This is a genomic window from Sphingobacterium thalpophilum (assembly GCF_038396785.1).
Classification (GTDB): domain Bacteria; phylum Bacteroidota; class Bacteroidia; order Sphingobacteriales; family Sphingobacteriaceae; genus Sphingobacterium; species Sphingobacterium thalpophilum_A.
Map to the genome: position 1 here is coordinate 5363447 of NZ_CP151087.1, position 57671 is coordinate 5421117.

Annotated in this window: 50 protein-coding genes (2 of these 50 running past the window's edge); 34 read left to right on the forward strand and 16 right to left on the reverse strand. The window is 39.6% G+C overall.

The window, feature by feature from the left end; all coding sequences use genetic code 11:
* Positions 1 to 82, forward strand: partial view of a hypothetical protein gene (locus AACH28_RS23650; protein WP_341831702.1) — the end only. Its footprint begins 584 nt before the window's first position; the window shows 82 of its 666 coding nt (coding positions 585-666); its start codon lies beyond the left edge, outside the window; its stop codon occupies positions 80 to 82.
* A 101-nt stretch (positions 83 to 183) separates the two neighbouring features.
* On the opposite strand, the gene AACH28_RS23655 is transcribed toward AACH28_RS23650, so the two are convergent.
* Positions 184 to 1296: an alpha/beta fold hydrolase gene (locus AACH28_RS23655; RefSeq protein WP_341831703.1), complete on the reverse strand. Its 1113-nt coding sequence runs from the start codon at positions 1294 to 1296 to the stop codon at positions 184 to 186.
* Between the two features lie 492 nt (positions 1297 to 1788).
* On the opposite strand from AACH28_RS23655, the gene AACH28_RS23660 reads away from it, so the two are divergent.
* From AACH28_RS23660 to AACH28_RS23670, 3 genes are all read left to right on the forward strand, one after another.
* Positions 1789 to 3189, forward strand: coding sequence for an inorganic phosphate transporter (locus AACH28_RS23660; RefSeq protein ID WP_341831704.1), 1401 nt, complete (start codon positions 1789 to 1791; stop codon positions 3187 to 3189).
* Positions 3190 to 3270: 81 nt separating this feature from the next.
* Entirely contained in the window at positions 3271 to 4104 is an 834-nt protein-coding gene (locus tag AACH28_RS23665; protein ID WP_145327879.1) for a universal stress protein, read from the forward strand.
* A gap of 279 nt (positions 4105 to 4383) precedes the next feature.
* Entirely contained in the window at positions 4384 to 5976 is a 1593-nt protein-coding gene (locus tag AACH28_RS23670; protein WP_341831705.1) for a family 16 glycosylhydrolase, read from the forward strand.
* Between the two features lie 52 nt (positions 5977 to 6028).
* On the opposite strand, the gene AACH28_RS23675 is transcribed toward AACH28_RS23670, so the two are convergent.
* Positions 6029 to 6784 carry an AraC family transcriptional regulator gene (locus AACH28_RS23675; RefSeq protein WP_336834342.1) on the reverse strand — a complete coding sequence of 252 codons (756 nt, stop codon included), beginning with the start codon at positions 6782 to 6784 and terminating at the stop codon, positions 6029 to 6031.
* Between the two features lie 161 nt (positions 6785 to 6945).
* Positions 6946 to 8046, reverse strand: a complete 1101-nt coding sequence (locus AACH28_RS23680; protein ID WP_341831706.1) for a hypothetical protein — start codon at positions 8044 to 8046, stop codon at positions 6946 to 6948.
* A 300-nt stretch (positions 8047 to 8346) separates the two neighbouring features.
* On the opposite strand from AACH28_RS23680, the gene AACH28_RS23685 reads away from it, so the two are divergent.
* From AACH28_RS23685 to AACH28_RS23695, 3 genes are all read left to right on the forward strand, one after another.
* Positions 8347 to 8913 carry a Crp/Fnr family transcriptional regulator gene (locus AACH28_RS23685; protein WP_075993501.1) on the forward strand — a complete coding sequence of 189 codons (567 nt, stop codon included), beginning with the start codon at positions 8347 to 8349 and terminating at the stop codon, positions 8911 to 8913.
* 52 nt (positions 8914 to 8965) lie between these two features.
* Positions 8966 to 9415, forward strand: coding sequence for a hypothetical protein (locus AACH28_RS23690; RefSeq protein ID WP_075993500.1), 450 nt, complete (start codon positions 8966 to 8968; stop codon positions 9413 to 9415).
* A gap of 99 nt (positions 9416 to 9514) precedes the next feature.
* Positions 9515 to 10225 carry an HAD family hydrolase gene (locus tag AACH28_RS23695; RefSeq protein ID WP_341831707.1) on the forward strand — a complete coding sequence of 237 codons (711 nt, stop codon included), beginning with the start codon at positions 9515 to 9517 and terminating at the stop codon, positions 10223 to 10225.
* Between the two features lie 77 nt (positions 10226 to 10302).
* Here AACH28_RS23695 and AACH28_RS23700 read toward each other — a convergent pair whose 3' ends face one another.
* The 3 genes from AACH28_RS23700 to AACH28_RS23710 all read right to left on the reverse strand — a co-directional run bounded on the left by AACH28_RS23700 (position 10303) and on the right by AACH28_RS23710 (position 14708).
* On the reverse strand, positions 10303 to 12834 hold the full coding sequence (locus tag AACH28_RS23700) for a TonB-dependent receptor domain-containing protein (protein ID WP_341831708.1): 2532 nt from the start codon (positions 12832 to 12834) through the stop codon (positions 10303 to 10305).
* A 154-nt stretch (positions 12835 to 12988) separates the two neighbouring features.
* Positions 12989 to 13678 (reverse strand): LytTR family DNA-binding domain-containing protein, encoded by a 690-nt coding sequence (locus tag AACH28_RS23705; protein ID WP_341831709.1) that lies wholly within the window; start codon positions 13676 to 13678, stop codon positions 12989 to 12991.
* On the reverse strand, positions 13668 to 14708 hold the full coding sequence (locus AACH28_RS23710) for a histidine kinase (RefSeq protein WP_341831710.1): 1041 nt from the start codon (positions 14706 to 14708) through the stop codon (positions 13668 to 13670). The genes AACH28_RS23705 and AACH28_RS23710 overlap by 11 nt, the downstream gene beginning before the upstream one ends.
* Before the next feature lie 340 nt (positions 14709 to 15048).
* Between AACH28_RS23710 and AACH28_RS23715 the strand changes: the two genes are divergently transcribed.
* The 3 genes from AACH28_RS23715 (at position 15049) to AACH28_RS23725 (ending at position 17585) form a co-directional block, all read left to right on the forward strand.
* Complete coding sequence (locus tag AACH28_RS23715; protein ID WP_341833140.1) at positions 15049 to 16005, forward strand: aldo/keto reductase; 957 nt, start codon at positions 15049 to 15051, stop codon at positions 16003 to 16005.
* Positions 16006 to 16024: 19 nt separating this feature from the next.
* A complete protein-coding gene (locus AACH28_RS23720) occupies positions 16025 to 16507 on the forward strand; it encodes a YdeI/OmpD-associated family protein (RefSeq protein ID WP_075993494.1) in 483 nt (160 codons plus the stop codon).
* A 190-nt stretch (positions 16508 to 16697) separates the two neighbouring features.
* A complete protein-coding gene (locus AACH28_RS23725; protein WP_341831711.1) occupies positions 16698 to 17585 on the forward strand; it encodes a Gfo/Idh/MocA family oxidoreductase in 888 nt (295 codons plus the stop codon).
* 19 nt (positions 17586 to 17604) lie between these two features.
* On the opposite strand, the gene AACH28_RS23730 is transcribed toward AACH28_RS23725, so the two are convergent.
* The 3 genes from AACH28_RS23730 to AACH28_RS23740 form a co-directional block, all read right to left on the reverse strand.
* Entirely contained in the window at positions 17605 to 17733 is a 129-nt protein-coding gene (locus AACH28_RS23730) for a hypothetical protein (RefSeq protein ID WP_276521425.1), read from the reverse strand.
* A gap of 9 nt (positions 17734 to 17742) precedes the next feature.
* Positions 17743 to 18726: an aldo/keto reductase gene (locus tag AACH28_RS23735; RefSeq protein WP_341831712.1), complete on the reverse strand. Its 984-nt coding sequence runs from the start codon at positions 18724 to 18726 to the stop codon at positions 17743 to 17745.
* Between the two features lie 351 nt (positions 18727 to 19077).
* Entirely contained in the window at positions 19078 to 19971 is an 894-nt protein-coding gene (locus AACH28_RS23740; protein WP_286736520.1) for an IS1595 family transposase, read from the reverse strand.
* Between the two features lie 62 nt (positions 19972 to 20033).
* On the opposite strand from AACH28_RS23740, the gene AACH28_RS23745 reads away from it, so the two are divergent.
* On the forward strand, positions 20034 to 21716 hold the full coding sequence (locus AACH28_RS23745) for an FAD-binding dehydrogenase (RefSeq protein ID WP_341831713.1): 1683 nt from the start codon (positions 20034 to 20036) through the stop codon (positions 21714 to 21716).
* A 91-nt stretch (positions 21717 to 21807) separates the two neighbouring features.
* Here the strand turns inward: AACH28_RS23745 and AACH28_RS23750 are convergent, their stop codons facing one another.
* Positions 21808 to 22677: a DMT family transporter gene (locus AACH28_RS23750; protein WP_341831714.1), complete on the reverse strand. Its 870-nt coding sequence runs from the start codon at positions 22675 to 22677 to the stop codon at positions 21808 to 21810.
* Positions 22678 to 23037: 360 nt separating this feature from the next.
* A complete protein-coding gene (locus AACH28_RS23755; RefSeq protein WP_115046003.1) occupies positions 23038 to 24213 on the reverse strand; it encodes an IS4 family transposase in 1176 nt (391 codons plus the stop codon).
* Between the two features lie 170 nt (positions 24214 to 24383).
* On the opposite strand from AACH28_RS23755, the gene AACH28_RS23760 reads away from it, so the two are divergent.
* Both AACH28_RS23760 and AACH28_RS23765 read left to right on the forward strand, forming a co-directional pair.
* Positions 24384 to 25667: a Gfo/Idh/MocA family oxidoreductase gene (locus AACH28_RS23760; RefSeq protein WP_341831715.1), complete on the forward strand. Its 1284-nt coding sequence runs from the start codon at positions 24384 to 24386 to the stop codon at positions 25665 to 25667.
* Position 25668: 1 nt separating this feature from the next.
* Positions 25669 to 27444, forward strand: a complete 1776-nt coding sequence (locus AACH28_RS23765; protein WP_341831716.1) for an alpha-L-fucosidase — start codon at positions 25669 to 25671, stop codon at positions 27442 to 27444.
* 11 nt (positions 27445 to 27455) lie between these two features.
* On the opposite strand, the gene AACH28_RS23770 is transcribed toward AACH28_RS23765, so the two are convergent.
* The gene (locus AACH28_RS23770) at positions 27456 to 27797 is read right to left on the reverse strand and encodes a helix-turn-helix domain-containing protein (protein WP_115050482.1); all 342 of its coding nucleotides are present in this window, start codon (positions 27795 to 27797) and stop codon (positions 27456 to 27458) included.
* Between the two features lie 78 nt (positions 27798 to 27875).
* Between AACH28_RS23770 and AACH28_RS23775 the strand changes: the two genes are divergently transcribed.
* Complete coding sequence (locus AACH28_RS23775) at positions 27876 to 28625, forward strand: SDR family oxidoreductase (RefSeq protein ID WP_341831717.1); 750 nt, start codon at positions 27876 to 27878, stop codon at positions 28623 to 28625.
* A 167-nt stretch (positions 28626 to 28792) separates the two neighbouring features.
* Here the strand turns inward: AACH28_RS23775 and AACH28_RS23780 are convergent, their stop codons facing one another.
* Entirely contained in the window at positions 28793 to 29632 is an 840-nt protein-coding gene (locus AACH28_RS23780; RefSeq protein WP_145327869.1) for a cold-shock protein, read from the reverse strand.
* A gap of 21 nt (positions 29633 to 29653) precedes the next feature.
* On the opposite strand from AACH28_RS23780, the gene AACH28_RS23785 reads away from it, so the two are divergent.
* From AACH28_RS23785 to AACH28_RS23800, 4 genes are all read left to right on the forward strand, one after another.
* Positions 29654 to 30010, forward strand: a complete 357-nt coding sequence (locus AACH28_RS23785) for a hypothetical protein (RefSeq protein ID WP_115050486.1) — start codon at positions 29654 to 29656, stop codon at positions 30008 to 30010.
* Positions 30011 to 30468: 458 nt separating this feature from the next.
* Entirely contained in the window at positions 30469 to 31710 is a 1242-nt protein-coding gene (locus tag AACH28_RS23790) for a glycine betaine/L-proline ABC transporter ATP-binding protein (protein WP_201667717.1), read from the forward strand.
* 2 nt (positions 31711 to 31712) lie between these two features.
* Entirely contained in the window at positions 31713 to 32540 is an 828-nt protein-coding gene (locus tag AACH28_RS23795) for a proline/glycine betaine ABC transporter permease (protein WP_341831718.1), read from the forward strand.
* Between the two features lies 1 nt (position 32541).
* The gene (locus AACH28_RS23800; protein WP_088162284.1) at positions 32542 to 33381 is read left to right on the forward strand and encodes a glycine betaine ABC transporter substrate-binding protein; all 840 of its coding nucleotides are present in this window, start codon (positions 32542 to 32544) and stop codon (positions 33379 to 33381) included.
* 68 nt (positions 33382 to 33449) lie between these two features.
* On the opposite strand, the gene AACH28_RS23805 is transcribed toward AACH28_RS23800, so the two are convergent.
* A complete protein-coding gene (locus AACH28_RS23805) occupies positions 33450 to 33710 on the reverse strand; it encodes a hypothetical protein (RefSeq protein WP_046675378.1) in 261 nt (86 codons plus the stop codon).
* A 329-nt stretch (positions 33711 to 34039) separates the two neighbouring features.
* On the opposite strand from AACH28_RS23805, the gene AACH28_RS23810 reads away from it, so the two are divergent.
* From AACH28_RS23810 to AACH28_RS23885, 16 genes are all read left to right on the forward strand, one after another.
* Positions 34040 to 35026: an AraC family transcriptional regulator gene (locus tag AACH28_RS23810; RefSeq protein ID WP_341831719.1), complete on the forward strand. Its 987-nt coding sequence runs from the start codon at positions 34040 to 34042 to the stop codon at positions 35024 to 35026.
* Positions 35027 to 35201: 175 nt separating this feature from the next.
* On the forward strand, positions 35202 to 36011 hold the full coding sequence (locus AACH28_RS23815; RefSeq protein WP_341831720.1) for a siderophore-interacting protein: 810 nt from the start codon (positions 35202 to 35204) through the stop codon (positions 36009 to 36011).
* 15 nt (positions 36012 to 36026) lie between these two features.
* On the forward strand, positions 36027 to 37376 hold the full coding sequence (locus tag AACH28_RS23820) for an MATE family efflux transporter (RefSeq protein ID WP_341831721.1): 1350 nt from the start codon (positions 36027 to 36029) through the stop codon (positions 37374 to 37376).
* Positions 37377 to 37494: 118 nt separating this feature from the next.
* The gene (locus tag AACH28_RS23825; RefSeq protein ID WP_341831722.1) at positions 37495 to 40716 is read left to right on the forward strand and encodes a SusC/RagA family TonB-linked outer membrane protein; all 3222 of its coding nucleotides are present in this window, start codon (positions 37495 to 37497) and stop codon (positions 40714 to 40716) included.
* Between the two features lie 12 nt (positions 40717 to 40728).
* Positions 40729 to 42222 (forward strand): SusD/RagB family nutrient-binding outer membrane lipoprotein, encoded by a 1494-nt coding sequence (locus AACH28_RS23830; protein WP_341831723.1) that lies wholly within the window; start codon positions 40729 to 40731, stop codon positions 42220 to 42222.
* The gene (locus AACH28_RS23835) at positions 42222 to 44684 is read left to right on the forward strand and encodes a phosphocholine-specific phospholipase C (protein WP_341831724.1); all 2463 of its coding nucleotides are present in this window, start codon (positions 42222 to 42224) and stop codon (positions 44682 to 44684) included. Before AACH28_RS23830 ends, AACH28_RS23835 begins: the two co-directional genes overlap by 1 nt.
* Positions 44685 to 44830: 146 nt before the next feature.
* Positions 44831 to 45595, forward strand: a complete 765-nt coding sequence (locus AACH28_RS23840) for a response regulator transcription factor (RefSeq protein WP_227550161.1) — start codon at positions 44831 to 44833, stop codon at positions 45593 to 45595.
* Positions 45596 to 45605: 10 nt separating this feature from the next.
* Positions 45606 to 46964, forward strand: a complete 1359-nt coding sequence (locus AACH28_RS23845; protein WP_115050496.1) for an ATP-binding protein — start codon at positions 45606 to 45608, stop codon at positions 46962 to 46964.
* 125 nt (positions 46965 to 47089) lie between these two features.
* Positions 47090 to 47572, forward strand: a complete 483-nt coding sequence (locus AACH28_RS23850) for a hypothetical protein (protein ID WP_115050498.1) — start codon at positions 47090 to 47092, stop codon at positions 47570 to 47572.
* A gap of 69 nt (positions 47573 to 47641) precedes the next feature.
* Positions 47642 to 48643: an ABC transporter transmembrane domain-containing protein gene (locus AACH28_RS23855; RefSeq protein WP_341831725.1), complete on the forward strand. Its 1002-nt coding sequence runs from the start codon at positions 47642 to 47644 to the stop codon at positions 48641 to 48643.
* Entirely contained in the window at positions 48633 to 49994 is a 1362-nt protein-coding gene (locus AACH28_RS23860; RefSeq protein WP_153845790.1) for an HlyD family secretion protein, read from the forward strand. The genes AACH28_RS23855 and AACH28_RS23860 overlap by 11 nt, the downstream gene beginning before the upstream one ends.
* A gap of 7 nt (positions 49995 to 50001) precedes the next feature.
* Positions 50002 to 51432 (forward strand): TolC family protein, encoded by a 1431-nt coding sequence (locus tag AACH28_RS23865; protein WP_341831726.1) that lies wholly within the window; start codon positions 50002 to 50004, stop codon positions 51430 to 51432.
* Positions 51433 to 51561: 129 nt separating this feature from the next.
* Entirely contained in the window at positions 51562 to 52080 is a 519-nt protein-coding gene (locus AACH28_RS23870; protein ID WP_182983976.1) for a hypothetical protein, read from the forward strand.
* Positions 52067 to 52567: a hypothetical protein gene (locus tag AACH28_RS23875; RefSeq protein ID WP_075993468.1), complete on the forward strand. Its 501-nt coding sequence runs from the start codon at positions 52067 to 52069 to the stop codon at positions 52565 to 52567. The genes AACH28_RS23870 and AACH28_RS23875 overlap by 14 nt, the downstream gene beginning before the upstream one ends.
* Complete coding sequence (locus AACH28_RS23880) at positions 52551 to 53300, forward strand: YoaK family protein (protein WP_341831727.1); 750 nt, start codon at positions 52551 to 52553, stop codon at positions 53298 to 53300. Before AACH28_RS23875 ends, AACH28_RS23880 begins: the two co-directional genes overlap by 17 nt.
* A gap of 164 nt (positions 53301 to 53464) precedes the next feature.
* Positions 53465 to 54928, forward strand: coding sequence for a glycoside hydrolase family 76 protein (locus AACH28_RS23885; RefSeq protein ID WP_341831728.1), 1464 nt, complete (start codon positions 53465 to 53467; stop codon positions 54926 to 54928).
* A gap of 52 nt (positions 54929 to 54980) precedes the next feature.
* Here AACH28_RS23885 and AACH28_RS23890 read toward each other — a convergent pair whose 3' ends face one another.
* Both AACH28_RS23890 and AACH28_RS23895 read right to left on the reverse strand, forming a co-directional pair.
* Positions 54981 to 55760 carry a response regulator gene (locus AACH28_RS23890; protein WP_075993465.1) on the reverse strand — a complete coding sequence of 260 codons (780 nt, stop codon included), beginning with the start codon at positions 55758 to 55760 and terminating at the stop codon, positions 54981 to 54983.
* Between the two features lie 2 nt (positions 55761 to 55762).
* Positions 55763 to 57671: the 3' portion of a two-component regulator propeller domain-containing protein gene (locus tag AACH28_RS23895; protein ID WP_341831729.1), read on the reverse strand. It continues 1247 nt past the right edge of the window; the window shows 1909 of its 3156 coding nt (coding positions 1248-3156); its start codon lies off the right edge, out of view; the stop codon is at positions 55763 to 55765.

Sequence of the window (57671 nt, forward strand, 5' to 3'; positions counted from 1 at the left end):
AACTATCATTGGCACCGTGTATATCATCTATTCCAATCGAGCATTGAACAAAAGTAAAGTACTTCGTACGGATTTGCATTAATCTAGCGAGTTCAAATCAAGCATTAAAAAGGCCTAAGTAAAAAACTTAGGCCTTTTTAATGCTTGATTTTATGCAGATGAATCGTTGTCAGGAGGCATTTTTTATGACTTTTTTTTACGTTGATTTTTGATCCAATTCAATGCAATAGCACTTGGTTCACGCGATGCCGAAAGGCTTGTATTGTGATCTAATAAAGGAAATAAGCAATATTCGAAGAGCTTTCCCTGTGCTTTCAGTGCATTGATATGTTCAATCGATAAGCCTACAGGTATTTGGATATCTTTGGATCCAAAAAGCCAGAGTCCTGGAGTTGTTATCGTTTTAAGTGATGTCATCGGATCGGTATTTGTAAATTGATAGCGATCTGGATCATTCGCTACATGTTGTCGGGCCTCGGCTTCCGTATGTTTATCCCAAAAATCTTTTTTTCCATTTGTAAAGAACTGGAAGCGGAGCTGCTCACGGGCAGGGATAACTGCTCCACTGTACAATACAAAAAAGTCGACCAAAGGATTTTGGTTAGTAGCTAAAGGAATGATCCATCCCGCTTGGCTGAATCCCAATAGCCCCATAGGAATGTTCGTTTTCCCTAGCTGCTGATGGAATACTTTTACCGCTGCTTGTGCATCTTTAGCGAGGAGGTGGAGGTTGGCAGAATCGATATTATTGGTACCGACCTCAGGGCCAGCATAGGTCCCCTCAGATTTTCCTACTCCGCGCTTGTCATAAGTAAATACGGCAATACCGTTTTTGGCTAAATATGAGGCAAACTCCATCATTCTTTTCTCTTGTCCAGAACCATGTATGAGGACAATGGCAGCATGGGCGCTTCGAGGCTGAAGCATGGTTCCTGCCAAGTTAATACCCTCACTCTTAAATACAATATCTTTTGTAGACCAGTCTAAAGATTGCGCTTTTGTATGCTGTGCAAAGAACACACAATAAATGGCGATAAGAAAAGGTAGCGTACTAAATGTAATCCGCTGTAAGGGAGAATAGTTCGTCAAGGAACAGTCTAATGGATAAGTTTTAGGCATAATTAATTCGGTGTTAAATTTACTTTTGTCTAAAGTAATGGGTTTAATTCTAAAAAGTGTGCGTTTTTCGGTAGACTGTGGATTTGAATCGGTAAATCGTACTATTTTCGTTGTAAATGGCGGACTAAAATTCTCTCGAATCCTCTGCTTGGCATTTCGCAGATACACTATGTCCATTCCTGAAAAAAGTTTACAAAAGGTCTAATACAGCTCTTACTTTACGGTTGGTCTTATACGGCTCTTGCTTCACAGTTGGTTTTATATGGGGGGCTATATTTTGTGGGTAGAAACTAGCGATCAAATTTACTTTTGATCCGTTTTATAATCGTTATTTCTACGGAACTTATTCGGTCTTTATTCGCTTTCATCCGAATGAAGTCCGAATGAGGTCCCTATAAAGTCCGTGTTAGCTCCCTGAAAATTAAGAAAGTTTGTGGGAAATAAAATAGCGATGGAATAAGATTCGTTAACAGTGTTTTAAGTTTTTCTTTCGTGTTGTATAACGTAATATATCCTTTATCAAAAGTTAACATCTGAAAATTATTTTTGAGTTGAATGAAGCGATTGTTCCTTTGGTAGTTTTCCTTAAGGAAAACTCAGCAAGTAAGAAAAACTCAGCAAGGACAACCATAAATCTTATGAAAGAATAATATGCAAATTTTCTGCAACATGATTCCTCTCTTAGGGGAAACCGATCTTAGTACTGGACTTCTTATTGTTTTTGCCCTTTGTTTATTTGCCGTTGTGGCCTTTGAATTTGTCAATGGCTTTCATGATACCGCGAATGCTGTTGCAACGGTAATTTATACCAAAGCACTTAAACCAATTGTAGCCATTCCTTGGTCTGGCTTTTGGAATTTTCTAGGTGTTTTTGCAGGTGGGATCGCAGTGGCTATGGGAATACTTAAATTGGTGCCTCTCGATACCTTAATGGCACTACCGGTTTCGGTAGGCGCTTGCCTGGTCCTTGCTGTATTATTAGCGGCTATTATCTGGAATTTGGGGACTTGGTATTTTGGTATTCCTTGTTCGAGTTCACATACCTTGATTGGTGCCCTTATCGGGGCTGGTATAGGCTTCACCTGGTATTATGGTGGCAGTGGTGTCAATTGGCATAAGGCCGAGGAAATTGGTCTTTCTTTGATTCTCTCACCTTTGATTGGTTTTGGTCTAGCGGTGTTATTGATGCTCTTTTTAAAGCATGTCGTCCGTTATAAAGCACTTTTTCACATCCCACAAGGGGAAGATGACAGACCTCCCTTGTTAGTACGCGGTATTCTTATACTGACCTGTACATTGGTCAGTTTTTTTCACGGTAGCAACGATGGACAAAAAGGAGTAGGACTGTTTATGTTGATCTTAATTGCATTTCTGCCTGCTCGTTTTGCAATAAACCATTCCGTACCAGATGCGGCTGTCATTAAAACGCTCGATCAAACGGAAATCGTGTTACAGACAATTGCTTCCAGTAATGTCGCTCAGGGAACGATGTTTGTGCAAGTCAATCAGGAGATTGAACAAGTCAAGCTGCATTTGATGGATAAAAGTGTAACGGATAAAGCAGGGACTTTTAAATTCAGAAAAGAGGTTGAAGGTTTAGTTAAATCCATTGCTACATTAGAGAGCAGTAAACAGATCGATATCAATCCTGAAAATCGATTGGAGCTTAATCGTAAGTTGGGCGAATTGAAACATCTTACGGACTTTGCACCGATCTGGGTGATCTTAACTATTTCAATCGCCTTAGGTCTTGGGACAATGATCGGTTGGAAACGTATTGTAGTAACGATTGGTGAAAAAATAGGAAATGAACATTTAAGTTATGCTCAAGGAGCCTCAAGCGAGATTGTTGCTGCTTCGACAATTGGTATCAGTACCGTATTGGGTTTGCCGGTTAGTACAACGCATGTGCTTTCAAGTGGTATTGCCGGTTCAATGGTCGCTTCTGGAGGAAAGAGCAATCTAAATAAAGGGACACTCAAAAGTATCGGTCTTGCCTGGGTACTTACTTTACCCGTGTCAATTGGCTTGGCATTATTACTATTTGTATTCTTCCATCTTTTTATTTAGTTGATTGTTATCTGAATGTTTTTGTCATCCATTGCATTTGTACACATGGCTATTGACAGGTAAATATTAAAAACTTAAAAAATGAAACAAATTCTTGTTGCCTCCGATTTTTCAATCAATGCAAGTCATGCTTTGCGTTACGCCTTGTCTTTGGCTTCTCGTTTGAATATGGAAGTTGCTGTTGTACATGCCATACACCCGACAGAAGGGATCAACAACAGTACTTATAACGCGATCTTTATAGAAGATTATTACGCTAGAAAACGTGCTGCTTTGCAAGAATGGACTGATCAGGTGGTCCAGGAAAATAAATACAATGACCTCAAAGTGCGAACCGTTGTTGAAGTAGGTTATCTGCGTAATGTAGTCACAAAGTATGTTGAATATACGGATGTTTCTTTTTTGGTGATGGGAATTACCGGGGCGACAGGCATTAAAGAAATTGTCGGTAGTAATGCGAGTATGGCTGTGACAAAATTGCGTATTCCGACCTTGATTGTACCTCCTGAAAGTAATCTGTCGGTTATTCCAGTCATTACATTGGCAACGGATTATAAAACAACAAAATTGTCTGTTCGTGATGTCAAAGCGCTCAATCGTATTTTAAAACTTTCAGACCCCAAGAAGTTGGAAATTCTACACGTCTCAGAAAGGGATTTGGACGAAAAGCTGGTGCGTAATGGGGAGAAAAAAATGCGTCAGTTGCTTCCTAACGTAGATATCAACTTTAATTATGTGGATGAGGATGATACACGGCCATCACATGCGATCATTGACTTTGTTGAAAACAATCAGACCGATATTCTGTGTTTGGTCAAACGCAACCATAATATGATTTACCGTTTATTTGCAAGTAGTACGGTGAATGAAGTTTTGAACCGATCAGTTAAAGCGATTTTGGTTTTGCATGAATAATCTGAATGGAAACTTTTTTTACGCTATATATCAAGCCGTTTTGGATTTTCCAAGCGGCTTTTTTCTTGACTTTACCAATGCTGCAGAACGCGTTAGCGCGGAAAATTCGAGTTGTCTGATCCATTGTTTAAGTCCCAATTTTCGGAATCGCTAAATTGAACAAACGGTTGCGTTTTGATCAGAGTTGCCAATGCTGATAATTCTCGTTATTATCGTAAGGTTATAGTCTGTTCGTAAGCAGATTGACTATCGTTTGTTCGTTTATAAAATAAGAAAATTGTGAAAAAATATCTATTTCTTGCAGGTATTCAGGTAATGTCAGCGTTAGGGCTATCGGCTCAAACGACAAGTTCAAATGTACCATTACAGCTATTGGGTACCCGGAGTTGGATCCGTGTAGACATGAAGGATAATCAACCGAGCATATCCGGAGCGAAAGTCTTTTGGGCAAAAACGAATAAGAAACCGCAGACAGCCAATGCGATATTGGCAGAAGGTGCCAAACGTTATTATATTCAGCAGGTAGAGCCTGAAACGACCTATTATATCTGGGTAGAATCTGCTACAGGAAAATCCTTGGCAAATGGAAAAGTGTATACGAGCAAGAGATGGCAGCTGGATAATACTGAACTCGATGAAGAGCGAAAGAATCCAAGTTCAAGAGCAGTTCCTGTTGGTATGGAAGTCTATTGGCAGGATGAATTTAACGATCAATTACTTAATCGGAATAAATGGACGACCAACTATTTTTCATCCTTGAACTATCTGAATGCAAAATCCAAGGATGAAATGTTGCATGATCGTTTGCCACAACCCGCTTATACTTTAAATGGATCAGCGATCAATCTGTATGTCAACGATACTATTCCCAAACGGATTTTTACAGCGGGTGGCAACCAGAAGATTTCATCCATCCAAACCTACGATTGGAAGTCCAATGAAAATTTACTGGACAACAGCAAAGGTGGGTACTTTGAAGTTAAGGTAAGACGTAACAGACAGGGGAGTCCCAAGGGAACAAATACAGCTTTTTGGTTTGATTCACCTGGACCAGATATTCGTTATTATCTTCAAGAAGGATCCGAAGTCGACGGAATTAAAGGCATTCGCCCCAAGGGACAGCTTTTTGAAATCGACGTTTTCGAATATATTACGGCTCAATTTGTGATACATGGACATGTTGATCAAAAAGGGGTATTTCAACGTAACCTTGCTACACATATTGCAGAGGGGTATGAACATGTCGGACAATGGGTAACACATGGGGTATTGTGGACACCCACAAGTATTAAACATTATATCAATGGAGATCTGATCAAAGAATATACGAATAAAAATCAGATTTATTCACCCAACCACTTTTTGAACGTATTTCTTGGAGCCTATGGATCTGAAGGCGGAGTCAATATGGAGGTCGATTATATTCGGGCGTATAACTGGCCTTTAAAAGATGGTAATGAATTGCCTAATCCAGATTTTGAGGGTAAATCTGGCCTTGCACCTTGGGAAGGAGCAGCCGTCATCGAAGAAGGGCGCGGAGAAAAGGGGAGTAAAGCGGTGGTACTTGCGCCGGGTCAAAAAATAGAGCAATATGTTTATTTGGATCCCCAACAAGACTTCAAACTTATCTATTGGAGTAAAGGAGACAAGGTCCAGGTGGAAGTCGATGATGTCGCTGCCGTAACAGGAAAGTTGTCGAATTTAAAGACGTTAATACCTGATTTAGGAAAAAAGGGTGGAAAACAAGAGGTTGATTTTGCTACTGGCAAGGAGATTAATCCGAATAAAAAAAATGTTCGGATCGGATTTACCAATGTAGGAACGGGAAACGCATCTTTGGATAATATCACGTTGAAGAAAAGGAAATTATAATTCTGTTTTTTTAATAAATATTGGCTCCATGTATATCACGTAGGAGCCATTTTTATGTTTTTTTATTTGCTAAATGTTTCTTTTGATATGCTGAAGGTGACATATTTGTCTGTTTTTTGAAGAAATGAGAGAAGGTAGCGGAGTCCTGAAAACCCAATTCAATCAGTGTAGTCTTGATTGGATTGGCCCCCAAACTCAGCAGGTGCATAGCTTCCTTTAACAAACGATTATGAATCAGTTTGAGGGGGCTAGTCTCCATGTATTGCTGTGTTTGCATCCAAAGACTTGTTGCAGTTATATTCAATAAATTTGCGTAATAAGCGACATGGTGTTCTTGTTTGTAATGAAGTTCTATTAATTCAAGAAAGCGATTCAGGCTGGCTGGATAAGTGTATGGTGCTAAATTATCGATGTGTTTGGTTAAGGAGCCGTTAATCTCTAGTAAGCTTGTTTCCAAACGTGATAAAATGAGTGATAATGTTGGCTGATAGCGATAGAGTTCATTACGGATCTTATCGAATTCATAGCGGAGCGTTTCAAATTTATATGGCGTGACCTGAAGTATCGGATAATCTTTAAGGAGTTTTATGTTGATTGAAAGCGTATGACATAATTTTTCAAAATTTTGCCAGGGAATTCTAAAATGATAAACAGCGGTTTCTTTGAAAAAATAGAAAGAACTTGACTGACCGGGGAACATTAGATGAATTTGATAACCCATCATATTATGTTGCTCCTGATCAATCTGACGCGTACCGCCTTTCGAATGTATCAAGATAAGAGTCACCACCTCTTTGCTTTTGAGCATATGGCAGGTGTGTACCCTGATATTTCGCATTCGATATAAAAAACCGAGATGCTCTACCTCGTCGTCGCATGTTGTTATGTTTGCAGCATTAAACATGGTTATTCTGGTCTGGGGAGCTGTTAAATACACGATTTGTTTTATTAAGTTTTTACGATTATTATTTAGCGGTTATAGGGATATTCCTGTACCCAATGAAACTTGCGCTGTATTAATTCGAAGGCTTGCACGTCTTGTTTAATAAGTTTAATGTGCGCTATATGGTCATCAAAGGTTTTTGTCAAAAGAATGTTTCCGTCAGGGTTGATCTGATAATCAAATTGATAATTGTTAAGGGTAATTTTCTTCCCGGCTGCATCGATAACAACGCTCTCCATTTCTGGGGTATAGTCTGTGTTGCGTATTAAGACCTTGTTGTTATCAATTTCGAAAACAATAAGTCGCCAATCTTCGGGGATTGATTTGCGTTGTGTTCCCGCTTGTTCAATTCGGTAGATTCCATATAGTGGTGACTTCGTTAGGTACTCAGCTATCATTTTTTTTGTACTTAATATGCCCATGCCCTGTTGCACCATAAAGAGAAGTAACACGGCCAATTTGGCGATAAACAAGCTTTTTCTTTTCCAGCTTTTGTTGAATAGGGGTTGTTGGATAGGGAGTAACTGTACAGGTTTTCCTGAAATAAAAATTGTGAACAATGCTTTTAGGTAGGGAAGCAGTAGAAATATGGAAAATAGCAGGAGTGCTGTGGAGACCATTTTAACAGGAACATCATAAAAATAATTAACGGCCATAATATTAATACTTGTCGCAACTGTAATTAGTGCACCAGCAACCACCGTTTTTCTGAAAAGCAATAAGCCGGATAATATTTCTACTGAACCAATAAGTATATTGTAGCCTTGAGAGTAACCGATATAGGTCCATGCGAGGCCCATGGGGGAATACTCGCCCAATGGCTGCAGAAGTTGTGTTAACCTCGGCGGTTGCATTTGCATATAGAAGACTTTGTACAGTCCATAGTTAATAAGCATAAAAGCAACATAATAGCGAATTGCTGTGGTTAACCAATAGAAAAGGATTGTGTAGCTGGCTCTTCTTCGATCCAATATGGACCATAAAGCCGCCCCAACGAATGCCAGCAGGAATAGGATCAATAAGGATATCCAGGCATAGGAGGTATCTCCACTTCCGTTGATGAAGATGCTGTGGTCGTAAGAATAGCCCAATATATTTTCTGCAAACCAGGGAGTCAACCTTTGCATGAAATGAGTAAGAGGGATGCTGATATATCCATATAACGGATAAGTACCGTTATTAAAAACAAGAATAAAGGACAAAATGAAAATAAAGGAAAATCGAAAACCTAATTTTCTAAAGGCAGGCCACCGTTCTGGGGCGTTTTCGTTAAGAATATGCATAATTAAAGTTTACTGTATTTAAGTTAATATTTTTTGGTAAAATAGATCGTATGTTTATTGAAATAAATAATCGATTAAATAGTAAATAATCATTACGATGTATTTGAACAGAAGTTTTTATCTTGCTCTTAAAAAATAAGAATCATGGACAAGATCAAAGAATATTTTGAATCGCTCGTTGTCATGAATGATACGGACTGGGAAGTATTTTCCGCTAAGCTTGTTAAGATGGAGTTTCCAAAAAAATCACTGATTTTGGAAATCGGAAAAACTGAACAGTATTTATCTTTTATTGAAAAAGGAATTGTACGTTTCAATATCCCAAAACTGGACTATGATTTTACTTTTGGATTTGCTTTCGAAAACTCTTTTGTAAGTGGGTACGATTCCTTCTTGACGCAGCAGCCTTCATCGTATCATCTCGAGGCAATAACAGATTGTATTTTATGGCGGATATCGTTTGAGGATCTCCATGCGGTATATCAAACAACAACGGTTGGGAACCTAATTGGTCGGAAAGCGGTTGAGGACATTTTTCTAAAAAAAATGAAACGGGAACTGACGCTACTTGAAGATTCGGCAAAAACCAGGTATATCAATTTGGTGCGTGAGCAACCCGAACTGATTCGCAACATTCCCTTAAAATATCTGGCTTCTTATATTGGTATTAGACCGCAATCGTTAAGCCGGATCAGGAAAGAAATTTATTAACAAATGTTCATTGATAACAAAAGGAAGGGCACCTATTTTTGTTATAAAAAAGATGAAACCATTTTTTGTTTTAATTGTCGTTTGCATTATTTCCAATCTCATCCTATTGCTGTTGAAGGGGGAGATGGATATTCTATTAGCGGGTAAAGTTGGATTGGCGGTGATGCTGTTGTTCACTGCATTGGGACACCTACTTTATACCAAAGGAATGATGTTGATGCTGCCCGACTTTGTTCCATGTAAAAAAGAAATGATCTATGGAACCGGTTTAATGGAATTCATGGCTGCAATTGGGCTATTTGTCCCGCAGGTGAGCCGCATAACGGGAATCCTTTTAATTGTCTTCTTTCTACTGGTATTACCTACAAATATTCGGGCAAACTTAAGGCGTATCAATTACGAGACGGCTACTTTTGATGGCGCCGGTCCAAACTATTTGTGGTTTCGTATTCCGTTTCAAATCTTGCTAATCGCCTGGACCTATTATTTTGTGGTTCGTTAAAGTAGTTTTCTTAACCAAAGCATAGCAATAAATTAACATAGTGTTGTTTAGTTTTATTTAACATTTTTTTATTTTTGCTAAACTTTTAGATTGAATAAAATGAAAGAAGCCATCAAGATGGTCGTATTTGATATGGCAGGTACGACAGTGAACGAAAATAATATTGTTTATAAGACGCTTAGAAATGCAATAAATACGGTAGGGGGATACGAACTGACATTAACAGAGGTATTGGCCCATGCTGCAGGTAAGGAGAAGCTACAGGCAATTAAGACTGTACTCAAAAATAGTTTGGATGTTGATGATGATGAATTGGCTCAACGGATGTTTACTTTGTTTTTGAAAGACTTGGAACACGCTTATGAAGTCGAGGAAATTTACCCTAATGCGAATGCGGAAGAACTATTTGCAATCTTGAAAGAGCGGGATATCTTGCGTGTGATCAATACGGGCTATGATCGTAAGACAGCCGAGTCACTTTTGGAGAAGCTTAATTGGAAAGTTGGCAAAGATGTAGATGCGTTAATTACTGCTTCTGATGTACCTCGAAACAGACCTTATCCAGATATGATTGATATGGCCATGCAAAAATTTGAAATTACCGATTCGAGTGTGGTGATGAAAATTGGAGATTCCATCATCGATATACAGGAGGGGCAACAAGCGGGTTGTGCTTTGAGTATTGGTATAACAACAGGTGCACATGATGCGGCTCAACTTAGATCGGCAAATCCAGATTATGTGATTGATGATCTACTGGAGATTGTTGAAATACTTGAAAAGAAGAATATATCCAATACAGTCGTCTAGTCTTTGACGCAGTTTAATAAAAAAGCGGGTATTTCCTACAAGAAATACCCGCTTTTGATTGTGATATGATCCACATGTTATTGCATTTGTATGCCTTCCATTGAATTCTGGTTTTTGTTTTTCTTAAACATATTCATATCTATTTTTCCAAAACGGTAGGAAAGATTCAATTTGATCAACTGTGGATTAGAAAGTCGATAATAGGTTTGAGAGAACCCTTCACCCGATGAAACAATGGTATTGCCACGTGTTCTGAAGATATCGTTGATGGCCAATGTTGCTGAGGCAGCCTGATTTTTCAAGAAGCTTTTCTTGATGGCAAAGTCGATACCATAGAATGGTTTGATATAGCCTTGTGAAGAGCTTTGCGCCTGGTTCATTGGTGGACCGAATGTTTGACCCTGTGTCACTGGCATATTTGTTTTGCCTTGATATTCAAAGGCTAGCTGTAGATTCCAGTTTTTCTGTAGGTTGAATGTATTGTTCAATTTTACAAATACTGTCCACATACCTTCCGAAGGCGTTTTCTCATCCACCTCAATTTTGGAATTATAGAAGTTAAGGTCTGCAGTCAGATCCCACCATTTTTTGAGATTATTGGTATAAGTAAATTCTGCCCCATAATTCTTGCTGGAATTGGCATTGATATAGGTATTAATGAAATCCATTTTGTTCGTTACCGGATTGAGTTCCTGTGTCAGGTAACGTGTAATTAGATTGTTTGTGCGTTTATAGTATACTGTTGCCAAAAATGTACCTTTTCCATGTGTACGGCTGTAGGAAAGTTCGCCGGATGTTGTGAATTCAGGAACAAGGTCAGGGTTACCGCGTGTAATATTCAAGCTATCCGTGTAATCAACAAATGGGATGAGCTGAAAGAAGTTCGGACGGTTGACACGACGGGTTACGCTCATCTGTATTTGGTCTTTTTCGGTTAGCTTTTTGCTCAAGAACAAAGAAGGAAATAAGCTCAGGGGATACTTGTTGTGGAACTTTTCGTTTGTATTCAAAAGTTCACCGTCGTAAGTTGAGCTTTCCGCGCGCAGCCCAACTTTATAGGATACCCAGTCTTTGAGGTTTCCTCCAAGTGAGGCATAGGCTGCATAGACGCTGTTTTTATTGTTATAGTTGGCTGATGCTGCGGTGATATTCTCAAAATCATCTTTGTCCACTGCTTTTAAGGAATTATTATTGAGATTTTTGAGTTTATTGATCTGTGCACGCACACCAGTTTCGAGTTTCATGCCATTTTTGAATGGTTTGACATAATCTGCCTGCACAGTCATGAACTTATTATCACCGGAACCGATGTTTTTTTGGATCTGAGTTCCGCTGATTTCGCTGCTTGCATTGCGGTAATTGGTGGTGTATAAACCATTGGATGTGTTGCTGCCGCCAAAATAATTGAAATCGACAGATAATTCTTCGCCTTCAGTTTTGAATTTTTGAACAAGACCTGCCTGCAACCCCCGTGGTTTAAAGCTTCTCTCAGACTCGGAAATCCGATCGCTGCGTGATTCGATGTTGCCGGAGTTGGTTAAGATCGACGAGTTCTCATTCGGCTTAAATTTACCCTGAACCAATACGCCGGCTACAGATAGCGTTGTTTTGGGACTTAAGTCGTAATCTACGCCGAGTCGGCCAAAGGTAATCATACCTTTTGTTTTGCCTTCAATATCTTGATCTACTGTTGATTCTATGCCATTAATTGTACTGGTACGGTGGCTGTCGCCCTCGGTGTTGGTCCGCATGCGCATATTCATTCCCGTCAGTGAGATGTTGAATTTATTTTGACGCAGATTTAAACTACCCATAAAGTTGGTTCCACCAAAGCGGTCTCCACCTAAGGTGACCATACCATTGTATCCAGCTTTCTTATTTTTCTTCAGAATAATGTTGAGGATACCGGCCATACTTCCGGAAGCGTCGTATTTGGCAGATGGATTTGTGATAATTTCGATTTTATCGATCACATCGGCAGGAATCTGATCGGGAGTGAGTGTGGTTGGTTTTCCATCGACAAAAATTGTAGGGGCTGCGTTTCTCAGTTTTACGTTTCCGTCGATATCTACTTGTACAGAAGGCATATTGCGGAGCACATCGATCGCTGTACCGCCAGCTGCAACGATATTTTTCTCTACGTTGAAGACTTTTTTATCGATGTCCATTTCGAGTAGTGCCTTGCGGCCAGTCACGGTAACTTCATCGAGTTTACGGTTGTCATCGTCCAATTTGATCGCACCTAGATCTTTGTTTGTTGTTTTGCTATCGCTATAGTCTACAGCAAGATCTATCGGCACATAGCCTACAGAACTAATTTTTAGTTTCCATTTTTCTTTTGGTGAAATGGCTGCGAAATTGAATTTTCCATTTTCTGAAGAGCTGGTACTTTTTACGAGAATTTCCCTTTCTTTCCCTGTAGCTTGATCCTTGATAACCTTCAATAAATTCACGGAAGCTTGTGAGATAGGTTTCCCGTTGCTGTCCACAATTTGGCCCGAGAGCTGACCTTCGGACATGGCGAAAGCAGGACGACCACCTGCAGGGGCTTGAGCGTGTACGGAAGCAACCGCAGTTGCCATTAGCGCTATTGCTATAAATCTTTTCATTTTTTCTTTGCTATTCTACCGGCTACGCGGATTAGGCTGTTCGATAGTACACAAATTTGAAAAGGATTTTTTAGCTATGCAATCATCTGTAGACCGAAGCGGCCAATGTGTAGACGAACGGATAATTGCATCGATTCAATTTGTGGCGGTAGCATTAGATAAACTGTTCGATATTTTTAATATATTTTTTACCGATAGGAAGGGCGGTTTCAGGTAGGGTGAGTTTGCTTTGGGCGACCTGCTCAATACGATTTTTATTGACAATAAAGGAATTATGTATGCGTAGGAAGTCTATTGTAGGTAATATTTTTTCCATTCCACGGAGGTTGCTGCGCGTAAGAAGGGGCGATTCACGGTCCACCAGGTATATTTTTACATAGTCTTTCAAGCCTTCGATGTAGCTGATTTCATGGAGAAAAATTTTCGTCTTTTTATATTCTACATTGACGATAATATGATCCTGTTCGGGGAGCTGTTTTGCACGGAGCAGCATACCCTCTTCTACTTTTCGGACAGCCGCTGCGAGTCGTTCTTTTGAAATCGGCTTAAGCAGATAATCAATGGCATTTAGCTCGAAACCTTCAACAGCATATTGATGATAGGCCGTGGTGAAGATAACCAAGGGGCGGGGGGCGAGTTCGCGAATAAACTGCGTACCCAATTGATCGGGCATTTCAATATCCAGAAAAATCAGATCGATAGCGTGATTTTTTAAATATTCTTCCGCTTCGGCCGTCGCATTAAATTTATGGACGACTTCGATTTGCTCAAAATTCAACAAGTCGTCTTCTAAAATATTGAGCGCGAAGGGTTCATCATCTACGAGTATACATTTAATCTTCATCGGTCATTAATTTGAGGGTGACTTCGAAATCTCCAGCATCGGTTTTTCTGATCCTGAGTTCATGTCGATTGGGATACAATAATTGTAATCGTCTGCGTACATTGGTCAGTCCTATACCTTCGTTTGAACGCTGTTCTGTATGTTGTAAGATTCTATTGCGGGATATAAAGATAATGCCACCCGAAGTCTCCTGAAATTGAAACTGTATCTGTGGTGCAGTTTTGCTATCCACACCATACTTGAATGCATTCTCTACAAAATGTATGAAGAGTAATGGGGGGATCATTCTGTTTTTGACCTTGACTTCGATATCAAGTGCTACATTTCCTTGGATAGGAAGACGAAGGGTCTGTAAGGCGATAAAATTGCGCATATGGTCGATCTCTTTAAAAAGTTCGACTTTGGGGCCGTCTACCTCGTAAAGTATATAGCGTAGCATTTCGGATAACTTAACAATAGTGTCTTCGGAATCTGGTGATTGTTTACGAATGAGCCAACGGATATTATTAAGTGTATTGAATAGGAAATGTGGGCTGATCTGTAGCTTTAACATCGTTAGTTCTGCCGTTGTTTTTTCAAGCGCAATCTGTTTGTTGAGTTCCTTTTGTCGCGCTTGCTCATCGTAGAGGAAGATCATTGAAGACGTGATCATACAAAGGGAGTAAATAATGCCTGGGCCGATGACCAACCGTACAAAAAGAATATTTTCCTTCGTCAGATGAGCAAGCTCTCCAGCTGGATTAAAATAGACTATGCAGTAGTTCAGCGCTACGTAGGTGGCAAACCCAAGTGCCATTAATAGCACAAAGATCTTTCTGCGGCCAAAAAAATAGGTGGGGGCTACAACGTAGCAATGCAAGTAAAAATGAGTAGCCAGAAATATAATATTTAGCAAATGCGATAATGCCGAATAAGCTTTGAAATCAGCGATCTTATCCGGCTGATAGAGATACGTTATAAAGGGTAACAGCAGTAATATGGTCCAGATGACAATATGTAAATAGAATTTTCTGAAGAATCTGCCAATCATGTTATGTCTAATTAATCCCTTTGCTTTTGGATAAGACCAAACTTAGATAAATTGCTTTTTATATGCAATATAAATACGTTTCTATGCAAAAACAATTATGCATCGAAGCCTGCTTTACTAAGGTTATCATGATCTGTTGTTAATCGGTGTGATGTTAAAAACATGATCTGTTATTAATCGATGTAGTGTTAAAACGCGACCTGTTGTTAAATGTATAATGTAAAAAGAGGTTTGCTAAAGAAGACGAAAGCGGGAAATACACTGGACTGTTGGAAATAGTTTTGTATTTTGCAGGTATAAACTTTGTAACGTGACATTCAATCCAAACCGATATCAGCATATGCCCTACAGACGCTGTGGGAAGAGTGGTATTCTCTTGCCAGCCATATCATTGGGGCTTTGGCAAAATTTTGGTGAAACCGATATCCCAGCAGTATTCCGGAAAACTTTGCTGACCGCTTTTGATCGTGGAATCACCCATTTTGACCTTGCCAATAATTATGGTCCTCCTCCGGGAAGTGCCGAAGAGAACTTTGGACAGCTATTGCGTACCGATTTTGTGGGCTATCGTGATGAACTTTTAATTTCCACTAAAGCGGGTTATACCATGTGGCCGGGGCCGTATGGTGATTGGGGAAGCCGTAAATATTTGATGGCCAGTTTACATCAGAGCTTAAAACGGATGAGTCTCGAATATGTGGATATATTTTACCATCATCGACCTGATCCGAATACACCGTTGGAAGAGACAATGGCAGCATTGCGAGATATTGTTCATCAAGGAAAGGCCTGCTATGTAGGCTTGTCCAATTATCCTCCTGATCTTGCTCAGAAAGCTGCTGCGTTATTGCGTGCCATGGGGACACCATGCCTTATTCATCAGCCTAAATATTCAATGCTGGTGCGGACACCCGAGGAGAGACTTTTGGATGTGCTGCAGGCAGAAGGAATCGGAGCGATCGCTTTCTCTCCTTTGGCACAGGGACTGCTAACCAACAAATATCTCGGCGGCATTCCGGCGGATTCACGTGCTTCGAAAGAACATTTTTTGAAAAGTGAAATGATCACTCCAGAATTAATGGAGAAGATCGACCGGTTGAATAATCTTGCGGTACAAAGAGGGCAAACATTGGCACAAATGGCAATTGCATGGTTGTTGAAAGATGAACGCGTAAGCTCGGTTTTAGTAGGGGCGAGAAATAGTGAGCAGCTGGTTGATTCCCTCAAGGCCCTGGACAGGTTGGACTTTACGACGGATGAATTGACGCATATCGATACTATTCTGAAGCATAATTAATCACCTAATTGATCATATCATGTTTGCCTTTGAAGCACAATTAGAAATTATTGGTATCAATCCTTTTGTTTTTGTTCCTACGGATATTCTTGAAAACCTATTTAAGGATGCAGGAATAAACAAGGGATATATTCCTGTGAAAGGAAAAGTGAATGAAAAGGATTATGTTCAGACGTTGCTGCGGTTTAAGGAGGAGTGGAGACTGTACATTAACACGGCTATATTGTCGAATTCGCCGAAACGAATCGGTGAGACCTTAGCCGTAACAATCGCTTTTGATCCGGAAGACCGCACTATTTTGCCTCACCCCGAACTTGAAGCAGCATTTGCACTAAATAAGGAAGCTCTGCAGGTATTCGATGGATTGTCTCCATCAAAGCAAAAGGAAATTATCCGCTATATTTCTTCCTTAAAAACTGCGGATAGTCGAAGAAAAAACATCGAAAGGGCAATCGGTTTTCTTTTGGGTAAAAACCGATTTGTGGGACGTGAAAAGCCCTAAGAAATCAGACCAGTACTTCGATGTATGTACTGTAATGCTGGCCAGATATCGGGATTATTGGTCAGAGTCTTAGCAATAATTTGAATATACTTATGGATAATTCTAAAATTGTATGGGGTATCATCGGCTGTGGTGATGTCACAGAAAAAAAAGCGGACCAGCGTTTAATCGCATAAATAATAGTCAGCTAATGGCTGTAATGCGAAGAGATGCGACGAAAGCTGCTGATTATGCTAGTGGACATCAAGTACCCTTGTGGTATTCAGACGCGGACGATTTGCTCGATAATATCGATCTCAATGCGATTTATGTAGCAACGCCACCGTCATCTCATCTCGCGTATGCACTATCTGCCTTGCGTAGGGGGAAATCTGTTTATGTTGAAAAGCCCGTTACGTTAAATGCGATAGAAGCAGAAACATTATTGCAGGAAGTAAAAGAAAGAGACGGGAAGTTGGTAGTTGCCCATTATAGGCGGCAATTGCCTTTGTTTCTGAAGGTTAAGGAGCTTGTTGGAAATGGTGAAATTGGTGAGTTAAGGACGGTGCAATTGCGTTTATGGCAGAGTAGAATGCCTGACCTAGTGACCAAAGGTGGCGGAGATTGGCGTACTGATCCTGCTGTTTCGGGAGGCGGTTATTTCTTTGATTTAGCCCCACATCAATTAGATTTGATGCTCTATTTTTTTGGAATGCCGGTTTCATACGATGGTTTTAGCTTGATTCAGGATAAAGAAAGTGCTGTAGCTGATCTGACCACAGGAACGATTTTGTTTGAAAATCAGCTTGTCTTCAATGGAAGTTGGTGTTTTAATGTTGCCAAAGAAAACCAGGTAGATAAGGTTGAAATTGTAGGAAGCCTTGGGCATATTACTTTTTCTATTTTTGGAAATTCAGTTGTTGTCAAAACAAGAGATGGAGAGAAGGAATTTATATTTGATCATCCTGAAAATATTCAATTGCCGATGATTTCGCGTACGGTAGATTATTTCCGCGGTATCGGGCCAAATCCATCTCCGATTGAGGAAGCCTTGGTTCTGATGAAGATTATCGATAACTTTTCGACAATAAGACCATAGTGTTTTCGTCGTTCTTATCCTAAGCAGCATGATACCATGTACGATCTGTTGGGTCTACCAGCAGTGTTTTATTTTGCGCATTGCTTTGCAATGCTGTGAGTGACAGTACACCCATAAGGAGTACTGTCAACTGATTGAATTTGTTCATCGCTGAATGTTAAATTTTTGCTAAAGCAAGATTGATAAATGATAGTTCTTCGGCGGTAAGCGTGATATCGATGGCTTGCGCATTTGCTATGGCCTGTTCTGCATTTCGGGCACCTGCCAAAACCACAGTGATCGCAGGCTGTAGACTGGTCCAGCGTAATACCAATTGAGAAAGTGTTACACCTTTGTTCGTGGCAATTGGACTGATGGTATCCAAGAAAGTCTTTACCTTGGCCAGATCAAATTGTTGGAAATAACCATTGCGGTGGTCGTTTTCTTTTAATTTACCTGTATTAAAATATTTACCGGTTAATAAACCTCGTTCCATAGGGCTATATACAATGATACCTAGATCATTTTCCTTTGCATAAGGAACAAGGTCCTGTTCGATACCTCGGTTTAGCATACTGTAACCAACTTGATTATTCGCGATGTTGAGGTTCTTCCGTGCTTCTGAAACTTGATCGACACTATAATTGCTGACGCCGGCGGCACGGATCTTACCTTGTTGTAAAAGAAGATCCAAGGCTTCCATCGTTTCCGAAATCGGGGTCGTGCTATCTGGCCAGTGAATCTGAAGTAGATCGATGTAGTCCGTACGTAAGCGTTTTAGGCTATTCTCTACTTCATGAATTACACTGGTTTTTGACGAATATTTATAAACTGGAATAGTTTTACCAGCTTCTTCTGCATCAAAGAAAAATTCACCTTTTCCTTGGTTACTGCCGTCCCATACCAAACCAAATTTGGTCAATAGCTGTATTTTGGTCCGATCATAATCCTGTATTGCCGCACCGATCATTTCTTCACTTAAACCAAATCCATAAAAAGGGGCTGTATCCAATGTAGTGACACCATTGTCGATCGATGCTTTTACAGCATCAATAGAATCTTTCTTTTCATTTCCGTCCCACATGTTGCCGCCAATGGCGAAAGCTCCATAAGTAATTGCTGATAATTCTAAATCTGTTTTTCCTAATTTTCTGTATTCCATTTTTTTTATTTTTTATGTTTCTTGTTAAAATTATTTATTATGCTAGTGCACCTTTTTTATCAAATAAATCTGTTCGAAATAGCACTTATTATTATTTTAATGATTGATAGCACAAAGTTATAATCCTGATTTTTATTATTAAAATAATTTAAATTGTGTTATTCTATTATTTTTATAATATATTATTAAGTGTTTTTTTAAGGAAAGAACGGGGGCATTCCTGTTAAGTTTTTCTTGTGCAATCCTGCTCAAACTAGTAAATCTATATAAGGCAGTTGGTCTTGTGAGCAATCACATTTTTATTGGGATAGCTGTTCGGTAAAAGAATAACAATGCAATTGACCTATTCCTTTAAGCAATAATCATATTATATTGTTCTGGTTTATGGCAGATCATCCGATATACTAGGTTGTCAAAAATATTCCCTTTCATAAAACTTCTGTTGAATCGATAGGTATATTCATTAATATATTCCTGTAGATCTCCAACGTGATGGTACATTCCTCTCAACCAGCTTTTAAAGGTCATGATAACCCTGTGTAGTTCTGGGAAGTTCTCACCTTTCTTACCAGATTTGACACGCTCCATATTTTCGAAATCTTTCAATATCGGCTTATAACCTGTCCATTTGTCGGTGGTCACCTTAGCCTGTGGCTCTATGTTTTGCTTCATGAAGCTACCTAAGTTGATCGCATCGGCTTTGTCTATCACCTTGGCGTAAAAGCGCGAAACTCCGTTGCCTTTCTTTTCTATAGCAACCACCACAAGCTTCTTCTTTCCTTTTTTACGTCCTTTGGAATTTTCATCCTGACCGCCAACAAATGTTTCGTCAACTTCCACAACTCCACGCAAAGGAAATTTACCGCTGCTCTCCATCGCTTTCATCACTTTGCGTTTGAATAACCATGCTACTTTTTGCTTGATCCCTAACTTCCTGCCAAGCTCGGTACTGGCAATACCCTTTTTGTTTGTACTTATGAAGTATACTGCGTAAAAGGCTTTAACTAAAGGAAACTTAACCTTATGGAATAGGGTGCCTGCTGTAGGAGATTCCAAATAACGGCAGCGATTGCACTGACGGTCATGCTCTTTTATTCCCTTGCAAAAACTCCCGTAACCACATTTCTTACATTTGTAACCATCTTGCCATTTCAAAGCCGATAAATAAGCTAAACAATCAGCATCACTGCTAAATTGCGACTGAAAATCGAACAAACTCAACTCTTTTTCTTTATTGCCTACCATACCTAAATTTAATCACCTAAAGATAAGAAAACTAAATTATTTAGCAAAAGGATAGGTCAACAATGCAAAAAGTAGAACAATTTAAACCTGATGTGATTATTATTGGATCGGGTTTAGCAGGACTTACGACAGCAATGGAAGTCACCAATGCTGGTAAGAAAGTGCTTCTTGTAGATCAGGAAACGGAAGAAAATCTAGGGGGACAGGCCTATTGGTCCTTCGGGGGACTTTTTCTTATCAATTCGCCACAACAACGTCGCATGGGGATTAAGGATTCTTATGAACTAGCCCGACAGGATTGGATGGGGACTGCCGGGTTTGACCGCGAGGAGGATTATTGGCCACTACAATGGGCTGAGGCTTACTTGAAATTTGCAACAGAAGAAAAGTCTGCCTACATCGCTAAGCTTGGTATAAAGCTGATGTTTATGGTCGGTTGGGCGGAGCGCGGTGATGGTTCGGCCTCGGGGCATGGTAATTCCGTTCCTAGATTTCATGTCAGTTGGGGGACCGGAACCGGAGTTGTGAAACCTTTTGTGGATAAAGCTTATGCTGCGCAGGAAAAAGGTCTTCTGCAGTTTCGCTTTCGACATCGCGTAACAAAATTGCTAACGCAAGATGGTGCGGTAATTGGAATTGGAGGTGATATATTGGCAGACGATCACCAGGCAAGGGGTGTTGCAACCAACAGAACTATTCTTGCAGCGTTTGAATATTATGCAGATCAGGTCGTTATTGCTTCTGGAGGGATCGGCGCAAATCATCAATTGGTACGCGAAAACTGGCCTGAACGATTAGGGAAAGCACCGGCACAAATGATTTCAGGTGTTCCCGCCTATGTCGATGGAAAAATGATCGGAATTGCGGAAGAGGTCGGGGCTCATATGATAAACCGCGATCGCATGTGGCATTATACGGAAGGGATTGAAAATTGGAATCCAATATGGCCTAACCACGGCATCCGTATCTTGCCTGGGCCCTCTTCGCTGTGGTTTGATGCCCGCGGTACCAGACTTCCTGCGCCTTATTTGCCTGGATTTGATACCTTGGGTACACTCAAGCATCTGCAAGAGACAGGCTTTTCTTATTCCTGGTTTATTCTGACGCAGAAGATAATCAAAAAAGAGTTTGCTCTTTCGGGTTCAGAACAGAATCCAGATATTACCAACAAGGATTATAGGTTATTTTTGAAACGCATTTTTGGGAAAAATGCTCCCGGGCCCGTTGAGGCCTTTAAGGAAAAAGGATCTGATTTTATTGTTTCGGACAATCTAAAGGATCTGGTAGCTCGTATGAATCGTTTGACAGGGGAGGATTTATTGGACTATGAAGCAATTAAATCGCAAATTGAAGCGCGTGACCGGGAAGTAGATAATAAGTTCTCAAAAGACACGCAAGTGAATTATATCCGGAATACACGGAATTACCGTGGTGATAAATTAGGCCGAGTGGCAGCCCTTCATAAAATCCTGGCGCAAGAAAATGGACCGCTCATTGCGGTACGTCTCCATGTACTGACCCGGAAAACCTTAGGCGGTCTTAAAACGAATCTCCAAGCACAAGTACTAACAAAGGATGACGAGGTGATAAAGGGCTTGTATGCTGTGGGTGAGGTGGCGGGATTTGGTGGTGGCGGGATGCACGGCTATCGGGCACTGGAAGGCACGTTTTTGGGAGGATGTATTTTCTCCGGCATGAAAGCCGGACAACATATTGCGAGTCTGACAAAGATACCATCTGTCTAAGAAATGTGATGAAAATTAATTTTTTTCTTCATGTTAAAATAGAGGTTCCATAGGCAATCAATACGATGTTTGCCTATGGAATAAGGAACTATTAAGCTTTTTTTCTGATAGAGCGCATCGTTTGGAGAAGAACAGAAACGAGTACAAGAGCGAGTCCAACATAGAAGGAAGCATTGACTTGTTTGCCTTCGTTGAAGAATAAAAAAGCAATGATAATTGAATAGATGGGCTCGAGATTGAAACTCAAATTGACCGTAAATGCAGATAACTTCTTGAGTGATTCAGCAAAAAGAACATAAAGGCCAACTGTACAAAATAAAGCCAGCAAGATTAAATAGACCCCATCAGAAAAGCTCGGTATAAAACGTTCGGTAGGAAATAGATAATAGAAAATGGGCAGCCCAAATCCCAATACAATGGTGCCACTAAGCATCTGATAAAAATTGAGCAATTTACTATCATATTGTTTGACTAATCGCTCGTTGTAAATGGTATATAGAGCCGCAAAAGTAGTTGAAATTACCCCCAAAATAATCCCAAGTTGATAAGAGCTATCAAAATGAAAAATTAAACTGATTCCGATCAATGTCAGCATACTTAACATGAGTTGCGCTGCGCTAAATCTTTTCTTGTTGATGATTGGCTCTAATACAGCGGTAAAGAAACTGGTTAGGCAATAGCAAACAACGCCAATGGAAATGTTGGAAAACTTGATGCTACCATAAAAAAATATCCAGTGGATGGTGATTAATACGCCGACTTTCGCAATTTTAAACGCATCTTTAGTGGATTTTAAACGCTCAATTTTGAATAATTTGAGAACGAAGAATAAGATGATTGTTGAAAGTAAGACCCGAAACCAGACGAGTGGAATTTGATTGAGCGTAATGAGCTTGCCGAAAACACCGGTGAAGCCTGCGAGCAGTACTGCGGTATGAAGTACTAAATATGATTTTTTCATAAGAGAAATGTCTTTCCCATAAAGGGAAATTTAAAAGCTAAATAAATAGTTAATCCTTATATCATCCGAATTTGCTCCTGATCGGAAGCCATTATTCGTTTGACATCGCGCTATATTATTTTGCTGGAGGAGAAAGACAAGTTCTTCGGCCCATGGTTTTATGATTGGTTTTAACAAATATAGAAATTATCTACAGCATTCAAAGTGTTATATTTCAGCTATTTTGTTTGGATTAATATTTTTCATCCTAAAGACTAAATGTTATATTAGTAATCACATCTGTCCTAAATAAATTTTAGGATTGGATTTCTGTGGTACAGGCATAGCTTTTTTCATCATTTCGATATTGACCCCTATTTTTCAATCTGCGAAGATCTTTAGCTGTCCCTTTTTTCCTTTTATAGGTGGCCTGAGAAAGGGATCATCTATCCATTGCCAGATGTTTATTTTCACGAAGATATTCATTCTGATGAATGCGACCAGATTGGACAGGTTCCAGTCATATTTGGCCTTTTTTTGTAAGTATTTTAACAGTAATATGCCAATGAGTGAAGTCCAGATCTGGATCATCACTGCATTTTCAGAAGTCCCTATGAATGTCGATACTTTTAAGCGCTGCTTTAGATGCTTGAAGAAGACTTCGATATGCCAGCGTTGTTTATAGATGTTTGCCACCAAAGAAGCCTTCCACTTCGTATTATTGGTCAAAAAGTGGTACTCATTGCCAGTGGTGCTGTCCCAAAAGTGGATCAGGCGTAACGGTGTGGAATTGTATTTATTGCGGGCAGCGCCGGAAAGCTCAATGAGCTCATCCTTAAGGATGCCCTTTTCCTTAAGGGCATCGCTCTGGTAGGACTTGATAACGTTGTACTTCATGTTCACTTTACTCCTGGTAACAAAATAACAACCCCTGCTGTCCAAATCCCCAAGCCAGCTGTAATCCACGTAGCCACGGTCCACTACCACCACGCTTCCCTTGGAAAAACTGTAACTACCGGCTCGCTGGCTCTCATGTACTTTTCCATCGGTAATCTGCATAAAAACAGGTAGACAGCCATCATAATCCAAGACAGTGTGCAGCTTTACGGCACCTTTGGTGCTGCGAAACTTTGCCCAGTCAAATACAGATAGACATAAGGGGATGATGCTTGCATCCATCAGATATACTTTACGCTTTAGCTGACCAAGATCTTTGCGAAAATGGGTGTCCTTTTGCCAAAGCCTATCCAAAACAGAATAGTAAAGATCTTTGAAAAGTTCATGGGTACGGTGTGTGTTGATATAGGATATATTAGACTTACTTGGAGCTCTTACTACACCTAAGTGGTTCAGATTACCAGTGGTACTGCGTAGACCGTTACTAATATCACGGACCGAATCTGCCGAGGAAAAATGACAGAAAAGCATACTGACTAGATGCGTCCAGCTGTTGATCCCTTTCTGATGTTTGTCACTTTTGTGCTTTGAAACCAAATCTTTGAATAATTCGCGGTCGATAAGAGATAAAATCTGACTAAAAACATTTAAATTTATCATGGGGTGTGTTATAATTTTGTGATTTAAATATAGCGATCTCGCTATATCAAAACACCGCCATTTTTTAAACGTTTAGGACGCAAGTGATTAGTAATCTCGCTAGGGGGGATCCCAAGATAATCGTCTTCCTAGTAATGAATACACAATATCAATATAAACCAAACTAAACAATGAAGAGAAAAGAATTTATCCGAAATACGAGCCTATTGGCAGCATCGGCGCTTTTTGCACAAACAAAAGTATTCGGTTTTCAAGCTGATACGGTTCGTGTAGGGCTGATCGGTACAAACGGAATGGGTTGGTCCAATCTGAACGCCATCTTGAAAGTACCAGGAGTGCAGTGTACGGCATTATGTGATGTCGATGAAAATGTTTTGGGAAATCGAGCTGAGGAATTAAAGAAACGCAATATCAATGTGAAGACTTACATCGATTATAAAGGCCTCCTAAAAGCAAATGACGTTGATGTTGTTATTGTCGCTACCCCCGATCATTGGCATTGTATGCAAATGGTTGATGCTGTTGCGGCCGGAAAAGATGTGTATGTCGAAAAACCGATTGGAAACTCCATTCGGGAATGTGAAATTATGGTTGCAGCTGCTAAAAAGCATAAGCGCGTTGTACAGGTTGGGCAGTGGCAACGAAGCCAACAACATTTCAGAGATGCGATGGATTTTGTTCATAGCGGAAAATTGGGGAAAATACGTCTTGTTAAGGCTTGGGCTTACCAAGGTTGGATGAAGAGTATCCCGGTTCAGGCAGACGCTCCTGTTCCTGCGGGAGTACATTATGATAAATGGTTGGGGCCAGCACCAAAACGTGCATTTAATCCCAATCGTTTTCACTTCAATTTTAGATGGTATTGGGATTATGCGGGTGGCTTGATGACCGATTGGGGGGTACATATGTTGGATTATGCGCTAATTGGAATGAAAGTATCAGATCCTGTTTCGGTTATGGCTGCTGGAGGTAAATTTGCTTATCCTGACGATGCCGCTGAAACACCAGATAGTTTAACAACGGTATACGAGTTTGATGGATTTAATGTTCAATGGGAGCAGGCAACAGGTATAGATTTGGGGCCCTACCAAAAGACTCACGGAGTTGCTTTCATTGGCAATAATGGTACTTTGGTGGTCAATCGTGAGGGTTGGGAGGTTATCCCGGAGAAAGGGCGAATGGATGCTGTCTCTTTTCAACGTTCACAAGATAATGGGTTGGACAAGCATATGGTTAATTTTGTTGAAGCAGTTAGAAAGAAATCCGTGGAGGGTTTACATGCTCCGATAGAAGCCGGGGCACATATCGCGATATTCTCACAAATGGGAAATATTGCTTATCGGGCCAAAAAGAAATTGTTTTGGGACAAACAAAAGCGCAGTTTCAATGATAAGGATGCAGACCAGTATCTGGCGAAAGTTTATCATAATGGTTATAGCCTGCCCAAAGTCTAAGATGTTAAAAATAGGTATTAAAAAGATATTGTTTTGTCTAGCACTGGCGGGGTTGGTTGTGAACCAGGTTTCAGCGCAACAGATGGAACACATGTGGAATGGTGAAGGGGGAAATAAACCGATTGCCGAAAATAGAGGGAAACTGTTTCGTGAAGGCAAATATGCGATGTTTATCCATTGGGGAATCTATTCGCAGCTGGCAAATACCTGGAAGGGAAAAACGTTTTATGGCATAGGGGAGTGGCTCATGAACAAGAACATGGCCAATATACCTGTTGCGGACTATATGGCTGCTGCGGGTTCTTTCCGTCCAGATCATTTTGATGCTAAAGCTATTGTGAGGCTTGCAAAAGATGCGGGAATGCGTTACATCGTGATTACAAGTAAACATCATGATGGATTTTCAATGTTTCATTCTAAGGTGAATTCTTTTAATATTGTTGAGGCGACTGACTTTAAGCGCGATCCAATGATTGAGCTCGCAAAAGCATGTAAGGAAGGTGGGATCGGTTTTGGCTTCTATTATTCGCAAAATCAGGATTGGACTTATCCTGGCGGAAATGGAGGGCCTAAGGTGAATGCAGCTGGTCAACCGAAAACATTTGATGATTATTTTTGGGAAAAATGTTATCCTGAGGTGAATCAGATTACAACTGAGTATGGACCGATAGAATTGGTCTGGTTCGATACTCCAGGTGGGATGGATAAGAAATACGCACAAAAACTTGTCGAATTGGTTCATAAAAATCAACCCGGAGCATTTGTGTCGGGGCGAGTGGGGCACGGGCTTGGTGATTATGCTACTTTAGGAGATATGGAAGTGCCGCGGCAGAATGTTCCGGGTCTTTGGGAAGCAGTAGATGTAACTAACGATTCTTGGGGTTATGCTTGGTACGACAATAATTGGAAGAGTGCTCGTGAGATCTTGTCACGTACATTGTCGACTATTGGTCGAGGTGGGACCTATATGTTAAATGTTGGACCTAAACCCGACGGGACTATTCCAGAGCCAGCGAGCTTAGCTTTGCGCGGTGCGGGTGCCTGGATCCGAAAATATCCAGAGACCGTTTATGGCGCACAGGCGTCACCTTGGGGGCATGCTTTACCCTGGGGAGATGCTACTGTACAGGGAGGTAAAATTTCATTGTTGGTCTATCATTGGCCGGCCAATGGAAAGTTATTTGTTCCGGGCCTAACAAAAGGGATAAAGTCGATTAACCTTTTAACTTCCAACGGCAAAAAGTCCTTGAATTACACGTTCGATGGAAAATGGCTAAAAATCAATACGCCAGGTGTAGCTCCCGATTCATTGGTTTCTGTCATTGAGGTAGTTATGCGGGAAATGCCCGTTATTGATAAAATGTTTGGAGTTGATCCGGCCATGGAGACAATTGTGCCTGTTGATTTTGCTGAAGTTGAAGGATGTAATAAAACTGGAAAATCCTGGATGGAAAAATTCGGTGAATGGAAGCATGTGGTTCAAGTAGGGCAGTGGACTGATGAAAGTAAATTAACGTATGCTATAGACATTATTAAGCCAGGCTATTATCAAATTGATCTAAATTATACGGGGCAGGGGAGAATGGTGTGGAAGATCGAAAACTCGGATGGGGAGATCGTGCAGAATCAGCAAGCGGCCTCTTCTGTGTATAATTGGTACCCTTGGGGATGGATGAAATTTAAGGCTCCGGGGCGCTACAAAATTACTGTTTCTTTAGTGGATGGGGATGCTGATAAACTCAGTCTTACTGCACTTCGATTTAAATCTGTAGAATAGAGCTCAAAAGTCTATTCTACAGATTCTTCAATAATCACCTTTCTGTGCTCTCGGCCCCAGTTAATCATTTCTTGGATGATATTACCAAATGTCCGGCAATAGGCAGTCGGTAGGTATTCAATCAGCACAGGGCTGTCCGGATAGACCTTTCTGTTAACAAGCTTGTTGAGTTCCATATCTTTCAATTCTTTGGACAGCATACGTGTCGTGATACCAGGGATACTTCGTTCAATTTCTCGAAACCGTTTATTACCGTTGCATAGTGAATTGATAATAGGAATACGCCATTTTCCGCCTATAAAATACAGGGTGTCTTGTAATGCTCTTAGTTCTTCTACTTGATTTCTTTCCATGGTAATTTTGGTATACTCTATTATACTGGTATCAAATGTATATCAAATACCTGATATATTTGTCAAAAAAAAAGAACAATGGAAAATTTAGAAAACAAAGTCGTCTTAGTTACAGGAGGGAATAGTGGAATTGGTTTCGCAACAGCAAAGGAGTTTAGTGAAAATGGAGCACAAGTTATTATTACAGGAAGAAGAAAGCAAGCTATTGATCAAGCTGCTGAGCGGATAGGAGCAACAGCCTACGTGGCGAATCAGGCTATACTGCAAGATATTGAAAAACTTGCTCAGGAAATAAAAGATCGGTTTGGATATATTGATGTCCTATTTATAAACGCCGGTATTACAGGTGAAGGAGGTTTTATTGATGAAGCATCAGAAGCAAATTTTGATGCAGTAATGGATATCAATTTAAAAGGCTCATATTTTACATTGAGCAGATTTATCCCATTACTTCGCGATGGTGCGTCTGTCGTTATTCTTTCTTCTAATGTAGCGACCTTAAATATGCCAGCGAGTTCGATTTATCAAGCGAGTAAAGCGGCCGTTAATTCCTTCGCCAAAACAGCGGCAATGGAGCTTGCAAACCGTAAAATTCGTGTAAACACGGTGAGTCCTGGTCCGACTAGGACAGATGTGCTTAACAAGAATTATGACCAGCAGACTGTCGAAAATATTTGGAATAAGTTGGCTACTGAATCTCCACTCAAAAAGATAGGTACAGCCGAAGACGTCGCTAAAATGGTTGTTTATCTGAGTGGTGATCATGCATCTTACATTACTGGTGCTGATTTTGTTTTAGACGGTGGAATGGGTATCAATCATTCTTAACCACCTGCATAGCGCACTAAGAGGACTTTAGGTGAAGAACTTATCCTTCGTAGATATTCAATTATTATCATACGAAGGATAATCAATAGTTCAGATTCTTTGTCTGATCTCGCTTATTTATATTGGGGCGGATTGCATGCTAATTTTACAGCATTAAATAGTTTCAGCTATTCTTGCAGCAGCGTCTGTATTTTTTCAATAGAATCCTCATTCTCCAAAAACTCAATATAAGGTAACAATGGTTCAATATCCTTTTTGTCCATTGTTTCTATGTCTTCAAATAAAGCATTTACAAAATCAGTGCAAAAAGATTTGCCAAAGCTGTAAGTGTTTATTCTCGCCAGATCCTCACAATTGATTTCGGTGGCATTCAGATTAAATACAAGCTCAGGAATTTCGTAGTCGCCTTCCGCTGGATAGCCGATGTACCTAAACATGCTTTCTTTCCACACGCGAAATAGGATTTGATGCGAGACATGTTTCCCAAAGTATTCGAACACTTTGGAAAGTATATCGTAAGCGGTTTCTTTCTCAAAAACACCAGTAATGCTTTTGTCGATCAATTCGGCATAGGAAATAAAAATTGAGCTATCAAAATGAACATCAAAATTAGCGGTCAGCATGGCCACAATATGTTCTCTGGGTTGAGTTCTTAAAAGTTGTCTTGCTGTTAATGAGGTTAAGTTATGCTTTTGTTCTCGACCGTGGCTGTCGGGGAGGAGTACGGTGTGTTCTTTGTCGAGGAGCGAGATGACGAATTTCCAATCTTCGGGCCTTTTGAGAATCCTGCAGTTCTGGGCGAGATAACCGCTCCTTTTAGGGTCGGGTTTCTTATCGCCAACAATAACTTCTCCAGGTTGAATAATATGTTCTGGAGGAACTTTAAACCTGCGTATATGCACAAAGAGTTCTTCTCCGGAAGGTAACGCAAGAGTACCAAATCCTTTGTTATTGTCGAACCATTTGACTGCGCCGATAAACATGGCTGGGGTTGAGTTTTGTTTCAATAGTATAAAGGTAATGAATAAATGCCTTTATTAGGTATTGAAAATGAAATATTTGCAATTATTTGTGCTATATCACTGATTTTTCTCGTATTTACCTACTTATTTGGTTGGGGAAAAGATTTTCGGAAGGCCAAAGGCGACATATTTGTCTTCGCTTTGAACAAAACGGAGAGATACCTTGGCATTAATGGTTCTGACCCTGCTGATAATCGGACTTTGGTTATGCGTGCGGTTGAAAAACACTATCCACAGCTCGTGGAAAAATACCAACGATTGTTTGGTCCGGACGGTAAACTTTCGAGCTATTATCGACAGGCATTTGCGGAAAAGGTAAAGGGATTATGTGTACAATATGGGCTGCGAGACAGGCTGTTTTAGCTACTAAGTTTACTGATTTTATCTTCAAAAAATCAGATCTCATTTTTGTTTTTATAAGTTGTTGTAAAATAGGTTTATATGGTCCGAAAAAGACGTTAAATTTATTTTTCGTACCTTTGTACTGTCAAAAGACAGAATGGCGTGAGTTTATTCCGCTATGGCTTTGTGCCTCTGGCACAGCCTAGGTTGTTCGTTATACTTGTTGAAGTATATTTTGGAGATGCTTTTTGAATGGAGCATTTCGTCTTTAAAAGATTAGTTTCTTTTTCATCATTGCTCTTACCGAACCGAGAGTAAAGTATGTTAGTTAATAAGTTGATTGAACTGTACGAGTAAGATTTCGATCAAACGAACTCAACTGTAGGGATATTTTTATTTGTAAGAAAATAGCGTAGGCGTATGGCCTTAGTGGATTACTCATGCCCTTATGGTTTATTTATGTTTAAAAAAATTAAAGAATGGATAAAACTAGCAAGGTAAAAGTAAAAGTTGAAGACTTGGTACTTGTTTTCGGAAAACAGAAGAAGCAAGCTTTGAAATTACTAAATGAGGGTTTCTCCAAAAAAGAAATCTTGGCAAAGACAGATTGCACGATCGGAATCAACAAAGCTAATTTTGAAATCTTCGAGGGTGAATTCTTTGTTATAATGGGACTATCAGGGAGTGGGAAATCTACGCTGCTCCGTTGTCTTAATCGATTGAACGAACCTACATCGGGAAAGGTATTTGTCAATGGAGAGGATATTACAGGGAAAAATAATAAAGATCTTCTTGAAGTCCGTAGGACAGAAATGAGTATGGTCTTTCAAAAGTTTGGTCTGTTGCCACATCATACCGTATTAAGCAATGCCGCTTTTGGTTTAGAACTAAGAGGGGAAGAACGGGAAAAACGGGAATCTAAAGCTCAGAAAGCGCTGGATGTAGTAGGACTGAGTGGATTTGAGCAACAGTTACCGTCTCAGTTATCTGGTGGTATGCAACAGCGGGTTGGACTGGCTCGGGCACTTGCCAATGATCCCGAAGTATTGCTGATGGATGAGGCATTTTCAGCACTAGATCCCCTGATTAAAACCGAAATGCAAGATCAGCTATTGGAGTTGCAGGATAATTTACAAAAGACGATCGTTTTTATTACCCATGATCTCGATGAAGCAATCAAATTGGGCGATCGTATTGCTATTATGAAGGATGGTGTCATCGAACAGATCGGTACTGCGGAAGATATCTTGACAAATCCAGCAAGTGACTATGTTAAAGCCTTTGTTGAAAAAGTGGATCGCAAGTCCATCATTTCGGCAGGTTCACTGATGTTTGAGAAACCTACTGTTGTACGTTTCAAAAAAGATGGCCCTGAGGGGGCTCTACGTAAAATGCGGTCGACAGGAATTGAGATTCTCCCTGTAGTTGATGCTCATGAGACTTTTCTTGGTTTTGTTCATATGAGTGAAGTCATTCAATCTGCAAAGCGTAGGGAACCTACCGTAGAATCCATTATACATACGACCGTTCCAACTGTATCAAAAGAGGTGACCGTTGAAGAAATGTTGCCCTTGATATCGGAGATCCGGTCGCCAATTGCTGTGGTGAATGAACATAATCGTTTGTTGGGGATCGTAACACAGACATCATTGATTATCGAAGCGACAAAGTATAATGAAGAAGAAATTATTGAATTAAAAGAGAAAGCAAATAATCAGTAGAAATGAATAAAGTAATCGATATAGGACAATACATTGCTGTAGCCGTCAATTGGCTGACAGATCATTTAGAACCATTTTTTAACTTGATAAAAAATACGGGGAATGCATCCATTATTGGACTGGAATGGGTGCTAACAACAATACCTTTTTTTATTATAATCGCATTATTTACAGGTTTAGCCTGGTGGAAATCTGGAAAAGGGGTTGCATTGACAACATTGGTGGGATTAACATTGATCTATCTGATGGGATTTTGGATTGCAACGATGGAGACTTTGGCCCTAGTGTTGGTAGCTACACTGACAGCATTGGTTATATCAGTTCCTTTGGGCGTGTGGGCCGCGAAGAATAAACTAGCAGCGAAAATCATTCGGCCCTTACTTGATTTAATGCAGACGATGCCTGCCTTTGTTTACTTGATTCCAGCGGTGTTATTTTTTAGTATCGGTAAAGTCCCGGGAGCTTTTGCTACCATTATTTTCGCTATGCCACCTGCCGTCCGTTTGACGACTTTAGGGATTGATGCGGTTCCAAAAGATATCGTGGAAGCTGCACGTTCATTTGGAGCAACCAATAGTCAGATCTTATTTAAAATAGAGCTGCCCTTGGCTACAAAAACAATCTTAGCAGGGATCAATCAGACCATATTACTGTCTTTATCTATGGTTGTTATTGCCGGAATGATTGCTGCTGGTGGCTTGGGAGAAAAAGTGCTTGAGGGTATTAATAACTTGGATATTGGTCTTGGTTTTGAAAGTGGTTTGTCCGTTGTGATTCTCGCTATTATTTTGGATCGAATCACGCAGGGTTTTGTAAAAAAGAAAGCATAGTATGAGGAAAATAAAAAGTATGGTATTGTGTCTGATGGTGTTGTTGCTTGCGTCATGCAGCACAGGTCGGAATAAAAATATTATTCATATCGGTATGGTCGATGGCTGGGCCGAAGGGGTCGCAATGACAGAGGTCGCAAAAGTTATTATGGAAGAAAAGGGATATCATGTTGTTGTCCAGCGGGCTACGCCAGATATGATCTTAGCCTCCATGAACAATGGCGATACAGATCTATATATGGATGTCTGGCTGCCATTGACCCATGGAAGTAAAGTGGCTAAATTCCCCAATATTGAAGAGCTTGGAACGAGTTATAACCATGCGCGAAATGGACTTGTTGTACCGGATTACGTAACAATTGATGGAATTGAAGAGTTGAAAAAACATGAAAAAGAGTTTGATAAACGGATCATTGGAATAGAAAAAGGGGCTGGAATAACACGTGCCGTGGATCAGGTGATCAAAGATTATAGCCTCGATTATAAGCATGTGAACTCATCTACCGTAGCTATGATCACGGAATTGCAAAATGCAATCAAAGCAAAACGTTGGATTGTGGTAGCTGGCTGGCAGCCGCATTGGATGTTTGCTAAAATGAAATTGAAGTTTTTGGATGACCCCAAAAAGACATTGGGTGATGCCGAGCAAATTAAAATTTTTGCACGGGGAAACTTTAACATTGAGCAGCCTGAGCTAGCCCGATTTTTCTCCAAAGTCTACTTCGATGAATCAACAATGGCTGATTTGTTGTCAAAAATGCAGGGAAGCCAGGACAAAGCATTTACGGCAAAAGAATGGGTCAAGAAACATAACGATCTCGTAAAGGGCTGGTTATTGTAAACTGAGGTGATTAAATAGTTATGCTCCCCCAGTACGCTACCCGGCATAGCATAAGGAGGGCATTGTCATTACGACAATGCCCTTAAAAATTTACGGGCCAGTTGAATTTGTTGTTGTTGTATGCTGGATAAAGGATATCTGCTATCATCAATCCATGTGTCGAGCCCCTTTGGAAATTCCCAGGCGAAATCTAACACTTTCGCTTTTTCTGCGGCTAAAATAATGTCATGTTTCGTTGCATTTGGATTGGCAATCTTGATGTTATTATAAATGCTATCCTGGATGAGTGGAAAGTTGTCTGCCATATCCTGATTTCTATTTGTATCCATAGTGAATTATTTTTCAAATAATTAAGAATGATTCTAAATAATTTTATACTTTAGTCAAAGATAGCAGGCATTCTATTGTTATGGCGTCTGCATAAAGGAGTAAAATGTCCGTCGAAGGGAATATTTTTGTTAAGGTATATTGCCTAATGTGCGTATTTAAAATAATTAAGAATGATTCTAAATAATTTTATACTTTAGTCAAAGATAGCAGGCATTCTATTGTTATGGCGTCTGCATAAAGGAGTAAAATGTCCGTCGAAGGGAATATTTTTGTTAAGGTATATTGCCTAATGTGCGTAGGACTATTTGAATCCTAAAAGGAATTAAAAATGGCACTAAGATTATATGATATTGATTCACCCAGTTTATTATTGGAGCGGACTTACCCAAGTACCTGCTTTTCTGTCGACACGGGAATTTATGAATCTGTAACACATTTAGATACTACATTCGGAAAAGGTTTTTATAAGGAGGTTTTCTTCGATGGTATTCATATTGGTTACGGTCATGCGCAGTTATTTAAACGGATGCGGTTTCGTTTTGAAACTGATTTTGAAACAGTTGAAATGCACTTTGCCTTAAAAGGCAATAGTCAGGCGAGTGGCGAAATGATGCCCTTAGGTGTAAATTTTGAGACATACCAGCATAATATTATTTACGGAAATTCAATGTGTGGTCAAATGGAGTGGGGGAATCAGGAGTTTCAGTTATGTGAAATAAACTTATCGCCCGAATTTTTTAAAAGATTCCTGCCCGAAGATTATAAATTCTTTGCAGATTTTCGGAATGCTATTGACCGTGGTAAATCGGGATTGCTGACCAATATGCATAGACGGATTACCCACGATATGTATGAAATTATCGACGATGTAATCAATTGTCAACGAAAGGGAATTTTTAAGAAAATTTTCCTGGAAGCAAAGATTATGGAGCTCTTGCTTCTTCAATTGGAACAGTTTCAGGAAGAGGATTTTGTAGCAGTTTCGTTAAAAAAAGCCGATATCGATAAGATATATGCCGTTCGTGAGTTTCTACTAAAAAATATGGATACCAATAGTACACTAGTCAATCTCGCGCATCTGGTGGGTACCAATGAATTCACATTGAAAAAAGGTTTTAAGGAGCTATTTGGTACGACTGTTTTTGGTTTTTGGCATGACGCAAAAATGGAACATGCCAAGAAACTGATCTTAGATGAAGATCGAACAATCGGTGAAGTTTCTGATTTGGTTGGTTACAAAAATCAACGCCATTTTTCGGACGCCTTTAAACGTAAATTTGGAATCCCACCGAGTAAGCTAAAAAATACCTTGTAATGTGGAATAGTTTTTTTTACACTTTACGGACCTTTTATTCCTTCTTACGGAAGTTTTAATAGCGCATGAATCGGGTTTGATAAAAGTCGAATAACTACCTTTGTTTAGAAAGATTCTTAATAATGGTCTTTTGATCAAATATGTACGTAATTAGAAAATCATGGGAAAAACTGAAATGAAAGTAATACAGCTCGCCCTGACTGTAAGTAGAAAAGAATACCTGACGCCACATTATATTCGTGTTTATTTGACTGGTGATGGTGTAGATCAAATCGCTAATACGACCGTCGGAGTCAATAACAAGATCTTGATTCCGCCAAAGCATGTAGATCGCATTTATTTTCCAGAATTTGATTATGAACGAGGGCAGTGGAAGCCGATGGATGAGGCGATTAGGCCAACAGTTCGAACTTATACACATCGCGGTATCAACCTTGATAGAAATGAAGTATGGATTGATTTCGTTGCCCATGGTGATGAGGGGCCAGCTTCAGCTTGGGCTATGGCTGCAAAACCTGGCGATGTGCTCGGGATTCTAATGAAAGCAGGTAAGACGTCCCTATATGAAGTTGCAGCTAACTATCTCCTTGTTGGGGATGCAACTGCAATTCCTGTTCTGGGGGCAATCTTAGAAGATTTGCCACCTTCGGCAAAGGGAATCTGTATGATTGAAGTACATGGTAGCGAAGATATACAGCAATTGAAGACTAAGGCTGCTATTGATTTTATCTGGTTACATAATGATACGCCACAAGAAGGTAGCCTTTTGGCGGATTTGGTGAAGATCAGATCCTTGCCCGTAGCGGATAAATTTGCTTATGTAGCTGCTGAATTTTCGACAGTTAAGGAGATTCGCAATTATTTGCGTAAGGATCTCGGTTGGGGAAGAGAGGAGCTTTATGCTTATTCGTATTGGAAAGCTGGAGTTGCTGAAGATAAATCTGCTACAGATCGCCGTAGTGAGAGTGAAGAAATCCAGGCCTAACGTTTACGATAGGTTATGGAGAAACAGAAACAACTGATCTTAAACGGTAAGTTAAGTAGGGTGATGTGGCAGATGTCGTGGCCTGCCGTGATTGCAATGGTCCTGTATGGTCTGAACAATTTTCTGGATGGTATTTTTGTTGGTCATCTGATTAACAATACAGCGTTGGCAGCTGTCGGTGTAACCTATCCTTTAGCCCAATTTGCACAAGGTTTTGGTACCCTGATCGGAACAGGTATGGGGGCAGCAATTAGTATTTGGATAGGTGGGGATCAACAGGAGAAATTACATAGGTCATTTGGTACGGTGCATTTTTTGACTATTATTTTCTCTCTTATAATTACCCTCCCTTGCTATGCATTTGCCGACAAATTGGTCTACATGATGGGTGGTAGAGGTGATATATTGGCTCTTGGGGTGGATTACTTTCGAACAACCATATTGGGTAGTTTTTTCTGGATTTATGGTTTGGCCCTCAACATGATTATTCGTGCAGAGGGTCGTATGAAAACTGCGGCCTGGATGATTGCAATTGGATTGCTTGTTGATGTCTTACTTAAACCGGTTTTTATAGAACACTTTGGTTGGGGTGTATCAGGGGCAGCTTGGGCAACCAATATATCGATGATCATCTACACATTTTTAGGTGTATGGTATTACGCCGGGGGAAAGGCTTCGTTCAAAACAAAGTTTTGGTCTTTATCTTGGGATTTATCGATTTTAAAAGAAACGCTTTCATTAGGAATGCCCGGGTTTATTATGATGGTCATGATTGTAATCCAGAATATTGTTGTCTTCAACGCATTGGCCAATTACGGAAATGATATGGATATTACGTTTTTTACGGCGGTCAATCGGCTTTATATTTTATTAAATACCCCACTATGGGGGCTTATGCGGGCTTTGCAGCCTGTAACGGGGATGAACTATGGTGCTGGGCAGTATACGAGAAGTATCAATTCGTACCGTTTATTTGCCATTACTGGGCTGCTGATTCTGCTTCCGTTCTGGTTGCTGGTGATGCTTCATCCCGTTGCTGTGATATCGATACTGATACCAGAAGCGATTTTTTCAATACAGCAGCTAATGGATTTCAGAATTTACATGAGTGTTTTATTGGTTCTTCCATTTATTTTTATGGCGATGGTGTGGTTTCCTTCCATTGATCATGCCAAGCCTGCGACTTTTATCAGTGTATTGCGACAGGTTGTATTTTATATTCCTATCTTAATTATTGCGCCAAAATATTTTGGTGTACACAGCATTTATGTAGCGAGCGCGGCGATAGACTGGATTATTTTCATTATAGTCATCTATGCGGTTCGACGAATCACGCGGAAGCTCAATATGCAAACTGATGTATAAGACATTGCAGCGCGAACGATGTTAATGTTAAGTTAAGCAATCTTTAAGATTGCATTGTTAATATACTACTCATCTTCTAGTAATATAGGTTTCATTTTTTTGGGCAAAATTCAAAATAATGAAACCTATTAAACTACCTCAATTTAGGAAAACAGCTCAGGTGACCTTAGCTATTGCATTGCTGAATGCGGCACATGTCGATAGCGTATGGGCAAACTTTGCGAATGAAACTACCAAGCTCGAAATTGCCGATCAAGCTATTATTAAAGGGATTGTTAAGGATCAGGACGGCAAACCTATTGACGGCGGCACGATCATCAATGAAACCAGCAAACAGAGTACGCGTACAGAGTTTAATGGTAAATTCAATCTGAAAGGTCAGGTTGGCGACCAAATCCGTGTTTCTTCTTTAGGATATAAAACAGCTACAATAACTGCTACAGATGGGGATCTTGTGGTGGTTTTGGAAAAGGATGATTCAAAGTTGGATGAGGTTGTTGTCACGGCAATTGGTATCAAGCAACAAAAGAAGCAAATTGGTTACGCTACCCAAGAAGTCAAATTAGACGTACTTAAAGAGTCTAAAACAATGAATATTGGTACAGCGCTAACGGGACAAGTATCTGGTCTTATCGTTAATAATCCAACGGGGATTTTTCAGGCACCATCTTTTCAATTGCGTGGTAAGAGCCCACTTATTGTCGTAGATGGTATTCCTGTAGAATCTGATTTTTACGACATGTCCAGTCAAAACATAGAAAATATCAATGTGCTGAAAGGAACAGCTGCTTCATCTTTATATGGATCGCGCGGTAAAAATGGCGCGATCTTAATTACAACCAAAAGTGCAAAAAGTGATAGGCTGGAGTTTTCGGTTGGAACCAGTAATATGTTTTCTGCTGGATTTACAGTTTTTCCTGAGTCGCAAAAGGAGTTCGGAAGTGGATCCAACGGTAAATATGAGTTTTGGGATGGTGCTGATGGGGGGATTTCAGATGGAGATATGACATGGGGACCCAAATTGAACTCCGGAATAAAGGTGGCACAATGGAACAGTCCGATTCGTGATAAGCAAACTGGTGAAGTGATTCCTTGGTGGGGCGATGTGAGTGGAACCAAGTATAATGATAAGTCACGTTACGAAAGAGTGCCGATTGATTGGGTCGCACATAACAATTTAGAGGATTTCCTTGGAACTGGACTGATTACCGAGAATAATGCGACATTATCGTATCGTTCGGAAAAGGTAAGCATATTTGGAACAGGAAAATATGCCTATCAAAAAGGTCAGGTGCCCAATACAAAGCTTTCTACAGGTGGATTAAATTTGAATACCTCTTACCGTTTTACTCCTGAGGTACAATTAGATCTTAACTTATCCTATAACAAAGTGAAATCTCCAAATTATCCAAGGTATGGATATGGACCTAAAAATCATATGTATACGATTCTGTTGTGGATGGGAAATGATGTAAATGGACAGGAATTAAAGGATCACCTCTATATTCCGGGACAGGAAGGCTATCGTCAAGCAAACTATAACTATGCTTGGTACAACAACCCTTATTTTGCAGCTAATGAGTTGAACCAAGTATACGATCAGGATATTTTGGCCGGGCAGACTGCTTTAACTTGGCGTATTTCACCTGAATTTACCATCAAAGGTCGTGCTGCAGCAAGACAAAAAAATCTATTCCAGGACATGCAGAGTCCTAAGTCTTATATGAATTATGGCGATTCACGGAATGGGGATTATAAAAACTGGGATAGCAAGCAGCTCAATTTTGATGCGGACGTCTTAGCAACCTATATTAAGCAGTTGTCTGATAATTTTGGTGTAACCGTTAATGCGGGATCTTCCACTTTCAAAAGAGATTATCGTGAACTTTATCAAACTACAGATGGTTTAGTTGTACCATTTGTCTACAACTTAGGCAATACCCAAGGCCCAGTTAAGGCAACAAATACAACAACTGAGAAAATAATCCGAAGTGCTTATGCGTCGGTAAATTTAAATGTGTTTAAGTCGACCTATCTGAATTTTTCAGGAAGAAATGACTGGTCTTCCACATTATCAAAGGCAAATCAGTCATTCTTTTATCCATCGGTTTCACTAAGTAGTGTTATCTCCGATTATTTTAAACTGCCAGCGCAAATTGACTTTGTTAAATTGTACAGTTCCTGGGCATCGGTATCTTCTGATCTGGATCCTTATAGCATTGCCGCGACTTATAAAAAAGATGTTACCTATGGTTCGACGCCATCAGTAACCTATCCTGCAGGTATTATTAATCCTGATATCCTTCCGCAGCAGTCCATTTCCTTAGAAATTGGTGCATCTATGGCTTTCTTTAAAAATAGGCTTTCAGCTGATGTAACGTACTATAATGTTGTTGATAAAAATCAGATTATCGATTTGAGTATTTCTCAAGCATCCGCTTTTACTTCGCGTAAAATAAATGGAAATAAATACCGTACAAAAGGATTAGAGATTTCTTTGACAGGGAATATAATTAAAAATGAACAATTTTCGTGGACGTCTACTGTAAACTGGTCCCGTGCAATTCAGCGTTTGGAAGAAATTTATAATAACCAAGCGAAATACGGTAATCTTAAAAAAGGCGATCGTGCAGACAGCTATTATGGTACTGTTTGGGAAAAATCGGCTGATGGTAAGGTTATCTTGAATCCGAATACGGGCATGCCGACCAATAATCCATTTCCACAGTATTTAGGATACTTTCAACCGGACTGGCAATTTGGTTTTGCAAACCAGTTTAAATTTAAGGGATTTCAGGTAAATCTTGATTTCGACGGATCTATTGGCGGCGTGATGAATTCGACAACCATAGAAAAAATGTGGTGGGGTGGAAAGCATCCTTCTTCGGTCTTATATCGTCAGGAACAATATGATGCTGGAAAACCAGTTTTTGTGCCAGATGGGGTGATCGTAACAGGAGGTGAGCTTACCCGCGACGTGAACGGTAATATTACTTCAGATACCCGAACGTATACAAGTAATACAAAAGCTGTTGATTGGCAGGCTTGGAGCCAAAATTATCCTTACCAGGCCAGAGTTACAGAGTCTGAAAGTAAACTGTTTGCCAATGTATTTGATCGATCATTTGTAAAACTACGTAGACTGTCGGTAGGTTATGATGTCAATAAGGTGTTTAAATTAAAACAGCTTACGGCCTTAAATGCATCACTATTTGGCTATAATTTGGCTATGTGGAAGAAAGTACCTTATATCGATCCTGATTTTGGTGTTGGAAACGATGGAAACTTACAAGATCCTTCCACACGATATATCGGTTTTTCTCTAGATTTTAAGTTTTAATAAAGTAGTACGATGAAGTTATTTAATAAACATATATTTCTTGGATTATTTTCTCTTTCAATCATGACTTCTTGTCAGAAATTGACTGAAGTAAATGTTAATCCAAATGAAGCGACAACAACCCACCCGCAAGCTTTATTGACGAAGGTAGAATGGGATGCTTTTCGGACCTGGCACGGTACCTCACCACTATATGCCTTGAAAATGATTGTGCAAACGGATGGTGAAAATGCGAATCAAATTTATAATTGGCAACGAGGAAGCTTTGAGCAATATGGTAATCTTCGCAATATTACCAAGATGACCGAAGAAGCTGAACGTATTGGCGCTGAAAGTTATTTGGCATTAGCAAAATTTTTCCGTGCGTATTATTTTTATAATCTTACCTTAACGTTTGGTGATGTCCCTTATTCAGAAGCAGCAAAGGGTGAAAATTCGGCAATTTTTGCGCCGAAATACGATACACAGAAAGACGTTTTGGTGGGTGTATTGAAGGAGCTCGAGGAAGCAAGTATTATTCTGAAGAAGAACAATAACACCATAAATGGGGATATTATTTATGGTGGAAATAGTAGCAATTGGAACAAGTTAGTCAATTCATTTCGCCTAAAAGTGCTATTGACACTCTCGAAGAAAACGACTGATCTTCCATTTAGTGCAGCAACAGAATTTTCAAAAATATTTACCAATGAGTCCAGAATCACTGATGTTAGTGGTGCTGAAGATGGGCAACTCATCTTTTTGAATCAAGAGGGTAATCGCTATCCTGAATTTAACTCAAGTGGTTATGGATCGGGAATGTATATGGATTCCACTTTTATCCAACGATTGCAGGACCTGAAAGATCCGCGGTTATTTGCCGTCGCTACACAAACAAGACTGGGTAAAGAAGCGGGTAAAGCGATTAATGACTTTACGGCTTATGAAGGCGGTGATCCGATTGTTCCTTATGCACAGGTGAATGCAAAAGCTGTATTAGGTAAATTATCGAAAGTCCACGAACGATTTTATCAAGATCCCACAGCTGAGCCATTGGTCTTATTGGGCTGTTCGGAGATGCAGTTTATTTTGGCTGAAGCCATTTTGAAAGGTTGGATAACGGGCGATCTCAATGCAACGTATACCAAAGGGGTACAGGCATCGTTCAAATTTTATGAAAAGTATGCGAAAAATTTAGGAATTTATACAAATGAAGCACAAGCGGCCAAATATCTTGAACAAAATTCGGTAAGTCTTGACGGAGCTAGTTCCAATGAGCAAAAGCTCGAACGTATCTTGATGCAGAAATACCTGCGCTCATTTCATCAGGGGGGATACTCGGCTTATTTTGATCATTTGCGCACGGGATATCCGAGTTTCCGTAAATCGGCGAATGTGAAAACAGCCTATCGCTGGATGTATCCTCAAGATGAGTACAATAATAATACGGCGAATGTATCTGATGCGATCAAATTACAATTTGGCGGAAATGACAATATTAATTTACAGACTTGGTGGTTAAAATAATGGATTCAAGGAGGGTATTTTTAAAAAAAGCAGCCATGCTGGCAGGGAGTACAGTCGCCATAAACTGGCTGCCTGAATCAATACAAAAAGCCTTGGCGATTGAAGCTCCAAAAGGATCAACTTTTTTGGATGCCGAACATGTTGTCTTTTTGATGCAGGAAAACAGATCGTTTGACCACTGTTTTGGAACTTTGAAGGGTGTACGTGGCTTTAACGATTCCCGCGCGATGAAATTGCCGAATGGCCTACCTGTATGGATACAAGGAAATAAGGAAGGTGCATATTTTGCACCTTTCCATTTAGATATCGTCAATAGTAAATCGACTTGGATGGGGTCGCTTCCGCATGGTTGGCGTGATATGGTTGCTGCTCGTCATGACGGGAAAATGGATAATTGGTTGGAAGCAAAGAGCTCTGGCAATTCAGAATATAAGGCTATGCCTTTAACAATGGGTTATTATAACCGTGCGGATATTCCTTTTTATTATGCTTTTGCAGATGCATTTACAATTTGTGACCAGCATTTTTGTTCTTCACTGACGGGAACGAGCGCTAATCGATCGTATTTTTGGACTGGTACAGTGCGCGAAGAACCCCGTAATCCCGAATCTGTTGCGCATGTAGACAATGGTCAGATCAACTACAAGGATGTCAAATGGAAAACCTATCCTGAACGACTGCAAAAAGCAGGGGTCTCGTGGAAAGTTTATCAAAATGAACTAAGTTTACCAGTAGGCTTTAAAGGAGAAGAGGAAGATTGGTTGGCCAATTTTACAGATAACAACCTGGAGTTTCACCAACAATATGGTGTAAGATATCATTTGGCACATTATCAGTGGATGAAAGAACGGGTAAAAGAGCTGCATAAATTTTTGGAAACAAATCCAAAAGAAGAATTGCTGCACAAAGCCAAAGCGGAATTGGAGGATTTGAAAAGGGATGTCATTCATTATACGCCCGAGAATTTTGAAAAGCTATCCCAGTTCGAAAAAGATATCCATCACAATGCATTTGTGACTAATCTAGCTGATCCCAACTTTCACAAACTTGATAAATTAAGTTATAAAGAAGGTGGAAAGCGGCAGGAAGTTGAGGTGCCAGCCGGAGATGTTTTTTATCAGTTTAGAAAAGATGTTGAAGATCGCCAATTACCTACAGTGTCGTGGTTAGTGGCACCTTGTCGTTTTTCGGATCATCCGGGCTCACCTTGGTATGGGGCATGGTACGTATCCGAAGTCCTCGATATATTGACCAAAGACCCTGAGGTTTGGAAAAAGACAATTTTCATCTTAACTTATGACGAAAATGATGGATATTTTGACCATATCGCTCCTTTTGTTCCGCCATTGAGCACGAACAAAGATCAGGGTGCCGTGTCAGAAATCGACACTTCGGATGAATATGTTACGCTAGAACAGGAGCGAAAAAGGAAAAATAGTAATAATGTAAGTTTTGAAAGTCCTATTGGTTTGGGCTATCGCGTACCAATGGTGATAGCTTCACCCTGGTCTAAGGGTGGTTGGGTCAATTCCGAAGTTTTTGACCACACCTCCTGTCTTCAATTTTTAGAACATTTTTTGGAGAAGAAAACGGGTAAGGTGATACGGGAAGAAAACATCAGTCAATGGCGAAGAATGGTCTGTGGCGACTTAACAACGTCTTTTCGTCCTGTAGATAACATTTCCAAAACAAGGCTTAATCCGGTAGACAGAGACGGGTATGTTGAACGTATATTCTCCGCCAGGAATAAAAAGCTCCCAACAGATTTTGTGAAAATCGACAGCCAAAAACTGGAGGAAATCAAATCGACAGGTCAGTATCATGCAGCTATGCAGATGCAAGAGCAGGGATGGAAGGATGCTTGTGCTTTACCTTATGAATTGCAGCTAAAAGTACAGCATACACCAACGATGCTTTCCATCAGCTCAACCTTGGAAAGAAGGCTCAATACAGCTAAAGCGGGAGCGGGTCTGCCTTATCATGTTATTTCCTATGTGGCGTATGATGGCCGTGCGGCGGGTAAAGTTTGGAATTTTACGGTACGGGAAGGGGATCAATTAGCGTATGAATGGGAACTCGATAAAATTGTAGGAGAGTACATATCATTTGCATTGCATGGCCCTAATGGTTTCTATCGTGCGATTGAAGGCGCAAAGTCGCATATTCCAGCTATTGATGTGTATACGAAAGTAGTTGCTGGAAAGCCTATTCTTTGTGTACAATCAGAGTCGCTAAATTGGGATTTATTTCTTAAAGACTGTTCCTATGATCTTTTCCATGCGAAAGCAATGCGCAAGGATGATCCTGCTTTGGTTGAAATCGATTGCAGCAAGAGTGAAGGTTGGTATGATATCGAAATAACGTGTTCAGAAGATCATGCGGTCAAATTCCGCTATGCTGGACATATAGAGACTGGTAAATCAAGTAAGACAGACCCGTTAATGGGTAAAGTAGAATTATAGCGGAACCAATTAAATACTAGGACGAAAGCGCTGTTTCACGATCGATGAACACAGCGCTTTCTCTTTTGCAAAATAGAGCAAGATTCTTTTTGTGTGGATTCGGGCAAAAATGGGATTTGTGTCTCTTGTGTCAAAACGTTATTTTTATGGTTTGGATCGTAGTTCATTACAGAGAGCTACACATCATGACGAATATGGAGGAGCAAAAAATTATTTTGGTTGAAGATGAACAGGATGTTGCTGATTTGATCGTACAAGGCTTAGGCGAGGATGGCTATAGGGTCATTCATCTGGGGCGTTCGGAAGGTCTGGAACAGCTTTTGGCGAAGCAAGATGTCTCTCTTGTGCTATTGGACATTCTTTTGCCGGGAACCAATGGCCTGGATATTTGTAAGCAGATCAGACAGTGGGGGTATACCGATTTACCTGTTATGATGCTGACTGCACTTGGTACTCCAGAAAATGTGGTGCTCGGACTCGATAATGGTGCCGATGACTATCTTTCCAAGCCCTTTAAGCTCATTGAATTGAAGGCTCGGATACGTTCATTGATCCGCAGGCAACAGTCTATCGTACAGGCAACACAACGTGAGTTACAGCCCTCGAAAGACACATTTAGTTATGGTTTTCTGAGTATCGATGATTATAAAAAAATAGCCTACTGTGAGGGGCAGGAACTCAATCTGACAAGTACAGAGTATCGTTTACTCTTGTTGTTTATTCAGAGCCCTAAAAAGGTATTTGAGAGAACGGAGCTTTTGGACAAAATATGGGGGATAAATTTCGATATTGGATCAAATGTCGTCGATGTTTATGTGAATTATTTGAGAAAAAAGATTGAAAAAATAACGAGCAAAAAAGCGATCCATACGGTTATTGGTATGGGATATGTTCTAAAAATAGAAGACTGAATATTTAAAAATGCACAATTATAATCGAAAGCTTATTTATCTCATTGCAATTCTGGTCATTTATGTGAGTTGTTTTGTTGGCTTTATTTTTTATTCCGTTACGAATTTTGCTTTTACAGATTTTTATAAACGGCTGGATCTGCGGCGAAATATTGCTGCGGAAAAATTTCTGAATAGTAAATCCGCCTCCCAGGCCGATCAGTGGAGCCTTGATTTTATAGAAAATCTCAATAATCAGCATGAATTTTTAGTTGAATTTGATAGCAATGGTACTATTTTAAGAAGCCAGGGATTTCATCAAGAACTATGGGATAAAATCAATAAAAAGGGAAGCTCAAATTTCAAGTCGGGTAATCAATTCTATTCAACGAAATATTTTTCGCAAAATGGTCGAAAGTATATTGTAGGCGCTTCCGCTGAAAATTACTTTTATACACACCATTTGGCCTACCTTCGTAATCTGCTTATTATAAGTCTGATTTTGGGGATTCTCTTTATATTCGTTGTTTCGGTTTTTATGAAACGTTCGTTCTTAAAGCCAATATTAACCATGATGAAAGAGGTGCAAGAGATTGGTTCGGAAAATCTCTATAAGCGATTGGATGAGGATAAATATAAAGGTGAGCTTCATGGTCTGTCACTCACATTTAATCGGATGTTGACGCGCTTAGAAACTTCTTTCGAAACACAAAAGAACTTTATCAGCAATGCATCACATGAGTTAAATACGCCATTGACATCCATCATAGGACAGGCCGATCTTGCTTTATCCAAAGAACGAACAACAGCGGAGTACCAACGAACATTATTTAAGATCATTGAGTCGGCAGAGCATTTGGAAAAGAAAACAAAAGCACTTTTACTGTTGGCGCGTACAGGTTTTGTGAATAATGCGACCGCATTTAGCCCCGTTCGTATTGATCAGATCGTGATGGACGCCGAGTTGACTGTAAAGGCCATCAATGATAAATTTAAGATTATCACAGATTTCAGCCTTTTACCAGATGATAGTATGCGACTTAAGGTGAATGGAAATGCAATTTTGTTACAGCTTGCGCTATCTAATATTATCAGTAATGCCTGTAAGTATTCATCCGATAGAACCGCTTATATTGCTTTAGGAGCATTGGACAATAAAGTGTTTATTTTAATAAAAGACAAAGGTATAGGAATACCCTCCCGCGAATTGGATCATATCTACGATCCTTATTTTAGAGCGTCCAACACGAGCGGCATTGATGGTTATGGTATTGGACTTCCTTTGGCCAGAAATATTATTAAGTTGCATGGTGGCACATTGAAGGTCAATTCTGTTGTGAGTGAAGGCACTACGGTAGAAATTGAACTACCCACTTACCTTCGGTTTTAATGTGGTTTTAATTTCAACTACATTTCTAATCTCATTTTAATCCTGTTGCTCGCTTTCTAATGGAAAGCTAATTTTAGATTCATTCCGTTGCCATATGTGCGTTTTAACTTTGCTAAAAAAAAAGCATGGCTAAAACAACGCGTATATTAATACCTAGTGATTTTACAGTTGACTCACTCCGTTTTGTGCGTCAAAGTATTGAAGAGTCAGTGGCTGATTCTATCGATATTATCCTTGTGTATGGCAATAAAAGCAGCACTTCTGCGAGTGAATTACTCGGAATTGGATTGGAAGATCAATTGGAAACACTTCAATCTGAATCTTTTTTAAAAGCCTGTAGCGGAATCTATCAGCGCTATAAAAACCGTAAGCTCAGTATTTTTGCAGATATTTTGGGTACCGATAACAGTCATTATTTGCAGCATTACCTCAAAGGACAGTCTGTAAATGAGGTCATCATACCACGTGATTATACCTATAAAAAGAAAACACGCAATTTTTTTAATGTCGCTAGTGCACTCCGTAAAGTCGAGAGTCAAATTCCTTCTACAATTTCATTTAAGGAACAACCAGGTATCAGAAACAGAGAAATCGGACTAATTGAATGATCGATCGGAGTTTTTACTTTTGTTTTTAGCTGAAATTCATCATTTATAACTTATCTTCTATCTATTTTTATGGGGCATATACAAGGCGGACCATCACCTTTACAACGGTTGGCCAGCTTATTACATACTGAACGAAAAACGATCAATTTTATATTTATTTATGCTATTGTCATCGGTATCTTTAGTCTGACGATTCCAATTGGAATCACGGCGATTTTCAATTTTTTAAGTAATGGAGCGATGTATAGCTCTACCTATATCTTAATTGCCTTTGTCCTGTTTGGTGTAATCGTAGCGGGTACGTTATTGATCGGTCAACTGACCTTAGTCGAGTATTTAGAGCAAAAAATCTTCTTAAAATCGGCACTTGAATTTTCTTATCGCCTCCCAAGAATAAAACCTAAAGAGTTACTTGGAAAAAATCTTGTGGAGTTGGTTAACCGTTTTTTTGATGTTATCATTATTCAAAAGGGAATTATCAAACTTTTGATCGATATCATCGCCGCATTGGTGACAATTTTCTTTAGCGTGGTCTTATTGTCATTTTATCATCCTGTATTTCTGGCCTTTGGCATTATTGTCATTTTTTCTGTTATTACGATACTTATTTTATACTATAAAAGAGGGTTGAAAACAAGTATTGAAGAGTCTGAATACAAATATGAGACGGTAGCCTATTTGGAAGCTGTTGCCGGACAAATTGACCATTATCGTGCTGATGAGATGAAAATGAACGAAGTGACAAAAACAACAGATTATATTGTCAGTAAGTATTTAGGGGCGAGAAACGATCATTTTAAGGTTTTAAAGCGCTTTTTTATTGGTTCTGTCCTACTTCGCACCCTGTTGTTTGGAGCGATGCTCTTGCTTGGATCTTATTTTGTTGTGGAGCGGCAAATGACTTTTGGTCAATTTGTTGCGGCTGAAGTTGTCATCGTTCAAATTGGTTATGCCATTGAAAAACTGATGACAAATTTGAATACGATTTTTGATATGCTTACTGGAGTTGTCAAATTGGCGGCTGTAACGGATCTTGCGTTGGAGGAGGACGCTGCGGTTTATGTTGATTAATAAGGATCGTTCGAGTCAGAAAACGCTCTCATGGAGAGATCTTTCCGATGATGCAGTTGGCAAGTTATTGAAAGAGCGGGGATCCCTCGTCTTGGGGCGAATTCTTGTGTTTTCTGGGATTGTTTTTGTACTAGCACTTTTTCTCCCATGGAGGCAGACAATTCCTGGAGTAGGAGCGGTTACCGCTTTACGTCCACAGGACAGACCGCAGACCATCCAAAATCAGATTGGTGGTCGCATTGAGTATTGGGCGGTTACCGAAGGGCAGGAAGTGAAGAAAGGTGATACGATTTTAGTGCTTTCGGAGACTTCTCAATCTTATTTTGATCCCATGTTACCATTGCGATTAGAAGAGCAATTGAATGCCAAACAAAGCGGAGAAGATGCTGCTAATCAAAAAATGAAAGCCACTGAAGCACAGATTGAAGCATTGAAAAATGGGCTTGATTTCCAGCTTGCGTCAGCTAAAAATAAGGTGATTCAAGCTCAAAATCTGGTAAAAATAGATAGCGCAGAATTGGTCGCTGTCATGAGCTTTTTTGAGACCAGCGAAAAGCGGCTCAAACGGTACGAAGAGGGCTATCGTGACGGTTTATTTTCCTTAACAGATATTGAAACAAGGCGCTTAAATCTGCAAAATGATCGAGCTAAAGTTGTAAGTGCAGATAACAAGTTGTCGAATTCAAGACAATCATTAACGAATGCCAGTATCGAATTAAACAATATCCGTGCAAAGTACAATGAATCATTGGCGAAAGCGCAGTCCGATTTAAGTTCCGCCTTTTCCTCCAAAGCCTCAGTACAAGGGGATATCGCCAAACTGAGAAATGAGATATCCAATATTGATGTACGACGTGGGTTATATGTCGTGAGGGCGCCACAAGATGGTTTTATTGTAAAAACCTTTAAGGCAGGAATTGGTGAAAATATGAAGGAAGGAGAGTCCGTTGCGACATTACAGCCTAAAAAACCACTGCTTGCCGTAGAGCTTTATGTAAACGCAATGGATGTTCCACTGATTGAGCCGGAAAGTGATGTAAGGCTACAATTTGATGGCTGGCCATCGATCCAATTTTCCGGATGGCCGTCTGTCGCGGTCGGTACCTTTGCTGGAAAAGTTTCAGTCATCGATAAAGTGAGTAGTACGAATGGCCGATTTAGGATTTTGATACGCGCAACAGATCCTGTTCCGGAAGGAGATGAGCCTTGGCCTGTTCAGTTAAATCAGGGCTCAGGTGCTTATGGAAGGGTTATTTTAAATAAAGTCCCATTATGGTATGAGATATGGCGACAGTTGAATGGCTTTCCGCCGAGTTTGGAAAGAGAACCAAAAGAAAGGGAGAAAAAGTAATTGTTATATGAATAAATTGAATTTTATTTTTATCGTGTTTTGCTTTTTTTTCTCTCCTCATCTTTCGGCTCAGGAAAAGGAGTATGGAGCAACGAATACTTTTACCGTGGATGACATGGAAGAGCTTTTAATGGCCAATCATCCCATCGTTAAACAAGTGAATCTGCTGAGTGAAACTGCAAAAGCCCAGGTAACACAGGCGTTAGGAAAGTTTGATCCGACGCTAAATTCCAGTTTTAAAAATAAGCATTTTGGCAAGACGGATTATTACAATCAGTGGAATAGTGAGTTGAAAATTCCACTTTGGTTAGCTGGCGCAGATCTGAAAATTGCTTATGATCGAAATGTTGGTTATTATACAAACCCGCAATCCCGAACAAATAATGCAGGGCTTTCCGCAATCGGTTTAAGTATTCCATTGGGGCAAGGTTTAATTGTCGATAGTAGAAGAAATACGTTGCAGCAGGCAAAGGCTATGATCAGCTACCTAGAAGGCGAAAAGATAAAACAAATAAATGCCATTTGGTTTCAGGCACTTTCAGATTACTGGAATTGGTATTTTGCCTATCAACAGTATCAGCTTTTATTGGAGGGTGTAAAATTGGCTGATCAACGGTTTAAAGCAATCAGTGAGCAGACGACGCTGGGAGATAAACCTGTAATTGATTCCATCGAAGCTTCGGTCGTTGTAAAAGAACGGCGGATAGAACTTTCAAAGTATGAAGTTGAACTTAAAAACGCGAAAATTGTATTGTCCAATCATCTGTGGAATGATCAACAATTTCCAGTAGAACTTCCAGATCATGCCATACCGCTTAAGCTCGAAGATCCTGCTATTTTGCCAGATAATAGTGTGATCGAGGCACTTCTTGATTCGGCAAAAATTGCTCATCCCGAAATGATCAAGTTGGCTAGTAAAAATCAACAACTTCTATTTGAGGAACGTTATCGAAAAGAAATGCTTAAACCTAAATTTAATGTGTCAGGCACGCTCATTTCTAGCCGTCACGGTTTTAATGATTTTGTACCACCGCAGTATGATTTTAATTGGCAGAATTATAAAGTAGGTTTTGAATTTGCATTTCCACTTTTTATTCGCGCCGAACGTGGGAAGCTCAAAGAGGTACGGATTAAGCAAGATCAGCTGAGATTTGAACAGGTTGCGACCCAGAGAAATATTTACAATGAAGTCGTTAAAAAATATAATGATTTAAATGCTTACAGTAAACAGATTGAACTTCAATCGATCAATATAAGTAATCAGGAACTGCTTCTTAGGGGTGAATTAAATAAGTTTGAGCTGGGTGAATCAACCTTGTTTGTTGTTAATAGTAGGGAAAACAAGCTGATCGAAATGCGGATCAAGCAAGAGAAGCTTGTTACGGACTACAGAAAGGCACTAGCGGAATTATATTACAAAGCCGGAACTAAATTTTAATCCCATTTTAATCTGCATCTTTTTTTTAATCTCATTTTAATATCGGTCTTAAAATTCTAATAGAAAGTTAATTCCAGATTCATTCGGTTGCCATGATGACCTATTAATTTTGTATAAAAATAATTGGATATGGCAAAGGCAATGCGTGTATTGATTCCAAGTGATTTTACGATTGATTCACTTTTTTTTGTGATTCATAGTATAGAGCAATCGACAGCCGAAGAACTTGATATCATTCTTGTCTATGGTAATAAGAGCAGTACATCGATCAGCGAACTATTGGGAATCACATTGGATGACCAACTCAGTAATCTTCAATCGGAGGACTTTTTGAAGGCCTGCCAGATGATCTGTCATCGTTATGAAAATCGTAAGCTAAATATCTATACAGACATCATCGGTTCTGACAATCTCAATTATTTACAACATTATTTGCGCGGAGCTCGGATTGATGAAGTCAAAGTTCCCACAGATTATGAATTTGAAAAAAGAACACGGCATTTTTTCGATGTCGGACAGGCTTTGCTTCACTTGAGTAAAAGTAAACAGAAGAATGTCTCGATTGTCGCAAGACCTGGGACAAACAAAACAGGAGGAAATGTCTTGGCGGATTTATTTTTTAACAAGAAATGGGATGTTAACTATTAAGAGAAAAATATTAGCAAGGTTCAACTTCGTCTTGTTGTCCTTTTTGCTTTTAGGAGCTAGTTCAATGGTTATGTTTTATGAAAACCCCGAGCGGCTTTTAGAAGGAGAGTGGGAAGAGCAAGGTTGGTACTTTGAGAAAGTGGAGAAGTCTCCAACGTTCAAAAAACAGGCGGTTATCCATGAAGGAATAAAAGATGCTGCAATCGCTCACCTTCCACCTTTGCAGGATGGATTATGGCATTTTGAAAAAATGGGTGACAAAAATTTTATTGCCCATCATGAGGACAAACAATACAATTGGTTTTTGAAGGGACGAGGCCATATCCTTGAGCTTCGGAAAAATGATGAGCTTATAGAGAGCTTTGTCATACAAAAATTGAATAAAAACCAATTGATACTGCATCTTAACTTGGATATGCAGACGAAAGGAATCGCACGAATTGTGCTGAAAAAAGGAGGAAAGGAAAAATATGCTGAGAAAATATAGCAATCATAGAACGATTCAAGATAATATCAAATTAGGGGGAATAACTGCATTCTCTGCGGGAATGGTCAATGTCGCATCTGTCATTGTCTTTTTCTCGTTTACATCCAATGTAACAGGTTATTATGCGGTTTTTGCGCAAGAGATTGCGAAAGGAAATTGGTATCAAGGTGCAGTAGTGCTATTATGGATTTTACTTTTTCTAGTCGGGAGTATGCTTTCGAATCTTATCATCATTCATGGTAAAGGACGTTTTAGCTCCTATCTGACACATTCCATTCCTTTGGCATTGGAAATACTGAGTATATTATTTGTCGGGATATATCTTGATGTATTTTATGAAGATTCTTTGAAAGAAACAGAGATACTTGTAGGTGCATTGCTGTTTGCAATGGGATTGCAAAATGGTTTAACAGCGAGCATATCGAATTCTGTTGTGAAAACGACACACTTGACAGGGCTAACGACAGATTTAGCAATATTGATTTCGATGTTCACTAAGGAGTCGAACCGAAGCAATAAGGCATTGGTCGACAAATTCCATTTACTGCTGAGTATCGTGGGAGCCTATGTCATGGGAGGGCTTGTGAGCGGTATTTCATTCACCTATTTATCGAATAAGACATTTTACGTGGTTTGTTTTGTTCTTTTAATCATTGGTTTGTACGACCATTACAAATTGTATCTATTGAAAAAGCAATTTGTGAATCGTCATCGTCAGCCAGTGGCAGCTTAGTTGACCGAGAAAGTTCTTGGTTAACTAAGCTAAAGGGCAAATATTTTTTAATCGCATTTCAAAAAATGCGATTTTTTTTGTCCGAAAAATGCTTATCTTCAACCTCGGTTATCACGCTCTACCAATGCGCATGAAAGACTACTTAATCAATTTAAAACCACGTCATGATCAAATTCTTTTCCATCCGGCCTTTTTGGACACTCTCTCTAATTTCTCTGTCAGTATCACCGCTCTGTGTAAAACAGGTTTGTGCGCAAGAATTGCACAGCCAAAGATCAGTACATGATCAACATAAAAACCAACAGAATCTTTTACGGGCGATCCAATTGATTGATCGGTCAATGGAAGTCTATTTTTCTGGTGAAGATTTCAAAATGCATCGTTTTTATAATCCATTTACGCAGGTTCGATCCGAAGAAAAAGCGAGTGTATGGATGTACTCTGCGTCGATAGAAGCTGTAAACGCTGTGTTGAGCGGCTTGAAAAAGCAACAAAAGGCAGGTAATACCGAGCTTTACGGAAAGTATTATTCCCGCTATGTGGATTTATTGGCTAAGCTTCATGCAAATGCAGCTTATTATTTAGGGACATTTACGCTAACATCTTTTACACAACATAAAGAATGGACGGTGTATGCTGTCGATCGCGTCCGAGAAAAAGGAAAAGCAAATGTAACGGGAGTTTTGAATGTCTATGATGATCAGATGTGGCTAGTACGGGAATTATTGGAAGCCTATCACTTGACTGGGCAAGAACGTTATTTGCAAGAAGCTGAATACCTTACTGCCTATGTTCTTGATGGTTGGGATTGTACTTTGGATGAGAAAGGGAAAGAGCATGGTGGAATCCCATGGGGCCCAGGATATGTAACTAAGCATGCCTGTAGCAATGCACCGATTATTAGTCCGCTTGTTGCATTGTATGAAATCTATAAAAAGAAAGGAGACCAAATCGTTGCGCATTCCATTGATCAGAAAGATAAATTAACCCGTATTTCTAAAAAAGAGAAGAAGAGCGATTTTTATCTCCGTTATGCTAAAAGGATTTATGATTGGCAAAAGGTATATCTTCTTAATGAAAAAGGTGTTTATGCTGATATGATGGGTGATTGCTTTCCAGATTGTTCGATAGCTTATGAAACGGTCAACGGTGTACAATACCGAAAAAATACCGAGCTCAGAAAAGCGGTTGGAACAGCATTTTCCTATAACAGTGGTACGATGATTTCAGGAGCCGCCGACTTATATCGTGTTACGAAAGCAAAAAGCTATTTAGAAGATGGCAAGAAACTGGCCGATGCGACTTTTACTTATTTTGGAAAGTTAGGGCAGCAGATTCCTGAGCACTATACCTATGCGACAGATGGTTTTAATAATTGGTTTAACGGCGTGTTGTTAAGAGGATATACCGCTATATTTCCCAATTATAGCAAGGCTGGACTGTATGCAAAATCTTTTCAGGATAACTTGGATTACGGCTATACCCACTTCTTGAAAGATGGATTTCTGCCGAATGACTTGCTCGGAGGCTGGGCAAATGATAAAAGTAAGAATGATTTGGAAGGAATGTTTATGTTCACTTATGCAGCACAGTATGCAACACTTGCGCAAGTTGAATCAACAAAATAGGTGCACGCTTGGACGGACACCTATTTTTATTCAGATATGATTATTTGCTGGGTTAAGATTTAGATAAAGCAGTTTGAGCGTCCTGAAATTCGGTAGGACTTTGGCCAAACTGCTTTTGAAAATTACGTGAGAAATGAGTAGCGGAACTGTAGCCCAATAAATTAGAAATTTCGTAAACTTTATATTGTTTTTGAATAAGCAGTTCTGCTGCTTTTCTGAGCCGAGTTAAATTAATCAGTTCATTGGGTGATAGGCTGGATACCACATTGATTTTGCGATAGAGTGTAGGTCTGCTCATGCAGAGAATATCGGCCATTCTATCCACATTAAACTGGGGATCATCGAGATGTTGCATAATGATTTCTTCAATCTTCAGCAAGAACTCTTGTTCACTTTGATTTTGCCCGATCTGTTGGATTTGTGACATCGGATTTTTAATAAAAAACTCCTTGACCTTGACTCTATTCTTTAATAAACTGGCTATTTGTGCTCTTAAAAAAGCGGGCGAAAAAGGTTTTTCAATGTAAGCGTCGGCACCAAATTCTAAACCCTGAATTTTTGATTCAATACTATTTTTTGCTGTCAAAAGTATAACTGGAATATGTGCATAAGCGATATCCTCCTTAATTTTTTGACAGAGCTCAAAACCATCCATTTCTGGCATCATTACATCACTTACGATCAGATCGAAATATTCAGAGGCTAATAAATCTAGGGCTTCTCTTCCATTAGAACTCGTTGTTATCTGATAATCTTCATTGAGATCATCCGCAATAAATTCAAGCAGTTCGGTATGATCATCTACTAATAATAAATTGGATTTGGCATTCATAATTATGGGTTTGTATTGTGATTCAAAGGTAACGTCAAGCTAAATACGTTCAATTGGAGGTCGTTTGTACTATATAACAAGGTACCTTGGTGTTTTAAGGTTAGGGATCTTGTCAATGCCAAGCCTAGACCGCTTCCAGGAACATTCTTATTTTGCTTTAAACGATTGAATGGTTCAAAAATTCTTTCCCTTTCTTCTGAAGGAATTAAAGCTCCGTCGTTTTTCACGGTCAATATAAAGATATTTTTCTGTTTATCCATATTCAAATTCACTTCAATATAGGATGAGGAATATTTAAGGGCATTATTCAATAAGTTGTAACAAATCTTGTCGAATGCGTCGATATCGACTTGACCTATAATATCGGGTATAATGTGCGACACAATCTGCTTTCCCTGTGCCTGGAGTGTGACCGTAAAATTGTTGATGATTTCCTGAACCGTTTGGCTTATGTTTTCTGATTCAAAGTGTAATTTGAATCCTTCCGTTTCGACCTGTCTAAAATCCAGTAATTGGTTACTAAGCGCAATCAACTTCTCCGTATTGTTCTGCATGGTCAATAATAGCTTGTCTGTTACAGGATTGTGATCTACCTTATCCATAAGCTTCTCTAAGGGGGCTTTGATCAATGTCAACGGTGTGCGTATTTCATGGGCAACATCGGTGTAAAAATTGATTTTTGAACGGTAGAGTTCTTGCTCACGTAGATTTTGTACGGTTAGAAGGTGTTGTCGATTGCGTTGTTTGATCTTTTCATTGAAATGATGAATAACAAATACAATGAGCCCCACAAGGATTAGTGCGTAGCAAACAAAAGCTGGTATACTTGCCCATATAGGAGGAAGAATCGTGATTTTAAGACTAGCAAAGGTGGGTATTGTGTTACCATTTGGATCCTCCGCTTTTACGGTAAAAACATAGTTCCCAGGCGCAAGTTTGGTGAAGTAAGCACGTTGATTGCTTGTAATGTCTATCCAATTGTCGTCAAGACCATCCATTTTATAACTATAGTGAATAGAGTGGGGGGCTTGGTAGTGTAATGCCGCAAAATCAAGACTGAAGGATGATTCGTCGTGTTTTAGTTTGATATTTTTTGTGAATAAGATTGATTTGGATAAAATACTTGCATCGGTATATTGATTGATCGCTCTATTGTTGATGTAAAAATTAGTGATATAAATCGGTATTTGATTCTTATAGTTAATTTGGTTTAGTTTTTCCGGATTGAAACGTATAAGGCCATTGATGGTACCGAAATAGAAGTTCCCATTGTCGTCATCAAAAGATGAATTGTAATTGAACTGAATCGTCGGTAGGCCTGACTCCAAGTTGAAGATCCGTTTTCTGCCATTGGGCAGATGATAGCGTACCAGCCCTTTAGAGGTACTTACCCAGAGATTCTGTTGTTTGTCTTCTAAAAATGCGAGCGTTACGTTACTGGGCATTCCTTCTTCCAGGCCAATGTTTTCAAAACTATCCTGATTTAATTTCTTCTTAGCCATTCCACCTTCAGTGGCGATCCAAATTTGATTTTTTGAATCCTCAAATAGACTATTGACCCTATTGTTAGGCAAAGAATTGGGGGCATTCTGATGATGTGTATAATGTTTGAAATAACGTGTGGTCGGATTATAGCAAAATAGCCCATCGCGCCATGTACCTACCCAGATATTTCCCTCTTTATCTTCCAAAATAGTCGTGTAAAACATGTATTCGGGGACATTATCAATGAGGTGAAAAGACTTTTTTTCAAAGTTAAACCGGTATAAGCCACGAGTTGATGCAGCTATAATGTCTCCTTTTCGAGTTTTATAGAGATAAAATAGAAAATTGCTTTGTAGATCAGAAGGGGTTGCATTGTTATTGCGATCGATGTGATAAATGACTTTTTGAAGCTTTGGCGAAAATATG

What these genes read in the sequence shown, in the direction of transcription:
- AACH28_RS23655 (WP_341831703.1), bottom strand. Translation starts at nt 1,296, where the DNA reads ATGGACATAGTGTATCTGCGAAATGCCAAGCAGAGGATTCGAGAGAAT.
- AACH28_RS23660 (WP_341831704.1), top strand. Translation starts at nt 1,789, where the DNA reads ATGATTCCTCTCTTAGGGGAAACCGATCTTAGTACTGGACTTCTTATT.
- AACH28_RS23665 (WP_145327879.1), top strand. Translation starts at nt 3,271, where the DNA reads ATGAAACAAATTCTTGTTGCCTCCGATTTTTCAATCAATGCAAGTCAT.
- AACH28_RS23675 (WP_336834342.1), bottom strand. Translation starts at nt 6,784, where the DNA reads ATGCTCAAAAGCAAAGAGGTGGTGACTCTTATCTTGATACATTCGAAA.
- AACH28_RS23680 (WP_341831706.1), bottom strand. Translation starts at nt 8,046, where the DNA reads ATGCAAAGGTTGACTCCCTGGTTTGCAGAAAATATATTGGGCTATTCT.
- AACH28_RS23685 (WP_075993501.1), top strand. Translation starts at nt 8,347, where the DNA reads ATGGACAAGATCAAAGAATATTTTGAATCGCTCGTTGTCATGAATGAT.
- AACH28_RS23690 (WP_075993500.1), top strand. Translation starts at nt 8,966, where the DNA reads ATGAAACCATTTTTTGTTTTAATTGTCGTTTGCATTATTTCCAATCTC.
- AACH28_RS23695 (WP_341831707.1), top strand. Translation starts at nt 9,515, where the DNA reads ATGAAAGAAGCCATCAAGATGGTCGTATTTGATATGGCAGGTACGACA.
- AACH28_RS23700 (WP_341831708.1), bottom strand. Translation starts at nt 12,834, where the DNA reads ATGAAAAGATTTATAGCAATAGCGCTAATGGCAACTGCGGTTGCTTCC.
- AACH28_RS23705 (WP_341831709.1), bottom strand. Translation starts at nt 13,678, where the DNA reads ATGAAGATTAAATGTATACTCGTAGATGATGAACCCTTCGCGCTCAAT.
- AACH28_RS23710 (WP_341831710.1), bottom strand. Translation starts at nt 14,708, where the DNA reads ATGATTGGCAGATTCTTCAGAAAATTCTATTTACATATTGTCATCTGG.
- AACH28_RS23715 (WP_341833140.1), top strand. Translation starts at nt 15,049, where the DNA reads ATGCCCTACAGACGCTGTGGGAAGAGTGGTATTCTCTTGCCAGCCATA.
- AACH28_RS23720 (WP_075993494.1), top strand. Translation starts at nt 16,025, where the DNA reads ATGTTTGCCTTTGAAGCACAATTAGAAATTATTGGTATCAATCCTTTT.
- AACH28_RS23725 (WP_341831711.1), top strand. Translation starts at nt 16,698, where the DNA reads ATGGCTGTAATGCGAAGAGATGCGACGAAAGCTGCTGATTATGCTAGT.
- AACH28_RS23730 (WP_276521425.1), bottom strand. Translation starts at nt 17,733, where the DNA reads ATGAACAAATTCAATCAGTTGACAGTACTCCTTATGGGTGTACTGTCA.
- AACH28_RS23735 (WP_341831712.1), bottom strand. Translation starts at nt 18,726, where the DNA reads ATGGAATACAGAAAATTAGGAAAAACAGATTTAGAATTATCAGCAATT.
- AACH28_RS23740 (WP_286736520.1), bottom strand. Translation starts at nt 19,971, where the DNA reads ATGGTAGGCAATAAAGAAAAAGAGTTGAGTTTGTTCGATTTTCAGTCG.
- AACH28_RS23745 (WP_341831713.1), top strand. Translation starts at nt 20,034, where the DNA reads ATGCAAAAAGTAGAACAATTTAAACCTGATGTGATTATTATTGGATCG.
- AACH28_RS23750 (WP_341831714.1), bottom strand. Translation starts at nt 22,677, where the DNA reads ATGAAAAAATCATATTTAGTACTTCATACCGCAGTACTGCTCGCAGGC.
- AACH28_RS23755 (WP_115046003.1), bottom strand. Translation starts at nt 24,213, where the DNA reads ATGATAAATTTAAATGTTTTTAGTCAGATTTTATCTCTTATCGACCGC.
- AACH28_RS23760 (WP_341831715.1), top strand. Translation starts at nt 24,384, where the DNA reads ATGAAGAGAAAAGAATTTATCCGAAATACGAGCCTATTGGCAGCATCG.
- AACH28_RS23765 (WP_341831716.1), top strand. Translation starts at nt 25,669, where the DNA reads ATGTTAAAAATAGGTATTAAAAAGATATTGTTTTGTCTAGCACTGGCG.
- AACH28_RS23770 (WP_115050482.1), bottom strand. Translation starts at nt 27,797, where the DNA reads ATGGAAAGAAATCAAGTAGAAGAACTAAGAGCATTACAAGACACCCTG.
- AACH28_RS23775 (WP_341831717.1), top strand. Translation starts at nt 27,876, where the DNA reads ATGGAAAATTTAGAAAACAAAGTCGTCTTAGTTACAGGAGGGAATAGT.
- AACH28_RS23785 (WP_115050486.1), top strand. Translation starts at nt 29,654, where the DNA reads ATGCCTTTATTAGGTATTGAAAATGAAATATTTGCAATTATTTGTGCT.
- AACH28_RS23790 (WP_201667717.1), top strand. Translation starts at nt 30,469, where the DNA reads ATGGATAAAACTAGCAAGGTAAAAGTAAAAGTTGAAGACTTGGTACTT.
- AACH28_RS23795 (WP_341831718.1), top strand. Translation starts at nt 31,713, where the DNA reads ATGAATAAAGTAATCGATATAGGACAATACATTGCTGTAGCCGTCAAT.
- AACH28_RS23800 (WP_088162284.1), top strand. Translation starts at nt 32,542, where the DNA reads ATGAGGAAAATAAAAAGTATGGTATTGTGTCTGATGGTGTTGTTGCTT.
- AACH28_RS23805 (WP_046675378.1), bottom strand. Translation starts at nt 33,710, where the DNA reads ATGGATACAAATAGAAATCAGGATATGGCAGACAACTTTCCACTCATC.
- AACH28_RS23810 (WP_341831719.1), top strand. Translation starts at nt 34,040, where the DNA reads ATGGCACTAAGATTATATGATATTGATTCACCCAGTTTATTATTGGAG.
- AACH28_RS23815 (WP_341831720.1), top strand. Translation starts at nt 35,202, where the DNA reads ATGAAAGTAATACAGCTCGCCCTGACTGTAAGTAGAAAAGAATACCTG.
- AACH28_RS23820 (WP_341831721.1), top strand. Translation starts at nt 36,027, where the DNA reads ATGGAGAAACAGAAACAACTGATCTTAAACGGTAAGTTAAGTAGGGTG.
- AACH28_RS23825 (WP_341831722.1), top strand. Translation starts at nt 37,495, where the DNA reads ATGAAACCTATTAAACTACCTCAATTTAGGAAAACAGCTCAGGTGACC.
- AACH28_RS23830 (WP_341831723.1), top strand. Translation starts at nt 40,729, where the DNA reads ATGAAGTTATTTAATAAACATATATTTCTTGGATTATTTTCTCTTTCA.
- AACH28_RS23835 (WP_341831724.1), top strand. Translation starts at nt 42,222, where the DNA reads ATGGATTCAAGGAGGGTATTTTTAAAAAAAGCAGCCATGCTGGCAGGG.
- AACH28_RS23840 (WP_227550161.1), top strand. Translation starts at nt 44,831, where the DNA reads ATGGTTTGGATCGTAGTTCATTACAGAGAGCTACACATCATGACGAAT.
- AACH28_RS23845 (WP_115050496.1), top strand. Translation starts at nt 45,606, where the DNA reads ATGCACAATTATAATCGAAAGCTTATTTATCTCATTGCAATTCTGGTC.
- AACH28_RS23850 (WP_115050498.1), top strand. Translation starts at nt 47,090, where the DNA reads ATGGCTAAAACAACGCGTATATTAATACCTAGTGATTTTACAGTTGAC.
- AACH28_RS23855 (WP_341831725.1), top strand. Translation starts at nt 47,642, where the DNA reads ATGGGGCATATACAAGGCGGACCATCACCTTTACAACGGTTGGCCAGC.
- AACH28_RS23860 (WP_153845790.1), top strand. Translation starts at nt 48,633, where the DNA reads ATGTTGATTAATAAGGATCGTTCGAGTCAGAAAACGCTCTCATGGAGA.
- AACH28_RS23865 (WP_341831726.1), top strand. Translation starts at nt 50,002, where the DNA reads ATGAATAAATTGAATTTTATTTTTATCGTGTTTTGCTTTTTTTTCTCT.
- AACH28_RS23870 (WP_182983976.1), top strand. Translation starts at nt 51,562, where the DNA reads ATGGCAAAGGCAATGCGTGTATTGATTCCAAGTGATTTTACGATTGAT.
- AACH28_RS23875 (WP_075993468.1), top strand. Translation starts at nt 52,067, where the DNA reads ATGTTAACTATTAAGAGAAAAATATTAGCAAGGTTCAACTTCGTCTTG.
- AACH28_RS23880 (WP_341831727.1), top strand. Translation starts at nt 52,551, where the DNA reads ATGCTGAGAAAATATAGCAATCATAGAACGATTCAAGATAATATCAAA.
- AACH28_RS23885 (WP_341831728.1), top strand. Translation starts at nt 53,465, where the DNA reads ATGATCAAATTCTTTTCCATCCGGCCTTTTTGGACACTCTCTCTAATT.
- AACH28_RS23890 (WP_075993465.1), bottom strand. Translation starts at nt 55,760, where the DNA reads ATGAATGCCAAATCCAATTTATTATTAGTAGATGATCATACCGAACTG.